The sequence below is a fragment of the Microbacterium marinilacus genome (assembly GCF_019753765.1).
Lineage (GTDB): Bacteria > Actinomycetota > Actinomycetes > Actinomycetales > Microbacteriaceae > Microbacterium > Microbacterium marinilacus.
Genome location: NZ_JAIJZW010000003.1, coordinates 280,994 through 338,054, shown reverse-complemented (window position 1 = coordinate 338,054; position 57,061 = coordinate 280,994). Strand labels below are relative to the sequence as shown.

Annotated in this window: 54 protein-coding genes (2 of these 54 cut by a window edge); 21 read left to right on the top strand and 33 right to left on the bottom strand. The window is 71.1% G+C overall.

Translation table 11 applies throughout. From position 1 onward, the window contains the following. The 4 genes from aztD to aztB all read right to left on the bottom strand — a co-directional run. Positions 1-555, bottom strand: partial view of a zinc metallochaperone AztD gene (gene aztD, locus K5S26_RS07255; protein WP_246603699.1) — the 5' portion only. Its footprint begins 663 nt before the window's first position; only the first 555 of its 1,218 coding nucleotides appear in the window; the start codon lies at positions 553-555; the stop codon falls past the left edge of the window. Positions 556-638: 83 nt separating this feature from the next. Continuing rightward, positions 639-1,565: a zinc ABC transporter substrate-binding protein AztC gene (gene aztC, locus K5S26_RS07250; protein WP_221857297.1), complete on the bottom strand. Its 927-nt coding sequence runs from the start codon at positions 1,563-1,565 to the stop codon at positions 639-641. Then, entirely contained in the window at positions 1,562-2,791 is a 1,230-nt protein-coding gene (locus tag K5S26_RS07245) for a WD40 repeat domain-containing protein (protein WP_221857296.1), read from the bottom strand. Before K5S26_RS07245 ends, aztC begins: the two co-directional genes overlap by 4 nt. Before the next feature lie 26 nt (positions 2,792-2,817). Continuing rightward, a complete protein-coding gene (gene aztB / locus K5S26_RS07240) occupies positions 2,818-3,738 on the bottom strand; it encodes a zinc ABC transporter permease AztB (RefSeq protein WP_221857295.1) in 921 nt (306 codons plus the stop codon). Between the two features lie 54 nt (positions 3,739-3,792). Here aztB and aztA point away from each other — a divergent pair, with 54 nt between their 5' ends. Then, complete coding sequence (gene aztA, locus K5S26_RS07235) at positions 3,793-4,449, top strand: zinc ABC transporter ATP-binding protein AztA (RefSeq protein ID WP_221857294.1); 657 nt, start codon at positions 3,793-3,795, stop codon at positions 4,447-4,449. 2 nt (positions 4,450-4,451) lie between these two features. Here the strand turns inward: aztA and K5S26_RS07230 are convergent, their stop codons facing one another. The 8 genes from K5S26_RS07230 to dnaA form a co-directional block, all read right to left on the bottom strand. After that, the gene (locus tag K5S26_RS07230; RefSeq protein WP_221857293.1) at positions 4,452-4,853 is read right to left on the bottom strand and encodes a DUF3566 domain-containing protein; all 402 of its coding nucleotides are present in this window, start codon (positions 4,851-4,853) and stop codon (positions 4,452-4,454) included. Further along, on the bottom strand, positions 4,850-7,405 hold the full coding sequence (gyrA, locus tag K5S26_RS07225) for a DNA gyrase subunit A (RefSeq protein ID WP_221857292.1): 2,556 nt from the start codon (positions 7,403-7,405) through the stop codon (positions 4,850-4,852). The genes K5S26_RS07230 and gyrA overlap by 4 nt, the downstream gene beginning before the upstream one ends. 113 nt (positions 7,406-7,518) lie before the next feature. Further along, positions 7,519-9,576, bottom strand: a complete 2,058-nt coding sequence (gyrB, locus tag K5S26_RS07220; RefSeq protein WP_221857291.1) for a DNA topoisomerase (ATP-hydrolyzing) subunit B — start codon at positions 9,574-9,576, stop codon at positions 7,519-7,521. Between the two features lie 122 nt (positions 9,577-9,698). Continuing rightward, a complete protein-coding gene (locus K5S26_RS07215; protein ID WP_221857290.1) occupies positions 9,699-10,187 on the bottom strand; it encodes a DciA family protein in 489 nt (162 codons plus the stop codon). Beyond that, positions 10,184-11,428: a DNA replication/repair protein RecF gene (recF, locus tag K5S26_RS07210; RefSeq protein ID WP_221857289.1), complete on the bottom strand. Its 1,245-nt coding sequence runs from the start codon at positions 11,426-11,428 to the stop codon at positions 10,184-10,186. Before recF ends, K5S26_RS07215 begins: the two co-directional genes overlap by 4 nt. 175 nt (positions 11,429-11,603) lie before the next feature. Then, a complete protein-coding gene (dnaN, locus tag K5S26_RS07205; RefSeq protein WP_221857411.1) occupies positions 11,604-12,746 on the bottom strand; it encodes a DNA polymerase III subunit beta in 1,143 nt (380 codons plus the stop codon). A 461-nt stretch (positions 12,747-13,207) separates the two neighbouring features. Further along, complete coding sequence (locus K5S26_RS07200) at positions 13,208-14,167, bottom strand: D-2-hydroxyacid dehydrogenase family protein (RefSeq protein ID WP_221857288.1); 960 nt, start codon at positions 14,165-14,167, stop codon at positions 13,208-13,210. 10 nt (positions 14,168-14,177) lie between these two features. Then, a complete protein-coding gene (gene dnaA, locus K5S26_RS07195) occupies positions 14,178-15,599 on the bottom strand; it encodes a chromosomal replication initiator protein DnaA (protein WP_221857287.1) in 1,422 nt (473 codons plus the stop codon). 405 nt (positions 15,600-16,004) lie between these two features. On the opposite strand from dnaA, the gene rpmH reads away from it, so the two are divergent. From rpmH to K5S26_RS07120, 15 genes are all read left to right on the top strand, one after another. After that, positions 16,005-16,142 carry a 50S ribosomal protein L34 gene (gene rpmH / locus K5S26_RS07190; RefSeq protein ID WP_055988770.1) on the top strand — a complete coding sequence of 46 codons (138 nt, stop codon included), beginning with the start codon at positions 16,005-16,007 and terminating at the stop codon, positions 16,140-16,142. Positions 16,143-16,167: 25 nt separating this feature from the next. Continuing rightward, a complete protein-coding gene (gene rnpA / locus K5S26_RS07185) occupies positions 16,168-16,521 on the top strand; it encodes a ribonuclease P protein component (protein ID WP_221857286.1) in 354 nt (117 codons plus the stop codon). Continuing rightward, positions 16,518-16,868, top strand: coding sequence for a membrane protein insertion efficiency factor YidD (gene yidD / locus K5S26_RS07180; protein WP_221857285.1), 351 nt, complete (start codon positions 16,518-16,520; stop codon positions 16,866-16,868). Before rnpA ends, yidD begins: the two co-directional genes overlap by 4 nt. Before the next feature lie 6 nt (positions 16,869-16,874). Then, complete coding sequence (gene yidC, locus K5S26_RS07175) at positions 16,875-17,951, top strand: membrane protein insertase YidC (RefSeq protein ID WP_221857284.1); 1,077 nt, start codon at positions 16,875-16,877, stop codon at positions 17,949-17,951. Between the two features lie 52 nt (positions 17,952-18,003). Then, positions 18,004-18,495 (top strand): Jag family protein, encoded by a 492-nt coding sequence (locus K5S26_RS07170; RefSeq protein ID WP_221857283.1) that lies wholly within the window; start codon positions 18,004-18,006, stop codon positions 18,493-18,495. Then, positions 18,495-19,133 (top strand): 16S rRNA (guanine(527)-N(7))-methyltransferase RsmG, encoded by a 639-nt coding sequence (rsmG, locus tag K5S26_RS07165; protein ID WP_221857282.1) that lies wholly within the window; start codon positions 18,495-18,497, stop codon positions 19,131-19,133. The genes K5S26_RS07170 and rsmG overlap by 1 nt, the downstream gene beginning before the upstream one ends. Before the next feature lie 731 nt (positions 19,134-19,864). After that, positions 19,865-20,914 (top strand): diacylglycerol/lipid kinase family protein, encoded by a 1,050-nt coding sequence (locus tag K5S26_RS07160; RefSeq protein ID WP_221857281.1) that lies wholly within the window; start codon positions 19,865-19,867, stop codon positions 20,912-20,914. Positions 20,915-21,125: 211 nt separating this feature from the next. Further along, positions 21,126-22,061, top strand: a complete 936-nt coding sequence (locus tag K5S26_RS07155; protein ID WP_221857280.1) for a ParA family protein — start codon at positions 21,126-21,128, stop codon at positions 22,059-22,061. Next, a complete protein-coding gene (locus K5S26_RS07150) occupies positions 22,061-23,047 on the top strand; it encodes a ParB/RepB/Spo0J family partition protein (protein WP_221857279.1) in 987 nt (328 codons plus the stop codon). The genes K5S26_RS07155 and K5S26_RS07150 overlap by 1 nt, the downstream gene beginning before the upstream one ends. A gap of 86 nt (positions 23,048-23,133) precedes the next feature. Beyond that, positions 23,134-24,015 carry an SDR family oxidoreductase gene (locus K5S26_RS07145; protein WP_221857278.1) on the top strand — a complete coding sequence of 294 codons (882 nt, stop codon included), beginning with the start codon at positions 23,134-23,136 and terminating at the stop codon, positions 24,013-24,015. A gap of 1 nt (position 24,016) precedes the next feature. Continuing rightward, positions 24,017-24,274 carry a DUF7218 family protein gene (locus tag K5S26_RS07140; protein WP_221857277.1) on the top strand — a complete coding sequence of 86 codons (258 nt, stop codon included), beginning with the start codon at positions 24,017-24,019 and terminating at the stop codon, positions 24,272-24,274. Between the two features lie 90 nt (positions 24,275-24,364). Then, positions 24,365-25,609 (top strand): hypothetical protein, encoded by a 1,245-nt coding sequence (locus tag K5S26_RS07135; RefSeq protein ID WP_221857276.1) that lies wholly within the window; start codon positions 24,365-24,367, stop codon positions 25,607-25,609. 37 nt (positions 25,610-25,646) lie between these two features. Next, entirely contained in the window at positions 25,647-25,994 is a 348-nt protein-coding gene (locus K5S26_RS07130) for a tryptophan synthase subunit alpha (protein ID WP_221857275.1), read from the top strand. 60 nt (positions 25,995-26,054) lie between these two features. Further along, positions 26,055-26,390 carry an ArsR/SmtB family transcription factor gene (locus K5S26_RS07125; protein ID WP_221857274.1) on the top strand — a complete coding sequence of 112 codons (336 nt, stop codon included), beginning with the start codon at positions 26,055-26,057 and terminating at the stop codon, positions 26,388-26,390. Positions 26,391-26,416: 26 nt separating this feature from the next. After that, positions 26,417-27,382 (top strand): SRPBCC family protein, encoded by a 966-nt coding sequence (locus tag K5S26_RS07120; protein WP_221857273.1) that lies wholly within the window; start codon positions 26,417-26,419, stop codon positions 27,380-27,382. Positions 27,383-27,442: 60 nt separating this feature from the next. Here the strand turns inward: K5S26_RS07120 and trxA are convergent, their stop codons facing one another. From trxA to K5S26_RS07085, 8 genes are all read right to left on the bottom strand, one after another. Further along, positions 27,443-27,766 (bottom strand): thioredoxin, encoded by a 324-nt coding sequence (trxA, locus tag K5S26_RS07115; RefSeq protein ID WP_221857272.1) that lies wholly within the window; start codon positions 27,764-27,766, stop codon positions 27,443-27,445. Between the two features lie 81 nt (positions 27,767-27,847). Then, the gene (trxB, locus tag K5S26_RS07110) at positions 27,848-28,816 is read right to left on the bottom strand and encodes a thioredoxin-disulfide reductase (RefSeq protein WP_221857271.1); all 969 of its coding nucleotides are present in this window, start codon (positions 28,814-28,816) and stop codon (positions 27,848-27,850) included. 132 nt (positions 28,817-28,948) lie between these two features. Then, positions 28,949-29,404 carry a DUF4383 domain-containing protein gene (locus tag K5S26_RS07105; RefSeq protein ID WP_221857270.1) on the bottom strand — a complete coding sequence of 152 codons (456 nt, stop codon included), beginning with the start codon at positions 29,402-29,404 and terminating at the stop codon, positions 28,949-28,951. 136 nt (positions 29,405-29,540) lie between these two features. Next, positions 29,541-29,675, bottom strand: a complete 135-nt coding sequence (locus K5S26_RS18960; RefSeq protein WP_281427177.1) for an MFS transporter small subunit — start codon at positions 29,673-29,675, stop codon at positions 29,541-29,543. After that, the gene (locus K5S26_RS07100; RefSeq protein WP_221857269.1) at positions 29,672-31,072 is read right to left on the bottom strand and encodes an OFA family MFS transporter; all 1,401 of its coding nucleotides are present in this window, start codon (positions 31,070-31,072) and stop codon (positions 29,672-29,674) included. The genes K5S26_RS18960 and K5S26_RS07100 overlap by 4 nt, the downstream gene beginning before the upstream one ends. Positions 31,073-31,200: 128 nt before the next feature. Beyond that, positions 31,201-32,823, bottom strand: coding sequence for a murein biosynthesis integral membrane protein MurJ (gene murJ / locus K5S26_RS07095; protein WP_221857268.1), 1,623 nt, complete (start codon positions 32,821-32,823; stop codon positions 31,201-31,203). Next, positions 32,816-35,035: a DUF6049 family protein gene (locus tag K5S26_RS07090; protein WP_221857267.1), complete on the bottom strand. Its 2,220-nt coding sequence runs from the start codon at positions 35,033-35,035 to the stop codon at positions 32,816-32,818. Before K5S26_RS07090 ends, murJ begins: the two co-directional genes overlap by 8 nt. A 150-nt stretch (positions 35,036-35,185) precedes the next feature. Next, complete coding sequence (locus K5S26_RS07085) at positions 35,186-36,160, bottom strand: LacI family DNA-binding transcriptional regulator (protein ID WP_221857266.1); 975 nt, start codon at positions 36,158-36,160, stop codon at positions 35,186-35,188. Positions 36,161-36,273: 113 nt separating this feature from the next. Here K5S26_RS07085 and galT point away from each other — a divergent pair, with 113 nt between their 5' ends. Continuing rightward, a complete protein-coding gene (gene galT, locus K5S26_RS07080; protein WP_221857265.1) occupies positions 36,274-37,503 on the top strand; it encodes a galactose-1-phosphate uridylyltransferase in 1,230 nt (409 codons plus the stop codon). Next, a complete protein-coding gene (gene galK, locus K5S26_RS07075; protein ID WP_221857264.1) occupies positions 37,500-38,738 on the top strand; it encodes a galactokinase in 1,239 nt (412 codons plus the stop codon). Before galT ends, galK begins: the two co-directional genes overlap by 4 nt. Before the next feature lie 81 nt (positions 38,739-38,819). Here the strand turns inward: galK and K5S26_RS07070 are convergent, their stop codons facing one another. Next, the gene (locus K5S26_RS07070; protein WP_308122824.1) at positions 38,820-39,239 is read right to left on the bottom strand and encodes a winged helix-turn-helix transcriptional regulator; all 420 of its coding nucleotides are present in this window, start codon (positions 39,237-39,239) and stop codon (positions 38,820-38,822) included. 88 nt (positions 39,240-39,327) lie between these two features. Here K5S26_RS07070 and K5S26_RS07065 point away from each other — a divergent pair, with 88 nt between their 5' ends. Continuing rightward, positions 39,328-39,693 (top strand): DoxX family protein, encoded by a 366-nt coding sequence (locus K5S26_RS07065; protein ID WP_221857261.1) that lies wholly within the window; start codon positions 39,328-39,330, stop codon positions 39,691-39,693. 52 nt (positions 39,694-39,745) lie between these two features. Further along, the gene (locus K5S26_RS07060) at positions 39,746-41,299 is read left to right on the top strand and encodes a DUF7059 domain-containing protein (RefSeq protein ID WP_221857260.1); all 1,554 of its coding nucleotides are present in this window, start codon (positions 39,746-39,748) and stop codon (positions 41,297-41,299) included. Between the two features lie 93 nt (positions 41,300-41,392). Here K5S26_RS07060 and K5S26_RS07055 read toward each other — a convergent pair whose 3' ends face one another. Next, on the bottom strand, positions 41,393-42,448 hold the full coding sequence (locus K5S26_RS07055; RefSeq protein ID WP_221857259.1) for a zinc-dependent alcohol dehydrogenase family protein: 1,056 nt from the start codon (positions 42,446-42,448) through the stop codon (positions 41,393-41,395). Between the two features lie 87 nt (positions 42,449-42,535). Between K5S26_RS07055 and K5S26_RS07050 the strand changes: the two genes are divergently transcribed. Then, entirely contained in the window at positions 42,536-43,978 is a 1,443-nt protein-coding gene (locus K5S26_RS07050) for a CCA tRNA nucleotidyltransferase (protein WP_221857258.1), read from the top strand. Between the two features lie 149 nt (positions 43,979-44,127). Here the strand turns inward: K5S26_RS07050 and rplI are convergent, their stop codons facing one another. From rplI to K5S26_RS06995, 11 genes are all read right to left on the bottom strand, one after another. Continuing rightward, positions 44,128-44,583 (bottom strand): 50S ribosomal protein L9, encoded by a 456-nt coding sequence (gene rplI / locus K5S26_RS07045; RefSeq protein WP_221857257.1) that lies wholly within the window; start codon positions 44,581-44,583, stop codon positions 44,128-44,130. 9 nt (positions 44,584-44,592) lie between these two features. Next, positions 44,593-44,847 carry a 30S ribosomal protein S18 gene (gene rpsR, locus K5S26_RS07040; protein ID WP_055987764.1) on the bottom strand — a complete coding sequence of 85 codons (255 nt, stop codon included), beginning with the start codon at positions 44,845-44,847 and terminating at the stop codon, positions 44,593-44,595. A gap of 51 nt (positions 44,848-44,898) precedes the next feature. Next, on the bottom strand, positions 44,899-45,417 hold the full coding sequence (locus tag K5S26_RS07035) for a single-stranded DNA-binding protein (protein WP_221857256.1): 519 nt from the start codon (positions 45,415-45,417) through the stop codon (positions 44,899-44,901). Positions 45,418-45,422: 5 nt separating this feature from the next. Next, on the bottom strand, positions 45,423-45,785 hold the full coding sequence (gene rpsF / locus K5S26_RS07030) for a 30S ribosomal protein S6 (RefSeq protein WP_203136914.1): 363 nt from the start codon (positions 45,783-45,785) through the stop codon (positions 45,423-45,425). A 117-nt stretch (positions 45,786-45,902) separates the two neighbouring features. Further along, complete coding sequence (locus tag K5S26_RS07025; RefSeq protein ID WP_221857418.1) at positions 45,903-46,553, bottom strand: biliverdin-producing heme oxygenase; 651 nt, start codon at positions 46,551-46,553, stop codon at positions 45,903-45,905. 22 nt (positions 46,554-46,575) lie between these two features. Further along, on the bottom strand, positions 46,576-46,881 hold the full coding sequence (locus K5S26_RS07020) for a DUF2470 domain-containing protein (protein ID WP_221857254.1): 306 nt from the start codon (positions 46,879-46,881) through the stop codon (positions 46,576-46,578). 55 nt (positions 46,882-46,936) lie between these two features. Continuing rightward, positions 46,937-47,704, bottom strand: a complete 768-nt coding sequence (locus tag K5S26_RS07015; RefSeq protein ID WP_308122823.1) for a lytic transglycosylase domain-containing protein — start codon at positions 47,702-47,704, stop codon at positions 46,937-46,939. 124 nt (positions 47,705-47,828) lie between these two features. Next, on the bottom strand, positions 47,829-51,704 hold the full coding sequence (locus tag K5S26_RS07010; protein WP_221857253.1) for an HtaA domain-containing protein: 3,876 nt from the start codon (positions 51,702-51,704) through the stop codon (positions 47,829-47,831). Between the two features lie 86 nt (positions 51,705-51,790). Further along, positions 51,791-52,312 carry a hypothetical protein gene (locus tag K5S26_RS07005; RefSeq protein ID WP_221857252.1) on the bottom strand — a complete coding sequence of 174 codons (522 nt, stop codon included), beginning with the start codon at positions 52,310-52,312 and terminating at the stop codon, positions 51,791-51,793. 314 nt (positions 52,313-52,626) lie between these two features. Further along, positions 52,627-54,864 (bottom strand): DUF8696 domain-containing protein, encoded by a 2,238-nt coding sequence (locus tag K5S26_RS07000; protein ID WP_221857251.1) that lies wholly within the window; start codon positions 54,862-54,864, stop codon positions 52,627-52,629. Positions 54,865-54,959: 95 nt separating this feature from the next. Then, positions 54,960-57,061: the 3' portion of a hypothetical protein gene (locus K5S26_RS06995; RefSeq protein WP_221857250.1), read on the bottom strand. Its footprint extends 97 nt past the window's final position; only the last 2,102 of its 2,199 coding nucleotides appear in the window; its start codon lies off the right edge, out of view; the stop codon is at positions 54,960-54,962.

Below are 57,061 nucleotides of genomic sequence, written 5' to 3'. Positions count from 1 at the left end.
GTCGCCGACCGTCGTCAGCAGCGTGCCGTCCGACAGCACGATCGAGACGCCGTGGTGAGCGGCGTCGGCGACGTAGGTCTCGCCCTCCGGCAGCGTGCCGTCCGCGTCCTGCAGCGCGTGGGTGTCGAGGATCGTCGTCGTGCCGGTGCCGTCGTCGAACAGCACCGTGCGGTCCTCGTGGATCACCACGTGGCCCGCCGTGGTCGCGGGGAACACGAGATCGGTGAGCTCCGGCGTGGCCGTGTCGAGGATCTGGAAGCCCTCCGACGTGGTGACCGCGACGTGCTGGCCGTCGCCCCAGGGGTTGAGGCGCGTGAACTCCTCCGAGTCGAACTCGGCGACGACCTCCAGCGTGGTGCCGTCCAGCACCGCGATGCCGTTCTCGTACGACACCGCGACCCGCCCCTCGGCCGACGTCTCCTCGGCGGTGACGTCGGTCGCCGGCGCGTCCGTCTGCGCATCCCCCGGGGCGGTGGTGCTGGCACAGGCCGTCGCCAGCGCGGCCACCCCCGCGAGCGCGCCGAAGGCGACGCCTCTTCTCATTGCTGTCCTCATGGTGCTCCTTTCCTCTGGCCTCACGGGCTGAGGCCCCTCGTGCTCAGGTCCTGTCCCTCAGGCCCTGTCGTTCGGTCCGGCCGTCAGCGTGGCTCCGCCAGGCCGTCGGCGATGCGCTGCGTGTTCGCGCGCATCATCGTCAGATAGGTGTCGGCGCCCTCGCCCGGCTCGGTCAGCGACTCCGTGAACAGCTCGACGACGTCGACGTGCACGCCCACCTCGTCCGCGAGCGCCTGGACGAGGCGGTCCGGCTGGGACGACTCAGCGAAGATCGTGGGCACGCCCGCGTCCTCGATCGCGGTGGCCAGGTCGCGCAGGTCGGCCGCGCTCGGCGCCGCCAGCGTCGTGCCGCCCGGGATCACGGCGCCGACGACGCGGAACCCGAACCGGTCGGCGAGGTAGCCGAAGACGTGGTGGTTGGTCACGAGCGCACGGCGCTCCGGATCGATGGCTGCGAACGCCTCGGTCATCTCGGTGTCCAGCGCGCCCAGTTCGTCGCGGTACGCGGCCGCGCCGTCCGCCACCGCCGCGGCGTCGATGCCGTCGACGTCGGCGAGCTCCTCCTCGAGGGCGTCGACCACGTCGACCATCCGCGCAGGGTCCGTCCAGAAGTGCGGGTCGTCGGCGCCGCCCTGGTCGGCGCCGTAGGCCAGGGGCTCGATGACCTCGCCGGCGACGAGCATCTCCGCTCCGGCATCCGCGGCCCGGTCGAGGTGCTGCTGCAGCCCCTCCTCGAGGCCCAGTCCGTTCGACACGACGAGGTCGGCCGATCCGAGCAGCGCCGCCTCCTGCGCGGAGATCTCGAACGAGTGCGGGTCGGCGTTGGGCTTCATCAGCGTCGTCACCTCGGCCTGGTCTCCCACCACCTCCTCGACCACGTCGCCCAGGATGTTCGTCGTCACCACGATCCGCGGCGTATCGCCCGACGCCCCGCCCTGGCCCGGGCCTCCCGCGCAGCCCGCGAGCACGAGCAGCAGCGCGGCGGCACCGGCCGCGGCGAACCGCCTCATCGTCCGACCTCCGCGAACAGCACCGGCGCGACCGGCATCTCGATGCTCCGCGCGATGCGCGCGCCGTCGGCGTAGGCGATCTCGTGCACGACGCCGTCGGACGCCGCGTTCACGTAGGCGCGCTGACCGTCCACGAACACGCTCGCGCGGTCGACCTCCTGCGGCTCGACCAGCGGCTCGGTCACGCCGATCTCCTCACCGGTGTCGGCGCGCAGCACGCGCACCCTTCCGTCGACGTCGAGCGCGACGACGTGGGTCGCGTCGTCGTCCACCGCCACGACCGTCGCGAGCGGCCGCTCGGTCTCGATCAGCTCCCACGCCAGCTCGCGGGCATCGAGGGTCCACAGCCCGCGATCGCCCGCGACGGCCGCGACCGTCGGTCGGCCCTTCCGCCCGTCGAACGCGACGGCGCGCTCCTCGGCTACGACGCCCTCCGGGTAGCGAACCCGCTCGAACTCGGCGGCGTCACCGGCGGCGGTGGCGACCAGCGCGCCGTCGTCGCACCCGAGCACGAGGCCGGCGCGGGTCGCGATCGCACCGCTCGCCCCGGCGCAGTCGACCGCCTCGCCCACGGGCTCGCCGTCGACGTCGTGGAAGCGCACGGTGCCCGCGTCGGCGTCGCCGATCACGGCGCCGCCGTCCATCGGGGCGACGAACCCCGCCGAGGCGCCCGTGGACACGCGGAACGATTCGGCGATCTCGCCGTCTGAGAGCGCGGCGTTGTCCAGCAGGACGGCGTCGCCGCTGCCGGCGAAGAAGACCCCGGTGCCGCCGGCGGTCGACAGCGCGCCGCCCGTCACGTTCGCGTCGCCCTCGCCGAGCACCGTGCCGAGCAGCGCCGGCTCGGCACGGTAGTAGTGGAAGTGATCCCCGTGATCCCACGTCCACAGGCCGCTGTCGATCACATCCAGCCCGCCGCCGGTCGTCGCGAACACGTAGCGTCCGTCGCTGTGCACCGCCGACGGCGCGTCTACACGGCCGACGGTGCGATCCTCGCCGGTCAGCAGGTCGACCGAGGCGACGGCGCCGTCGGCATCGACCGCTACGAGTCCCAGAGGCGGTTCCGCCACCTCCGCGGCGCCGGCGACGTCGCCGTGGCCGTCCTCGCCCTCCTCCGTCGTCGCCGGGTCGGCGATGGGAGCCGCTTCCTCCGGGTCGGCGGAGGCGCAGCCGGACAACAGCAGCGCGGTGAGGGAGGTGGCGACGAGAGCGCGAGCGAGACGCATGGGTTCCTTTCTCGGGGGACGGTTGTTCAGGGCACGCGGACGGCGGCGGAGAGAGACTCGGTCGACGACGCGGCGGGGCGCCCGGACGATGCGTGATCAGGCCCGTTCCGCCGTCGCCGTCGGACGGCGTCTCGAACGGCGCGGAGGCCGCCCGACACCGCCGCCAGCGCCACCGCGGCGCCCGCGATCGACGCGCCTGCGGCGGTGCCTCCGTACCAGGACACGAGCAGCCCGATCAGCACCGCCGCCGAGCCGATCATCGTGGCGAGCGCCATGATCGCGGGGATCCGGGCCGCCCAGGCGCGAGCGGCGACGGCCGGCGCGAGCAGCAGGCCGACGACCAGCAGCGTGCCGACGGCCTGGTAGGAGGCGACGACCGCCAGGGCCACCAGGCCGACCAGCGCGACCTGCGCGACGCGCGGCCGCAGTCCGAGCGTGTGCGCGATACGGGCGTCGAAGGCCGTGGCGACGAACGACCGGTGCATCGCCGTCGCGACGACGCAGGTGACGACCGCAGCCGCGGCGAGCAGCGCAAGGTCCTCCGGACGGACGGCCAGGATGTCGCCGAACAGCAGCGCCGTGGCGTCGGTGGCAAAGCTGCGCGAGTGCGAGACGATGATGACGCCCAGCGAGAGCATGCCGACGAAGAGCAGCCCGATGCTCGTGTCGTACGAGAGGCGACCCCGCCGCTGCAACAGCCCGATCGCCGCGCTCATCGCGACCGCGCTCAACGCGGCGCCGAGCACGACAGGGGCGCCCACCACGGTCGCGATCGCGACACCCGGCAGCATGCCGTGGCCGATCGCCTCGCCGAGGAACGCCATCCCGCGGATCACGACCCAGGTTCCGACCACGCCGCACACGAGGGCGACCAGCACGCCGCCGCCGAGCGCGCGCAGCACGAAGTCGGCGTGGAAGGGGGCGATCAGCCAGTCGAGAGTGGACACGGATGACGAGGCTAGCCGAAAATGAGAATGATTATCAATCGCTATGATCGAGGGATGCCCACCCACCGCCCCGCGATCCTCACGCGGTCGCTGTCCTTCGGCTACGGACCGACGGACGTCATCGCGGACATCTCGGTCCACATCCCCTACGGCACGGTCACCGCGATCGCGGGGCCGAACGGCGCGGGCAAGTCAACCCTGCTGGAGCTCATGGCCGGCGTGCTGAGCCCGCGCGCGGGCACGGTCGAGCGCGCCGAACCGCCGGCGCTGGTGGTGCAGCACCCGGCCGCGCCCACGAGCCTGCCGCTCACCGTCCGCGACGTCGTGGAATTGGGGCTGTGGGCGCGCGCGTCGTCACTGCCGGCGACGAGGGGTGCGCGTCCCAAGCATCGTGCTGCGGTGGTGAGCGCGATCCACCGCGTCGGCCTGGAGGGTCTCGAGCGCCGGCCGTTCGCCGACCTCTCCGGAGGTCAGCGCCAGCGTGCGCTGCTCGCCCAGGGGATCGTGCGCGCGCCGGCGCTGATCCTGCTCGACGAGCCGGCCGCCGGCCTCGACGCCGCCAGCCGCTCGCGCACGAGGCAGATCCTCGCGGAGGAGGCGCAGCGCGGCGCGGCGGTCGCGTGCGTCACGCACGACCCCGAGTCGATAGCCGCGGCCGACCGCGTGATCCGCCTGGACAGCGGGCGCGCGGCGACCGACCCGGCCGCCTGACGTCAGTTCGAGGTGAAGCCGACCAGCACGCCGCCGGTCACCTTGACCGCCAGGTTGTAGATGCCGGCGAGCACCGCGCCGAGCACGGTGACGACCACCAGGTTGAGGATCGCGATCACGGTCGCGAACGCCATCACCTGCGGCAGGCCGATGAACTGCGAAATCGAGAACTCCTGCGAGAAGCTCTGGAACAGCTCGTCCATCTGCGCGATCAGGCCCGTGGTCTGCAAGACCATGTAGATCAGGAAGAACGACACGATCGTCACCACTGCCAGCGCGACCGCCGCGAGGAACGACAGCTTCACGGCCGACCAGAAGTCGATGTACACCAGTCGCAGGCGCACCTGCTTGGCGCTGGTCTTGTGGGTGGACTTCTTGGCGAGCTTGTCGGCTACCGTGCTCATGCGTTGTCTCCGGGGGTCTCGGGAGCGGAGGCCTCGCCGTCGTCCTCGGCGTCGCCCTCCTCGACCGCGACGGCACGCTCGGTGTTGCGAGCGATGGCGAGGATGCGGTCGTCCTTGTCCGGACGCGCGAACAGCACGCCCATCGTGTCGCGGCCCTTGGCGGGGACCTCGGCAACGGCCGAGCGTACCACCTTGCCCTTGGCGAGAACCACGAGCACCTCGTCGTCCGCGGAGACGATGAGACCGCCCGCCAGACCGCCCCGCTCATCCGACAGCTTCGCGACCTTGATGCCCAGTCCGCCGCGCCCCTGCACGCGGTACTCGTCGACGTGCGTGCGCTTGGCGAAGCCGCCCTCGGTGACCACGAACACGTAGCCCTCGGACCTCGCGACCGACGCCGACAGCAGGTCGTCGCCCTCGCGGAACGACATGCCCTTCACGCCGCTCGTCGAACGTCCGAGCGGGCGCAGCGCCTCGTCGGTCGCCGAGAACCGCAGCGACTGCCCGCCGCGGCTGATCATCAGGATGTCGTCGCTCGAGTCGACCAGCAGCGCGCTGACGAGCTCGTCGTCCTCGCGCAGCTTGATCGCGATGATGCCGCCCTGACGGTTCGAGTCGTACTCGGTCAGGCGCGTCTTCTTCACGAGGCCCGCACGGGTGACGAGCACCAGGTTCTCGGCGGCCTCGTAGTTCTTCAGCTCGATGATCTGGGCGATCTGCTCGTCCGGCTGCAGCGCCAGCAGGTTCGCGACGTGCATGCCCTTCGCGTCGCGCCCGGCCTCGGGCAGCTCGTACGTCTTGGTGCGGTAGACCCGCCCCTTCGTGGTGAAGAACAGCAGCCAGTGGTGGGTGGTCGTGACGAAGAAGTGCTCGACGACGTCGTCCGCGCGCAGCTGTGCGCCGCGCACCCCCTTGCCGCCCCGCCGCTGCGACCGGTAGTTGTCGCTCCGCGTGCGCTTGACGTAGCCCTCACGGGTGACCGTGACGACCATGTCCTCCTCGGCGATGAGGTCCTCCATGGACACGTCGCCGTCGAAGCCGTGCAGGATGTGCGTGCGCCGCTCGTCGCCGAAGCGGTCGACGATCTCGGTGAGCTCGTCGCGGACGATCGTGCGCTGACGTCCCTCGTCGGCGATGATCGCCTTGAAGTCCTCGATCTGCGCCTCGAGCTCGGCGGCCTCGTCGACGATCTTCTGGCGCTCCAGGGCCGCGAGTCGACGCAGCTGCATCGACAGGATCGCGTCGGCCTGGATGTCGTCGATCTTCAGCAGGCCCTTCAGGCCCTCACGTGCCTCGTCGACCGTGGGCGAGCGACGGATGAGGGCGATGACCTCGTCGAGGGCGTCGAGCGCGGCCAGGTAGCCGCGCAGGATGTGCATGCGCTCCTCGGCCTTGCGCAGCCGGAACTGCGTGCGGCGGACGATCACCTCGAGCTGGTGGGTGATCCAGTACCCGATGAAGCCGTCGAGCGGCAGCGTGCGCGGCACGCCGTCAACGATCGCCAGCATGTTGGCGCCGAAGTTCGTCTGCAGCTCGGTGTGCTTGTAGAGGTTGTTCAGCACCACCTTCGCGACCGCGTCGCGCTTGAGCACCACCACGAGGCGCTGGCCGGTTCGGCTCGACGTCTCGTCGCGGATGTCGGCGATGCCGTTGACCTTGCCCTCGCGGGCCAGCTCGCCGATCTTCACCGCGAGGTTGTCGGGGTTCACCTGGTACGGCAGCTCGGTGATCACGAGGCACGTCCGGCCCTGGATCTCCTCGATCTCGACGACCGCGCGCATCGTGATCGAGCCGCGGCCCGTGCGGTACGCCTCGAGCACGCCCTTGGTGCCGAGGATCTGCGCGCCGGTCGGGAAGTCCGGGCCCGGGATGCGCTGGATGAGCCCCTCGAGCAGCTCCTCGCGCGGCAGCTGCGGGTTCTCGAGCGCAAACAGCGCACCGTCGGAGACCTCGCGCAGGTTGTGCGGCGGGATGTTCGTCGCCATGCCGACCGCGATGCCGACGGAGCCGTTGACGAGCAGGTTCGGGAACCGCGCCGGCAGGACCGTGGGCTCCTGGGTCTCGCCGTCGTAGTTCGGCTCGAAGTCGACGGTCTCCTGCTCGATGTCGCGCACCATCTCGAGCGCGAGGGCCGCCATCTTCGTCTCGGTGTACCGCGGGGCCGCGGCGCCCTGGTTGCCCGGGGAGCCGAAGTTGCCCTGCCCCTGCGCGAGCGGGTAGCGCAGCGACCACGGCTGGACGAGACGGACGAGGGCGTCGTAGATCGCCGAGTCGCCGTGGGGGTGGTACTGACCCATGACCTCGCCCACGACGCGGGCGCACTTCGAGAACTTCTTGTCGGGACGGTACCCGCCGTCGTACATCGCGTACACGACGCGGCGGTGCACGGGCTTCAGACCGTCACGCACGTCGGGCAGCGCGCGCCCGACGATCACGCTCATCGCGTAGTCGAGGTAGCTGCGCTGCATCTCCGACTGGAGGTCGACCTGGTCGATCCGGCCGTGATTGTGCGCGGCGTTCACGTCGGGACGCTCTTCGTTCTCGTCAGTCATGTGTCTCTTCGCTTCATCAGGAGGTTCGTTTCCACCGTTTCGACTCGCTTCGCTCGCTCAACGACCGGGTCCGGGGGATAAGGCCGGAGTCCGCAGGAGTCGAAGCACGTCGACTAGATGTCGAGGAACCTCACGTCCTTCGCGTTGCGCTGGATGAACGAGCGCCGGGACTCGACGTCCTCACCCATCAGCACGGAGAAGATCTCGTCGGCGGCGGCCGCGTCGTCGATCGTGACCTGCCGCAGCGTGCGGGTCTCGGGGTTCATCGTCGTGTCCCACAGCTCGTGGTCGTTCATCTCGCCGAGACCCTTGTAGCGCTGGATGCCGGCCTCCTTCGGGATGCGCTTGCCGGAGGCCGCGCCGTCCTTGAGCAGCGCGTCGCGCTCACGGTCGCTGTAGACGTACTCGTAAGGCGAGTTGGACCACTTCAGCCGGTAGAGCGGCGGCATGGCGAGGTAGACGAAGCCCGCCTCGATGAGGCCGCGCATGTAGCGGAACAGGAGGGTGAGCAGCAGCGTGGTGATGTGCTGGCCGTCGACGTCGGCATCCGTCATCAGCACGATCTTGTGATAGCGCGCCTTCTCGATGTCGAACTCCGGGCCGATGCCCGTGCCGAAGGCCTGGATCATCGCCTGGACCTCTTTGTTGCCCAGCGCCTTGTCGATGCGTGCGCGCTCGACGTTCAGGATCTTGCCGCGCAGAGCGAGGATCGCCTGCGTGTGCGGGTCGCGCCCGCCGACGGCGGAGCCGCCGGCCGAGTCGCCCTCCACCAGGAAGATCTCGCTGATCGACGGGTCCTTGGACGTGCAGTCCTTCAGCTTGTCGGGCATGGCCGCCGACTCGAAGACGCTCTTGCGCCGCGCGGTCTCGCGGGCCTTGCGGGCGGCGAGCCGGGCGGTCGCCGCGTCGATGGCCTTGCGGATGACGTTCTTCGCCTGCTGCGGGTTGCGCTCGAACCAGTCGGCCAGCTGGTCGCCGACCACCTTCTGCACGAACGCCTTCGCCTCGGTGTTGCCGAGCTTGGTCTTCGTCTGGCCCTCGAACTGGGGCTCGGACAGCTTCACGGAGATGACGGCGGTCAGGCCCTCGCGCACGTCGTCGCCGGTGAGGTTGTCCTCCTTCTCCTTGAGGATGCTGTTCGCGCGCGCGTACTTGTTGACGAGGGTCGTGAGCGCCGCACGGAACCCCTCCTCGTGCGTCCCGCCCTCGTGCGTGTTGATCATGTTCGCGTAGGTGAAGACGTTCTCGCTGTACGAGGTGGTCCACTGCATCGCGATCTCGACCGACATCCGGCCGTCGGCCTGCTCCTGCTCGAACTGGATGATGTCCTCGTTGACGTGGTCGGCCTTGCGCACCTTGTTGAGGTACTCGACGTAGTCGACGAGACCGCGCTCGTAGTGGAAGACGTTGTGCCGCTTGACGAGCTCGGTCGAGCCGTCCTCCTTCTGCACCTCCTCGATGGAGTCGGCGCGCTCGTCGTACAGCTCGATGCGCAGGCCCTTGTTGAGGAACGCCGTCTGCTGGAACCGGGTGCGCAGGGTCTCGTAGTCGAAGGCCGTGGTCTCGGTGAAGATCGCCGCGTCGGGCCAGAAGGTGATGACCGTGCCGGTCTCGTCGGTCTCCTCGCCCTCCTCGATCGCGCCGATCGGGACGCCGCCGTTCTGGAACGACTGCCGCCAGACGTGGCCGTCGCGCTTCACCACCGCGTCGAGGCGCGTCGACAGCGCGTTGACGACCGACGAGCCGACGCCGTGCAGGCCGCCCGACACGGCGTACCCGCCGCCGCCGAACTTGCCGCCCGCGTGCAGCACGGTGAGCACGACCTCCAGCGTCGACTTGCCCTCGGTCTTGTGCATCGCGACCGGGATGCCGCGGCCGTTGTCGTCGACGCGCAGGCCGCCGTCCTCGAGCAGCGTGACGACGATCGTGTCGCAGTATCCCGCGAGGTGCTCGTCGACCGAGTTGTCGACGATCTCGTAGACGAGGTGGTGCAGACCGCGGGGGCCGGTGGAGCCGATGTACATGCCGGGCCGCTTGCGGACGGCCTCGAGACCCTCGAGGACCTGGATCGCGTCGGCGCCGTACTCGCCTCCGACCTTCATTCCGCTGGTCTCCGCAGAGGGGGTCGGGTCCGTCGGCGCGTTCTGCTCGTCCTGGTTGTCACTCGTCATCTGACAGGGCGCTCCACATCTGTATTCGGGTGCCCCGCCATCCTATCGAACGGCGGGTCCCCCATCGGCCGTGACAGGCCCACAGGCGCGAGAAAAACGAACCGGACACCCCTGGACGTGGCCTAGCCGTAGGTATCGCGCGGGCCCCGCCCTGGAATCGATCTGCGACCCCATTTCCAGGTGGGGACGTCCGGCCCGACGAAGCGCACCGACTCGACCCCCGCCGCGGGGTAGCGCGTGACGATCTGCGTCAGGATGTGCGACCGCATATAGGAGAGGTTCTTCGCCCACGCCGTCGAGTCGCACTGGATGGTGAGCATGCCGCCCTCGAGCGACACCGGGCTGGAGTGCTGCGCGGTGTCCGCGCCGGCGACGTCCTCCCACTGGCGCACCAGATCCTCCCGCGCCAGCTGCGGTGCCCACCCGTTCGACGTCGTGAGCTTGTCGAGGGCGTCACCGAGCGAGCCGGGATCGCGCCCGGCGGTGAACGGCTGGTTCTCGTCGTCGTCCCCGCCGCGGCGACGACGCTTCTTCCACTGCGCGCGCTTGCTCGGCTTGAGGCCGCGCAGCCGGAGGTACGTCGCGATCGTCTCGGGGATGTCGTCGCTCATGCGTCGCCGTCCGCCGATCGCGCGTCGTCGCCCGCGGGGGCCGGCGCCGCGGGCGACATCGCCTCGGGCCGCTCCAGCGGGTGGTCGCTGAGCGTGCCGAGCACGCGACCGGCCTCGATCCGCACCGCGTTCGCCCGCAGGGCCTCCGGGACGTCGCCGGCGACCGCCGCGGTGACGAGCACCTGCTCGTAGCCGGCGACGACGCCCGCGAGACGCGCGCGCCGGTCGGCGTCCAGCTCGGCGAACACGTCGTCGAGGATCAGCACGGGGTCGCCGCCCGGCGACTCGGCGCGAAGCAGCTCGGCGGACGCGAGGCGCAGGGCCAGCGCGACCGACCACGATTCGCCGTGCGACGCATACCCCTTCACAGGGAGGCCCCGCACCCGAAGGAGCAGGTCGTCGCGATGAGGCCCGACCAGGGTCAGGCCCCGCTCGAGCTCGGCCGCGCGCCGTTCCTGCAGCGCGGAGCGGAAGAGCTCGGCGGTCGCACCGGACCGGGTCGCCGCGCCGCCCTGCGCGACCTCGCTCGACTCGGGATCGCCTCCCCGCACGGACAGAGCCCATTCGAGCTGCGGCCGGTGGTCCTCTCCCGCGATCGCGGCGTACGCCTCGGCGACGGGCGAGGCGAGGTCCTGCGCCAGCCGGGCCCGCGCGTCGATGATCTCCGACCCGAGCGCGACGAGCTTGTCGTCCCACACGTCGAGGGTCGGCAGCTGGGCGTTCTTCATGCCGCGTGCCCGCGCCGACTTCAGCAGGGCCGTGCGCTGACGAAGGGTGCGGTCGTAGTCGCCCAGGACCGCCGACATCCGAGGGGTGCGCTGCACGAGCAGCTGATCGGCGAAGCGCCGGCGCGACGACGGGTCTCCGCGCACGATCTGCAGGTCCTCCGGTGCGAACAGGACGACCTGGGCATAGCGCGGCAGCTCGTTCGTGCGAACGGGGGAGCCGCCGATGCGGGCCTTGTTCGACCCCTGCTTGTTCACCTGCAGCTCGAGCGTCACGCGGCGTTCGCCGTGCGCGAGCCTTGCACGGATGAAGGCGGCGTCCTTGCCTTCGAGCACCAGCGGGGCGTCGGCCGAGACCCGGTGCGATCCGAGCGTCGCGAGGTAGGCGATCGCCTCCGCCAGGTTGGTCTTGCCCTGGCCGTTGCGGCCGACCAGCACGTTCGGGCCGGGTCGGAGCTCGAGCTCCGCCTCCGCGTAATTGCGGAAGTCCTTGAGACTCAGGTGCTCGACGATCATGTTCCACTCCGCGGGCGAAGCGCGCCGCCCCATCGGTCGTCGAGCGAGGAGCGAAGCGACGAGTCGGAACGGTCACGCCTCTCGCGGCTTGTGCTCACGGACATGTTGCTCCGTTTCGACTCGCTTCGCTCGCTCAACGACCGGACAGCGGCGGCGCGATGCGCCGCTCGAGCCGCTACCGCAGCAGCAGGTTCGGCTGCAGCAGGTACTTGAACGAGTCCGCGCCGGCCTGGTCGACCGACGTCTGGCTCGTCACCAGCACGGGGCTGAGCTTGTTGGCGTTGTCGCTCGACGTGAACGTGATGCGCACGAACTCGCTCTTCACCGCGGAGAGCGACTCGAGGAGGTACTGCGGGTTCAGGCCCAGCGTGACGTCCTCGCCCTGCAGGTGCGCGTCGACGGACTCGGAGGCGCGTGCCTGCTCGCCGCCGGAGGCGTCCATCGTCACCGACGAGGTGGTGAACGTGAACCGCAGCGGCGCCGACCGGTCGAGCACGAGGGCGACGCGGCGCACGGCTTCGGTGAGCTCGCCGGTGTTGACGACGGCGTAGTGCTCGGTCTGCTCGGGGAACAGACGGCGGACGGGCGGGAAGTTGCCCTTGATCAGCAGCGAGGTGACCGTCTTGTTGCCGGCCGTGAAGGCGATGATCTCGCGGTCGCCCGATCCGGAGAAGGCGATCGAGATGTTGCCGCCGTGCGAGAAGGTCTTGCCGACCTCCTGCAGGGTGCGCGCCGGCACCAGGGCGTGCGCCTCCTCCTGTCCGCCGTCCCAGTCGATGTCGCGGAGCGCCACGCGGTACCGGTCGGTGGCGACGAGGCTGAGCTGCTGACCCGTGACCTCGAGCTGCACGCCGGTGAGGACGGGGGTGACGTCGTCGCGGGAGGCGGCGAAGGCGACCTGCGCGATCGCCGTGGCGAAGTCGTCGGCGGGGACGAGCCCCGACTCTCCGGAGACCTCGGGGATGGCGGGGTATTCCTCGACGGGCATCGAGGCGAGGTTGAAGCGCGCCGAGCCGCAGGTGAGGGCGATGTTGCCGTCCTCTTCGGTGGTCATCTGGATCGGTGCGTTCGGCAGGCGGCTGGCGATGTCGGACAGCAGTCGACCGTGCACGAGGATCGTGCCGGGCTCGTCGATGGTCGCCTCGATCGTCGTGCGAGCCGACGCCTCGTAGTCGAACGCGGACAGCGCGAGCGCACCGTCCTCGGTCGCCTCGATCAGCACACCCGCCAGGATCGGCTGGGGGTTGCGCTGCGGGAGCAGCTTGACGACGAACGAAACGGCCTCACTGAAGACGTCACGGTTGACGTGGAACTTCACGTAGCGCTCCCTCGAATGACACACGACCGCGGATCCGGCCGCCATGGGAATCCCATGCTAGTGCCCCGCTCCGATTCGTGTGATTCCGGCTTCACAGCCGTGAAGGTCATCGCAGGCCCGAAGAGAAGAAGAGATCTCTTAACGGTGTTAACGCCTGTGGAAAATGTGGATAAGTCTGTGGATCCTTGTCGCGCGTAGGGAACTACACAGGTGTGAGATGTGGATCCGCTGCGGACGGACGGGGGACGGAACCGAGCTCGCGACGAGGGACGGATCGCGTGCATCCACATCGCGTTCGCGTGTCGTTCACATCCCTCAGGGCGTGTCTCAACAGTTATCCACAAGTTTTCCACACTGGGGAGAAGTCTTATAGAGGCTCGTCCGGAAGGCTGTCAAGCGCGGATCGGGGCATACGTCACACGAGCCGACACGTGCGGAGGCGGGAATGCCGCGCGGGTCGGTCAGGCGGGGCTCAGGAGGCGCACTGGCGCACCGTCCTGCCAGGCCAGGACGTCCTCGAGGGCGTCGGCGTAGAAGAGGGAGTACTGCTCGCGCGTGACGTAGCCGAGGTGCGGGGTGAGCAGGGTGCGGGGCGCGCTGAGCAGCGGGTCGTCGGCGGGCAGCGGCTCGCGGTCGAAGACGTCGAGCGCCGCGCCGCCGATCGTGCCCGATCGCAGGGCCTGGATCAGGGCCGGCGTGTCGACGAGGCCCGCCCGCGCTGTGTTGACCAGGAGCGATGACGGCCCGAGCGCTGCGAGCTCCGTCGCTCCCACGACGTGTCTCGTGCTGTCGGACAGGCGAAGGTGCAACGTCGCGATGTCCGAGCGCGTGAAGAGCTCTTGCTTGTCGACCGCCGTCGCGCCCGCGGCGACCGCGCGCTCGGTCGTGAGGTGCGGGCTCCACGCGAGGACCTCCATGCCGAACGCCCGGGCGTACTCCGCCATCCGGCTGCCGATCCTGCCCAGCCCGACGATGCCCAGGGTGCGTCCGTGCAGCTCGGTGCCGATCGCCGTCTGCCAGCGGCTCCCCTCACGCAGCACCGCCTGCTGACCGGGGATGTCGCGGACGGCGCTCATCAGCAGCCCCCACGACAGCTCGGGCGCGGCGTGCGCCGAGCCGCGGGTGCCGCACACGGCGATGCCGAGCTCGGCGGCCGAGGCGACATCGATCGCGGCGTTCGCCTGTCCCGTCGTGATCAGCAGTCGCAGCCGTGGCAGACGCTCGAGCACCCGCCGCGGGAAGGGCGTGCGCTCCCGCATCGCCACGACGGCGGTCGCGTCGACGAGCGCGCGCACCAGGGCGTCCTCGTCGGGATGGGGCTCGTGCAGGGCCCGCACGTCCCATCCGGCGAGCTCGTGCCACGGAGCGAACCCGCGCGCCGCATCCTGGTAGTCGTCGAGCAGGATGATGACGCGCGTCACGGTCGCTCCGTCAGCGGCGGCCGAGCTGCGTGGTGATCTCGGTCACCTGGTTGTAGATCGAGCGGCGCTCCTTCATGAGCTCGCTGATCTTCTTGTAGGCGTACATCACGGTCGTGTGATCGCGGCCCCCGAAGAGCTGGCCGATCTTCGGCAGCGACAGGCTCGTGCGCTCGCGGCACAGGTACATCGCGATCTGCCGGGCCTGCGCGACGGCCTGCGACCTGCTCGAGCCGTAGAGGTCGTCGACGGTGAGCTTGAAGTAGGACGCCGTGGCGGTGATGATGTCGTTCTCCGAGACGACGTTCTCCTCGGTCTGGTCGACGATGTCCCGCAGCACGTTCTGGGCGAGCTGGATGTCGACGTCCGAGCGGTTCAGGCTGGCGAAGGCGGAGACGCGGATCAGAGCGCCCTCGAGCTCGCGGATGTTGGTCGAGACGACGGTGGCGATGTACTCGACCACGTCGTCCGGGATGTAGAGGCGTTCCGACTGCGCCTTCTTGCGCAGGATCGCGATGCGGGTCTCGAGGTCCGGCGCCTGCACGTCGGTGATGAGGCCCCACTCGAAGCGGGAGCGCATCCGGTCCTCGAAGCCCGTGAGGTGCTTGGGGGCGACGTCCGACGTGATCACGACCTGCTTGTCGTGGTCGTGCAGGGTGTTGAACGTGTGGAAGAAGGCCTCCTGCGTCTCGGCCTTGCCCTGGAGGAACTGGATGTCGTCGATCAGCAGGATGTCGACGTCGCGGTAGCGGGCGTTGAACGCGGCTCCACGGTTGTTCGCGATCGAGTTGATGAAGTCGTTCGTGAACTCCTCGCTCGACACGTACCTCACCCGCACCCCCGCGTACAGGTTCTGCGCGTAGTTGCCGATCGCGTGGAGGAGGTGCGTCTTGCCGAGTCCCGAGTCGCCGTAGATGAACAGCGGGTTGTACGCCTTCGCCGGCGCCTCCGCGACGGCCACCGCCGCGGCGTGCGCGAAGCGGTTGGACTGGCCGATGACGAAGTTGTCGAAGGTGTACTTCGGGTTCAGACGCGTGTCGTTGCGACTGGGGGTCTGCGGCTCGGGCGTGGGATTGTCGGCCACCGGGCGCTGCGGCTGTGCGGGCGGCTCCGCGACGGGGGGCAGGTTCGCGGGGAACTGCGGCTCGGAGAGCTCGGGGTTCACCGTGACGCGGAAGGACTGCGCGTCGTCGCCGATGCGGGCCAGCGCCTCCATGATGGGCTCACGCAGGCGCTTGGTGATCTGCGCCGCGGTCAGATCGTTCGGCACCGCCAGATACAGCGTCCCGCCCATCACGCCCTCGGCGGCGACGAGGCTCAGGAAGCCCTTGAGCTGCGGTGTGACCCGGGTGTCCTCGTCCAGCTGGGCGAGCACCGCTCGCCAGACCGGGACATCCGGGATCCGCTGTCCGGGCGGAACGTCTTGCGTGGACATGGTCCCCCTCATGAGTCCTGCACGATCCACAGGGCATCCTCGCGGAGTCGATGTCTCGGCGTGAACACGGGCATCGGCCTGTGGATAACTTCTGCAACGCTAGTCATCCGAGGGCCGCACGGCAAATGTGTGTCCCGGATCGGGGATCCTGGGACGCCGGCGCGAGCGGAGCGACGACACCGTCGCCTGCGCACGCCGTTCGGGGTCGACGTCGGGCTCGAGGCGTGTCCCTGCCCGGCGCGGTCCGCGGCTGTGGAGATACTGTCAGGTTGCCGGCGCTGGTTTGCGCGAATCGCAGGACCGGACGTACTCTAGATCGGTTGACTTATGCCTTCTTGGCATTCCCGTACACATCCACGTCTCCGGCAGACTTCATCCCGGTGACACCTTCTCCGGAGTGATCCCATGAGCAAGCGCACCTTCCAGCCCAACAACCGTCGTCGCGCCAAGAAGCACGGCTTCCGCGCCCGCATGCGTACGCGCGCCGGCCGCGCGATCCTCGCCGCCCGTCGCGGCAAGGGCCGCGCCGAGCTGTCGGCGTAACCCCGCCGGCACCGCTCCCCTGGCCGTGCTCGCGAGGCCGAGACGACTGACCCGCGGGGACGACTACAGGTTCGTCGTCCGCAGGGGTGGTCGTTGTGCGGGAGCCCACACGGTGACGCACGTCGTGATGACAGCCGAACCGCGCGCTGCGCGGTTCGGCTTCATCGTGTCCAAGGCCGTCGGCGACGCCGTCACCCGCAACACCGTCCGCCGGCGCCTCAAGGCCGTGTGCGCCGAGGCGCTTCCGGACGTGCGCGACGGTGCGGACGTCGTCATCCGCGCGCTGCCCTCGTCGGCGACGGCGACCTATCCGGAGCTCCGCGCCGAGGTGACCCGCTGTCTCGCGCGGCGGGCCGCACGAGAGGGCGTCGCCTCGTGAGCGTGCTGCCGGCGTCGGCCCGCGGCTCGGCCCGCTTCCACGCGACCGACGCTCTCGCATCCGTGCCGCTGCTGCCCCGCAACGCGGGGCTCTCCCTGCTTCACGGCTACCGGGCCGTCATCTCGCCGCTGTACGGCGACGTCTGCCGCTACTACCCGTCGTGCTCGGCCTACGCGGTCACCGCGGTGCAGCAGCACGGCCTTGTGAAAGGATCGGTGCTCGCGGCCGCGCGCATCGCCCGGTGCCATCCCTGGGCGGCCGGTGGCCAGGACGACGTGCGTCCTCACCCGGCCTACCGCTACGACCTCACCCCTCACGGCTTCGTCGTGCCCCGTCGAAAGGACTGATCCCTCGTGGATTTCCTCGGAACCATCCTCTGGCCCCTGAAATGGGCCGTCGAGCTCATCCTCGTGGCCTGGCACTGGCTGTTCACCGCGGTGGGCCTGCCGGCGGCGGGCGGCATCACCTGGATGCTGTCGATCCTCGGCGTGGTGCTGGTCGTGCGCGGTGCGCTGATCCCGCTGTTCGTCCGGCAGATCAAGAGCCAGCGGGCCATGATGGAGCTCGCGCCGGAGATCAAGAAGATCCAGGACCGCTATCGCGGCAAGCGTGACCAGCTGTCTCGCGAGGCCATGAGCCGCGAGACCATGGACCTGTACAAGAAGCACGGCTCGAGCCCCCTCAGCGGCTGCTGGCCCCTGCTCGTGCAGATGCCGATCTTCTTCTCGCTGTTCTACACGCTCTCCGATGTGAAGCGGCATGCCGATGCGGGGACCGGCGGTGTGGGCGCCCTGAGCGCCGAGCTGACCAAGCAGTTCAACGACGCGAAGCTGTTCGAGCTCGCACCGTTCCACGAGACGCTGCAGAACGCCTGGGCCACGCGGCCCGAGGGCTGGGTCGCGACGGTCGTCATCATGGTGATCCTCGTCGTGCTCATGATCCTGTCGCAGTTCTTCACGCAGCTGCAGATCATCTCGAAGAACCTCTCCCCCGAGGCCAAGACCGGCCAGGCCTACCAGATGCAGCGCATCATGCTCTGGGTGCTGCCGTTCGCGTTCGTCTTCTCGGGCGTCTTCTTCCCGCTGGGTGTCGTCCTCTACTGGTTCTTCAGCAACCTGTGGACCATGGGGCAGCAGTTCGTCGTCATCCGTGAGATGCCGACCCCCGGCTCCGAGGCGGCGAAGGCACGCGAGGAGCGCCTCGCCCGCCGGGGCAAGGCCCTCAACTCCAAGGGCAAGGTCGTGTCGATCGCCGAGTACGAGGAGGAGCAGCGCCTGCTCCTCGAGGAGGTCGAGAAGCGCAAGGCGGCCCAGCCCAAGCGGCAGCAGCCGATGGGCAAGCAGCGCGCGAAGAAGCAGGCGCAGCAGCGGACGGACGCGCCGCAGGCCCGCGGGGATGACGACGGCGACACTGTCGCCACGACGAAATAGTTGTTCTGACCAGGCATTTCACGAAGATCAGCGAACGCAGAGGATAGCCAAGATGAGCACCACCCAGGACACGGGCGACGTTCCCACCCCGGCCGACCTCGAGACCGAGGGCGACATCGCCGCGGACTACGTCGAGGGCCTGCTCGACATCGTGGACGTCGACGGCGACCTCACGCTGGACGTGAAGCAGGGACGTGCGTACGTCTCGGTCGAGTCCGAGGGCGACTCGCTCTCAGCGCTCGCAGACCCGGACACCGTTCAGGCGCTGCAGGAGCTCACGCGACTCGCGGTCCAGGCGAAGACCGGGCGGTTCTCGCGGGTCATCCTCGACGTGGGCGGGTCGCGGGACGCGCGGCAGCGCGAGCTCGGAAAGCTCGTGGACGCCGCCGTGGCGCGGCTGGACGAGGGCTCGTCGCAGGCGTCGCTTCCGGCCATGTCGAGCTACGAGCGCAAGCTCGTGCACGACATCGTGGCCGAGCGTGGACTGGTCTCCGAGTCTTACGGCGAGGGCGCCGATCGTCACGCCGTCATCCGACGCGCCTGATGAGCGAGGGCCTCGAGCCGGAGCCCGGTGCGGCCGTCGAGCTGTTCGGTGATCGTGTCGAGCTCGCGCGCCGGTTCACGACCGCTCTCGCGGAGCACGGCGAGCAGCGGGGGCTGATCGGGCCTCTCGAGCTGCCGCGACTCTGGACTCGGCACGTGCTGAACAGCGCGATCGCCGCTCCCCTGTTCCCCGCCGGGGGGACCGTGGGCGATGTGGGCTCCGGCGCCGGCCTGCCGGGCATCGTGCTGGCTATCGCTCGTCCCGACATCCGCTGGGTGCTCATCGAGCCGATGGAGCGCCGTGTGGCCTGGCTCGACGAGCAGGTCTCGGGGCTCGGGCTCGACAACGTCGAGGTGCTGCGGGCGCGTGCGGAGGAGGCGGGCAGGTACGAGGGCATGCTCGACGCCGTCACCGCTCGTGCGGTGAGCGCGCTGCGCACCCTGATCCCCTGGGTCGCGCCATTGGCGCGGGACGGCGGCGAGCTGATCCTGCTGAAGGGCGCCGGCGCCCCCGGCGAGATCGACGCGGCCCAGAAGGCCATTCGCAAGTACCGGCTCTCCGACGTGAGGGTCGAGATCCTCGGCGAGGGGATCCTTGCCGAGGAGACGCGCGTGGTGCGCGCCACGGTGCGCGACTGACGCCAGGCGTGCGGTGGGACAGGTCTGGACGCGGCCTGACGCGGGGCTTGCTGCCCCTCGCGGGGTTGTTTCACGTGAAACACCTCGAAGGTGAAGACCCCAGGATCGTGCGATCAGCCGTGGCCTTCTGTCGGGCTCTCCCACAGGTGCCGTGCCGGAGACGGGGCGACTCGCCTCCTCGGCCCAGACGAATGTTTCACGTGAAACAACGCGACCTCAGTCCACGCTCGGATCCTACCTACGCTCTCGGCCCGAGCGGCGGCACCTGGCGGACGATCTGAGACGGCACCGCGGCCGACGGCTGGACTCGACCGCCCGCTCCCCCGCGGTACCTGTTCCGCCGGTTGCTTCTCGGCGCGATTACCGCCGGACTCCGCTTCACGTGCCGTCTGCTGAGTCGTTGAGCTGCAGAGTGTGGACTCGCAACGCCGTACGCCGCTCGCTCATGGCGATTTGTGGACTCGGGCCGCCGCCGCCCGGGCGTCGATCGCACGGCGCCTTTCTGTATGTGTGCTCTCGCGACGCCATCTGAGCCTTTGTGTCACGGATAACGCGCCGCCAGTCGGAGCTCCGACTACCAGTGGTCGCTCGTGTTTCACGTGAAACATCCGGGATCGCCACCGGCGCGTGGTCGCCATGCCCTCGCGGCCGATGAGGGAACCTCACGCGCCTACGAGTCGGCGTGGGCGCGGCGATGTTTCACGTGAAACGCGCCGGTAGTCTGTTCCCTCATGGAGGGTGAGGGGGGCCGACGCATCGGCCTGGTCGTCAATCCCGCAGCCGGACGTGGCGCGGGCAGGCGGGTCGGCGTCGACGTGGCGCGTGCTCTGGACGAGGCTGGTCACGTCCTCGTGGGGCTCTCCGCGCTGAGCGCGGAGGACGCGCTCGCGCAGGTCGGCCACGCGCTGGCCGAGGGGCTCGACGCGCTGGTCGTGGTCGGCGGCGACGGCATGGTCCATCTCGGTGTCCAGGCGCTCGCGGGAACGCAGGTGCCGCTGGGCATCATCCCCGTGGGAACGGGAAACGACTTCGCCGCAGCCGCCGGCATCCCCCGCGACACCGCCGGAGCGGTGTCGATCCTTCTCCGGGGACTGAGGCGGGGCGGGCGATCCGTCGATCTGCTGCGCGTGACGGGCGGCGGAGTGGACCGCGCGCCGGGGGTGCGTGACTCGGGCGGCGGCGTTCTCGGTGGGACGCGCTGGGTGGCCGGGGCTGTATCCGCCGGGCTCGACGCCGCGGTGAACGCGCGGGCGAACGGCATGAGGTGGCCGCACGGGTCTGCACGGTACGTGCTCGCCGCCCTGCGGGAGATCTTCGCCTACCGGTCCTGGGACTACGCGCTCGAGGCGACGGGCGTCACCGTGGCGCGGGACGGCCGGGGGCGGACCAGCTTTCCCGGGATGCGGCTCGGCGACGCCGAGGCGGGTGGGGCCGGAGCCTTGCGATGGAAGAGTCGTGGCGCTCTGGTGACTGCCGCGAACGGCCGCAGCATCGGCGGCGGCATCCGCATCGCGCCGTCGGCGCGCGTGGACGATGGACTGCTGGACCTCGTGATGGCGCGCGATGTGGGGCGCCTCACGGCCGCGCGGCTCTTTCCACTGATGCTGCTCGGCGCACATCTGCGTTCGCGACACCTCCGGGCGGTGCGGGCCCGGAAGGTGACAGTACGGTCGGGGCGAGCGGACGCTGCGACGCCCCCGGTTTACGGCGACGGAGAGCCGATCGGAACGCTGCCGATCCAGGTCGAGGTGTTTCCTGGATCCCTGACGCTGCTGGCCTGATGTTTCACGTGAAACGGTGGCAGTGGTTTCGAAGCGGCCGCTTTGCTCCTTCGCTCAACCACCAGGGGTGGCGTCGTGTTCTCCCTGCGCTGATTGAGCGAGCGGGAGCGAGTCGCGACCCTCGGTGAAGGGGACATGGCGTGCGGCTCTGTCAGCGGGGGCGGTTAGAGTGGGAGAGGCAGTCCGGCGCGCGAAGGGAAGAGTGTTTCACGTGAAACAGTCCGAGAAGGCGGCGTCGTTCGCACTCCCCGACGACACCCCCCTCGCGCGCGAGCTGGCTGATCTTTCGGCCCGGCGCCGCGCGCTGGAGAACGTCCAGGTCGAGTTCCCCGGGCGGACTCGCATCCTGACGATCTCCAACCAGAAGGGCGGCGTCGGCAAGACCACCACGACGGTCAACATCGCTGCGGCGATCGCCTCGCTCGGCGGCCGCGTGCTGGTGATCGACCTGGACCCGCAGGGGAACGCATCCACGGCGCTCGGCGTGCCCCACAACGCCGACACCCCGAGCATCTACGACGTGCTGATCGACGGCTTCCCCCTCTCCGACGTGGTGCAGACCAGCCCCGAGTCGGAGACGCTGTTCTGCGCCCCCAGCAACATCCATCTCGCCGGTGCGGAGATCGAGCTCGTCACGCAGGTGGCGCGCGAGCAGCGGCTGAAGACCGCGATCGACGATCACGTGCGGGAGCAGGAGACGCCGCTCGACTTCATCCTGATCGACTGCCCTCCGTCCCTTGGCCTGCTGACGATCAATGCGTTCACCGCCGCCGAGGAGGTCTTCCTCCCGATCCAGTGCGAGTACTACGCGCTCGAGGGCCTCAGCCAGCTGCTCGGCAACGTGCGGATGATCCAGAAGCACCTCAATCCGCAGCTGCATCTGTCGACCATCCTGCTGACCATGTACGACGCGCGCACCAAGCTGTCGCAGCAGGTGGCCGATGAGGTGCGCAGCCACTTCTCGGCTGAGGCGCTGAGGACGATGATTCCCCGATCAGTGCGGATTTCCGAGGCCCCGAGCTTCGGGCAGACGGTAATCGCGTACGACGGCAATTCCGCGGGTGCGATCGCGTATCGAGAGGCCGCGGTCGAGATCGTCCGACGCGGCGCAGCGCAGGGCGCGGACAGCGAAGAGAAGGAGTCCTGATGGCGAAGCGTACGGGTCTGGGCCGGGGCATCGGAGCACTGATCCCCACCGCCGAATCGAACGAGGCGCGTCCCGTCGACGTCTTCTTCCCGGGTGCGCCCACGAAGAAGGCCGCGGAGGCTGCGGAGAAGGCGACTGCCCAGGCCGGCAAGGTCAAGGCGGACGACCTCGTTGCGGTGCCCGGCGCGCGCCTGGTGCAGGTCGACCCCCACAGCATTGTCCCGAACCCGCGTCAGCCGCGCACGACCTTCGATCCGGACGACCTGGCGGAGCTGGTGCACAGCGTGCGGGAGTTCGGCGTGCTCCAGCCGGTCGTGGTGCGCGACAAGGGCGACGGCACTTACGAGCTGATCATGGGAGAGCGTCGCACGCGCGCGTCTCGCGAGGCGGGCCTCGCCGAGATCCCGGCCATCGTGCGCGACACCTCCGACGAGGATCTGCTGCGCGACGCGCTGCTGGAGAACCTGCACCGCTCGCAGCTGAACGCGCTGGAGGAGGCGTCCGCCTACCAGCAGCTCCTCGACGACTTCGGCATCACCCAGGACCAGCTCGCCAAGCGGATCGGGCGGTCGCGGCCGCAGATCAGCAACACGATCCGTCTGCTGCGTCTCCCCGTCCCCGTGCAGCAGCGGGTGGCGGCGGGCGTGCTGTCGGCCGGTCACGCCCGGGCGATCCTCTCGCTCGAGGGGCCGGAGCAGATGCAGCGACTGTCGGACAAGATCGTCAACGAGGACCTCTCGGTGCGTGCGGCCGAGACGGCGGCGAAGACGCTTACCGCCGAGAGCGGGCCGCGGTCGCCGCGGCCGCAGCCCGGTGCCCGACGCGCGTTCTTGAACGATGTCGCCGATCGCCTCGGAGACCGCCTCAACACGAAGGTGAAGGTCGATCTCACCTCCCGCAAGGGGCAGATCAAGATCGACTTCGCGACCATCCAAGACCTCAATCGCATCCTGAGCGAGCTCGGCGAAGAGGGCTACGGCAACTGACGGTCGGCGGGGCGGGACCCTGACACCAACCCGCCGAGCAGTCAAGACCCTGGGAACACGTCGGCGTCGTCCGTAGCCTCGCTGTCATGAGCGAGACGACCACCGACCCGCGCGAGCCGTCCGGCTCGTTCCCGTCGCAGGAGCAGCCCAGCCAGCCCGGCCTCACCGGGGAGATGGATCCCACTCCGGATCACGGCGAGACGAGCTGGATCGGCAGGGGCCGCCTCGAGGGGCGGAAGGCCCTGATCACGGGCGGCGACTCCGGGATCGGGCGAGCCGTGGCGATCGCCTACGCCCGCGAGGGTGCCGACGTCGCGATCGTCTACCTCCCCGAGGAGGAGGAAGACGCGCAGGCGACGGAGAGGCACGTGCGTGAGGCCGGCAGGAACTGCGTCATGCTGCCCGCAGACCTCACGGAGGAGCAGGCCTGTGTCGACGTGGTCGGCGCCGCGATCGAAGCGCTGGGCGGCCTCGACATCCTTATTCCGAACGCGGCATACCAGCGTCAGCGCGAAGGCGTGGACGGCCTGACGGCGACGGAGATCGAGCACACCTTCCGAACGAACCTGGTGTCGCCCATGGTCCTCGTTCGTGAGGCCGCGCCTCATATGTCTCCCGGGGCATCCATCATCGTGACGACCTCGATCCAGGCATCCGACCCGTCCCCGGGTCTGATCGACTACGCGATGACGAAGGCGGCCCAGGTCGCCTTCGTGCAGGCGCTCGCGCAGGACCTGGGCCCGAAGGGCATCCGGGTCAACGCCGTCGCCCCGGGGCCTATCTGGACGCCTCTCATCCCCGCGACCGGGTTCCCCGCCGACAAGGTGAAGAACTTCGGCGCCGACACGCCCCTCGGCCGGGCGGGCCAGCCAGTCGAGCTCGCGGGGGCCTACGTCTATCTGGCCAGCGAAGAGGCTTCTTACGTCGCGGGTGCGGTCGTGCCCGTGACCGGAGGAAAGGGGTTCTGACATGCCGAACCGCAGCATTAAGGACGAGGAGCTCTACGAGAAGCTGCGCGACGAGGGCAACTCGAAGGAGAAGTCCGCCCGCATCGCGAACGCCGCGGCACGGGACGGACGCGACGAGATCGGCGAGCGCGGCGGGCACGCGGAGAACTACGAGGACCGCACGGTCGACGAGCTCCGCGGCCGGGCGAAGGAGCTGGGCATCGAGGGTTACTCGGGGCTCAAGAAGGACGAGCTGATCGAGAAGCTCCGCAACCACTGAGTTGGCCCCGGACGCTCAGCCGGCTGGTCGAGCGTCCACGCGCGGGATCGGGCAGTCTAGTTCTCACCGACGACACGCGGAGAGGACGATATGGCTCAAGAACACGGCGCGGAGCCGGTGCTGGTCGTGCCTCTTGACGCGACAGACGAAGATGTCGAGCACGATGGCGTACTGAACCAGGTCGTTTGGGGCCTGTGGCCGGTGATCGCATGGTTGTTGCCGGTGTTTCTCTTTCTGACGCGCATGGCCACCGACAGCGACGGTTGGGAGGCGCTGCTTCTCCTCCTCGCGTCTCCGGTCGTCCTGCCCGTGATTGCGCTGGCAGGACTCCTCCCCCGGTTCATTCTGCGGCGCGAGAGGCGTGGGCGTGTCAGCGCGGGCACTTTCGTGACGACCCTGATGCTCCTGCACTGGTGGGGCATGGCTCTGTTCGCGCTGGCCCAGCGCGGGACAGGCGACTCGGGCAGCCTTTCGTCCTCTCTGCAGTCCTGGCAGTCCTGGCTGCCGCCCGGGCTCAACTCCGCCTTGAGCGTCGCCGGGATGACGATCATGATCGCGGCGTGGCTTGGGGCCGCGGCCTTGGCGGCCAGAGGCTTCGCCCGTGGCCGCAGCGGGCGCGCGTGGACGCCGTGGGCCGCCCTTCTCGCGCCGCCGCTGCTGCTTGCAGCGATTCTCTGTGCGGCGTACATCATTCATCTGTTCGGTGAGCGCGATGCGTCGGGCAACACCGAGGCGGATGTCGTGTGGATGTCGGTCGACGACGCGGTCACCCGAAAGGAGGCGCACTGGGATGCCGCGCAAGAGCACCTCGCGCCGTTGCGGGAGGCCATAACACCGGTCGGCTGGATCGCCCAGGCGGGGTGGTACGACGGGGTTACCTACGGCGACACTCTCGACAGCTACCGGGATCGGGGCGAGTACGCGATGCTTGTCGTCTGGCGGGTCGACATTCCGGTGTCGCCCACCGACGCCGCGTCCACGCTGGAGCGAGCGCTTCCCGAGACGGGCTGGACCGTGCTCGTGCGACCAGAAAACGTGGCCGATTCGGGAGCTGAGTTCCGCGCTGACGGCGAGCACGGCTACGACCTCCTCGTGAGCCTGAACTCCTCCTCGGCCGCCGATTCCGAGCAGGCCGGGACGGCGACGGCGGAGCGGAGCACGACCGTGACCCTCACGATGCGCAGCCCCGACTACTGGACGGAGGGCCAAGGACTACTCGAGTGGTCCGATCTGGCCACCGCGGAGCAGGTCGACGAGGTCTGGGGCGAGGTTCCGCGACGCTTCTCGTTCGACGACTGGCCAGCACTGCGTGCCGTGGCGGCGAAGCCGTGGTAGCGACGCCCTCCGCGTCACACGCGCGTAGCCTGGATGGGTGAGCGACTCCCCCGGACTCCCCCGCCGACGCGCCAGCGTCGAGGTGCTGCGCGCCGAGGCGACGGACGAGCTCGCCGCTCTCATCGACGAGCGGCTGCGCGCGGGTGAGGACCCGTGGGAGTTCATGGAGGACCTGCCGTCGGTCGACGAGCTCGTCGTCTTCACCCTGCGCGCCGAGCACATCGAGGCCGACGGCGGCCTCCGCCCGACGGCGTCGCGCAATCAGCGTCTCCTGCGTCTGATCGCGCAGGAGTACCCGGAGCTGTCGAAGGCCGTGTGGCGCCTCGTCGGCCAGGAGAACACGCATCGACGCTGGGACGCGGTCGTCCGCGTCATCGGCGGCTGAGCCGCACACCCGATGCGCCTGCTGTTGACAGCGGGATCGTGGGCGCTAATGTAAAACCAAATGGTTGTACAAGAGCAGTTCACAGACGATGAGGTGGACCGGATCTTCCGGGCCCTCGCCGACGCGACCCGGCGCGACATCCTCCGCCGCACCCTCCAGGGCGAGGCGACGGTGTCGCAGCTCGCCGCCGCCTATGACATGTCCTTCGCGGCGGTGCAGAAGCACGTCGCGGTGCTGGAGGGAGCGGGGCTGGTGACGAAGCAGCCGCAGGGCCGCGAGCGCCTCGTCCGCGGCGCCCCCGAGCAGATCCGGCGCGCGCAGGCGCTGCTGGATCGATTCGAGCAGATCTGGCGGGGTCGCGTGGCCCGGCTCGACGAGCTGCTCACCGAGAACTGACCCCACACGAATCCGAAAGGCACATCATGCCCGTCACCTCCGTCGAGAAAGACCTCGATGCCCTGACGATGACCATCGTCGCCGACTTCCCGGTGCCCGTCCGCCGGCTCTGGGACGCCTACGTCGACCCGCGCCAGATCGAGCGGTTCTGGGGGCCGCCGGAGTGGCCGGCGACCTTCACCCGTCATGACGTGTTCCCGGGAGGGGCCTCGAACTACTACATGACGGGGCCCGACGGGTCGCGCTCCGGAGGGATCTGGCAGTTCGACGCGGTCGAGGAGGGGCGCTCGTTCACCGTGCGCGACGGATTCGCCCACGAGGACGGCAGCCTGAACACCGACATGCCGACCATGATGATGACCTTCTCCTTCGAGGAGACGGACGGGGGATCGCGCCTGGTCACGGTGACGACGTTCCCGTCCGTCGAGGCGCTGGAGGAGCTCGTGAAGATGGGCATGGAGGAGGGCACCAGGGCGGCCATGGGTCAGATCGACGCCGTCCTGGCGGACCTGCGCTCCTTCGCCGCCGAGCTGCCGACCTCCGCCCAGCTCATCGGCGAGACGCAGGTGCGGATCTCTCGCGTGATCCGCGGCGCCGTCGACGACGTGTGGCGCGCACATCACGACCCGGATCTCGTCAAGCGCTGGCTGCTCGGTCCCGACGGGTGGGTCATGACGGTCGCCGACATCGCGCAGAACGTCGGCGACCGCTTCCGCCAGGAGTGGACGCGTGAGGACGGATCGGACGGCTTCGGCTTCGAGGGCGAGCTGCTCGAGTCGCAGCCTCCGTACCGCGAGGTCACCACCGAGTCGATGATCGGGATGCCGGGAGAGCCGTCGCGGAACGAACTGACCCTCGTGACCGTGGACGCCGGGACCCTGCTGACACTCCTCATCACCTACCCGAGCGCGCAGGTGCGTGAGGAGGTGCTGGCCACCGGCATGACGGACGGCATGGAGACCAGCTACGCGCGGCTGGAGAGCGTCCTCTGACGGCGCCTCTCATGACGAAGGCCCCCGGTGCGAACCGGGGGCCTTCGTCATGAGAGCGGATCAGCCGATGAACTCGGCGAGATCCTGCTCGAGCGCGAACTTCGGCTTGGCGCCGATGATCGTGGTCTTGACCTCGCCGCCGTGGAAGACCTTCATCGCCGGGATCGACGTGATCTGGTACTTCATCGCCAGATCCGGGTTCTCGTCGACGTTGAGCTTCAGAACCGTGATCTTGTCGGGGTTCTCGGACTGGATCTCGTCCAGCACCGGCGCGACCATGCGGCACGGGCCGCACCACGCAGCCCAGAAGTCGACGAGCACGGGACCCTCGGCCTGCAGGACGTCCTGCTCGAACGTGGCCGAGGTGGTGGCCTTCGCGGTCATGTTGATCTCCTTAGGTGGAAGTCGTCATCATCCGGAACGCGGATGACGGGGAGTTTGTTCCGGGTCGGCGGGCGAGGGCCGTCAGGCCTCGACCAGCTGGTCCTCTGCGGGCGCGGGCTGTCCGGCATCGCCGCGCGCGGCCAGGTAGTGCTCCGCGTCGAGGGCGGCGACGGTCCCGCTCGCCGCGGCCGTGACGGCCTGACGGTAGGACGGGTCGATGACGTCGCCGGCGGCGAAGACACCCGCGACGGAGGTGCGGGACGAGCGGCCGTCGACGGCGATCGTGCCGTCAGCGGTGAGCTCGAGCTTGTCGTGCACCAGGTGCGTCCGCGGGTCGTTGCCGATGGCGATGAACAGGCCCTGCACCGCGAGGTCGCGGGTCTCGCCGGTCACCGTGTCGCGCAGGGTCACTCCCGAGACGGCCGTGTCGCCCAGCACGTCGGCGACCTCGGAGTTCCACACGAACTCGATCTTCTCGTTGGCCAGCGCCCGGTCCTGCATGATCTTCGAGGCCTTGAGGCTGTCGCGACGGTGGATCACGTAGACCTTCGAGGCGAACTTCGTCAGGAAGGTCGCCTCCTCCATCGCCGAGTCCCCGCCTCCGACGACCGCGATCTCCTTCTCGCGGAAGAAGAAGCCGTCGCACGTGGCGCACCACGACACCCCGTAGCCGGACAGGCGGTCCTCGCCCTCCAGGCCGAGCTTGCGATACGCCGAGCCGGTCGCGAAGATCACGGCCTCGGCCTCCTCCACGGAACCGCTGCCCAGCGTCACCTTCTTGATGTCGCCCGACAGGTCGAGCTCGGTCACGTCGTCGTAGGCGATCTCGGCGCCGAACCGCTCGGCCTGCTCCTGCATCTTCGCCATCAGGTCGGGACCCATGATGCCCTCGGGGAACCCGGGGAAGTTCTCGACCTCGGTGGTGTTCATGAGCTCGCCGCCCACCTCCACCGAGCTGGCCACGACCAGGGGCTTGAGGTTCGCCCGCGCCGCGTAGATGGCGGCGGTGAATCCGGCCGGACCCGATCCGATGATGATGAGCTGTCGCACGTGCGCCTCCTGGGTTTCGACTGCCTCAACACATGCTACGTGCGGCTCATTCCATAGACAAGCATCTATCAGTGGACGGAAAGGTCCCGGCCGGATCGACCGACCGGGACCTCCTGACCGCGAATCGCGGCGTCAGCGTGCGGCGGCGACGGCGCGACGTCCGAGAAGGACGCCGAAGCCGATCATCGTGACGGCCAGCGCGAAGTGGAGCCAGTTGTCCGCCGTGTTCAGCGGCACGAAGTTGGCCCCGTGGTCGTGCGGCACGAGCAGGCCGTACAGCCAGAGCAGCGCGTAGACCGCGCCGCCCCAGATCAGGTACTGGCGGGAGAACCCGAACGCACGTGCCGCGAGCAGGCCCACGACGCCGTACAGCAGGTGGACGACGTTGTGCAGGATCGACACCTGGAAGATGCCGAGCAGCATCGCGCCCGAGCCATGGCCGGCGAACTGCAGGCCCTCGATGTCGGTCGTCAGACCCGGGATGAACCCCCCGACGCCGACGATGAGGAAGACGACTCCGTAGAGCAGAGCGACCTTTTGAAGGGGCGATCGCGCGTAGCCGTTGGTGGGATGGGACGTGGTGCTCATTTTCCGACCCGCTCTCTGTCGACCGCGCGGCCGTTCCGTCGCGGTACCGAACGGAACCACGCCACCGAACCACCAGGACAGAGGCTTGACGGGGGCTCCGCCGAGATGCGAGGGGCCCCCGTCCGTGGCGGGTCAGTCAGGCGAACAGCGGCAGCACCGACACGACCGTCTGCCACAGCGCGTACACGAGCGGGATGCCCACGACGAGCCACGAGAGGACGAGCCGGACGGTCTGCGACGACGAGCCGGTGGAGGCGTTCTGATCGGTCACTTCGCCGCTCCTTCCTTGACGGTCGATGCTGCGGGCGACGTGGCCGGCTCGTGGAAACGCGTCGCGACGGGCCGCACCAGCAGGTTGGCGATGAAGCCGACGGCCAGCACGCCGACCATGGTGAGCAGCGCGGGCCGATAGTCGGCGGCGACGAGCTGGCCGGGTGTGCCACGCGAGTCGAGGAAGCCGTTGATGATCAGCGGCCCCGCGATCCCCGCCGCCGACCAGGCCGTCAGCAGGCGCCCGTGGATGGCGCCGACCTGGAACGTGCCGAACAGGTCGCGGAGGTACGCCGGGATCGTCGCGAACCCGCCTCCGTAGAACGACAGGATCACCGCCGCGAGGGCCACGAACAGCAGGGTGCTGTTGGCGCCCAGCAGAGCGAGCAGCGTGTAGAGCACGACGCCCACGCCGAGGTAGACCATGTAGATCGGCTTGCGGCCGATGTAGTCGCTCGTCGACGACCAGACGAAGCGGCCGGCCATGTTGAACAGCGACAGCAGCGCGACGAAGCCGGCGGCGGTCGTCGCCGTCACGAGCGACGCGCTCCCCTCGCGGAAGAAGTCCTGGATCATCGGGCTGGCCTGCTCGAGGATGCCGATGCCCGCCGTCACGTTGCAGAACAGCACGATCCACAGCAGCCAGAACTGCGGCGTCTTGATCGCGTTGTTCGCCGACACATGCGCGGTCGTGACCAGCGGCTTGCTCTTCACGCTCGCCGGGTCCCAGCCGGCGGGCTTCCAGCCCGCTGCAGGGGTGCGCACGTTGAACACCCCGAGCATCATCACCAGGAAGTAGGCGATGCCCAGCGTGACGAACAGCAGCGCCACGGCCGAGCCGGACGCGACCGACGCGGAGTCGGCGGGATCGTACGCCGGGTCATAGAGCGCCATGAGCTGCCGGGAGATCGGCGAGGCCACCAGCGCCCCTCCCCCGAAGCCCATGATGGCCATCCCCGTCGCGAGGCCGGGGCGGTCGGGGAACCACTTGATGAGCGTCGAGACGGGCGAGATGTAGCCGATGCCCAGGCCGATGCCGCCGACGAAGCCGTACCCGAGGTAGACCAGCCACAGCTGGGAGGTGGCGATGCCCAGGGCGCCGATCAGGAAGCCGGATGCCCAGAAGCATGCGGAGGTGAACATCGCCTTGCGCGGCCCGACCTTCTCGACCCAGGTGCCGAGGACCGCCGCCGAGACGCCGAGCATGACGATGGCGATCGAGAAGATGATCCCGATCGCCGTCAGCGAGGTGTCGAAATGCGCGACGAGCGCGTTCTTGTAGACGCTCGTCGCGTACGCCTGACCGATGCAGAGATGGATGGCGAGAGCCGCGGGCGGGATCAGCCATCGGCTGTATCCGGGTGGTGCGATCGTGTGCTGCCGGTCGAGGAACGACACTGTGAGGTACCCCCTTGTCCCCGTCGAGCGGGCGCACCGGTCGGCGCGGCCGCGATGCCCGAACGCTAGCGAGGGATGCCCGCCCGCACAACGAGCGACACGTCGGATCCCGTTGACCGGGAACGCGATCAGCGGCCGACGAGGCGGCGGACCAGGCCCGTGGCGGTGCGCAGCTCGGGGGCGCGGAACGCCGCCAGGGTGGCGACGTACACGACCACGGCGATGCCGCCGAGCACGGCGGTGCCGAGCGCGCCGAGCAGGCGTCCGGAGATGCCGTCGACGTCGGCGGCGAGCATCCAGCTCTCCGCGCCCCCGGCCAGGAGGTAGACCGCCACCGCGACGGCGCCGGCGGGAATCGCCGCGAGGGTGAAGCGCACGAGCGCCCACACCCATCCGCCCACGCCGAGCGGCCCGAGGCGCCGGCGCAGCAGCCACGTCGCCAGGATCACCTGTGCGAGGCTCGACAGCGACTGGCAGAACGCGACGGCCGACGTCAGGTCAGCCGGGCCCACGACGAGCGGCACCAACAGCGCCAGCCCGATGGCGATGGCCGCCTGGAACACCGTGAAGAAGAACGGCGTGCGGGTGTCGCCGTACGCGTAGAACGTGCGCTGCACGACGAACTGCACGGCCAGCGGCACGAGGCCCACGAGGAAGCCCACGAGCACCGCCCCGGCGGCGACCGCCTGATCCGGCCCGTTGGTGAAGATGCGCGCGGCGGGCGCGGACGCGGCGATCAGGGCGGCCGCGGCGATGACGACCAGGAGGCCGAGGGTGCGGATGCTGCGGTCGACGTCCGCGCGCACCTCGTCGTCGCGGCCGGCCGCGGCGTGCTCCGAGAGCTGCGTGAAGTACGGCGTCCCGATCGACATCACGATCACCGAGTACGGCAGCATGAACACGAGCCACGCGACGAACCACCCGGTCGCCGAGACGTGGTCGCCGGAGGCCCCCGAGATCACCCGTTGCTGCACGGCGGAGACCACCAGGCCGACCAGGAGCATCGCGAAGCTCCATCCGGCCGTGCCGCGGAGGGTGCTCAGGCCCAGGCCGCGCCACCGGAAGTCGGGGCGGATGCTGAGGCCGGTGCGGCGCCAGAACGCCACCAGCACGACGGTCTGGGCCGCGATGCCGAGGGTCGTGATCCCCCCGAACACGCCGATCAGCAGCGGGTCCCAGTCGGGGACGTCGCTGCGCTCGCCGCCGAACAGCACGATGAACGCGCCGAAGCCGACGATCGACACGATGTTGTTGACGATGGGGGCCCACGCGTAGGGGCCGAACACCCGACGGGCGTTGAGGGTCTCGCCGACGAGGGCGAACATCCCGTAGAAGAACACCTGAGGCAGGCACCAGTACGCGAAGGCGGTGCCCAGAGCCAGCTGATCGGGCGTGTACTTATCGGAGTCGGCGAAGAGCCGGATGAGCCAGGGGGCGAGGGCCATCGCGATCCCGGTGACGATCACGAGCACCACGGTGCCGAGGGTCAGCAGCTTGGAGAGGTGCCCGCGACCGCCGTCCTCGCGAGCGCTCCACTTCACGATCTGCGGCACCAGGACGGCCGTGATGAGCCCCGCGGACAGCACCTGGAAGACGTAGTTCGGCAGCTGGTTCGCGAGTGAGAAGGCGTCGGAGGCGCGTCCGACGGCTCCGATCGCCGCGACGAGCACGATCGTGCGGACCAGACCCGTCACGCGCGAGACGATCGTGCCGGCGGCGATCATCGCGCTCGCGCGCCCGAGGCTAGCCATTCGTCTCCTTCTGCGCGCCCGGGTCGTCGCCCGGCGTGTCCTGCTCGGGGGCGTCCTGCTCCGGTGTTTCCTGTGGCGGGTCGTCCTGCGCCGAAGCGCTCTGCTCCGGCGCATCGTCCTGTGCCGTGCGCCGCCGCCGCCGGATCGTGCGGAAGACGCCCGTGCCGATCAGGCCGACGATCAGCACGATGAGACCGCCGATGCCGATGCGCTCCCAGTCGGCGCGGACGGTCACCTCGACCGTGCGCGGCGGTCCGATGAGCTGGCCCTCCCCGTTCACGAGCGTGAGGTCGATGCGCACGTCGCCGCTGCCGACCCGCGCCTCGACCGGCACCTGCACGGCCGTCGTGGTGTTCGGCTGGATCTGTGCCGGGGTGCTCTCGGCGACGTCGAGCCGAGGATCGTCGGGATGCGCGGTCAGCGTCACCTCGATCGGGTACGGCAGGTCGTTGCGCACCCAGACCGGCAGGTCGACCCCGGCGCTGAGCAGCTGCACGGTCGTCGGCTGCTCGAGGCCGACCGCGTCGGCCCGCGCCGCCGAGCGCTCGCGGAAGCCGTCGGCGGCGTCCAGCCAGGCGCTGCGCCGCCCGTCCCACCCGACGGAGAGCGTCTGCAGCGCCTCCGCGCGCATCTGGCCCGTCAGCAGCGCCGGCTCCTCCAGCACGGTGGCGGTGAGGGCGACGCGGCTCTCGGCGTCGCCGAGCTCCGCGGCGAAGGCGAGGCGGGCCTCGTCGGGCGTCGTGTCGGTCGGGGCGACGAGCGCGGGCGACGCGTCGACGAGCGCGTCGAGACGCTGCGCGTCGAACGCCTGTCCGGCCGTCACGACCTCGATCGCGTCCCGCAGCCGCATGGCGAGCTCGGCGCCCTCCTCGGCCCCGTCCTCCTGCGTGTCCGTCACCGCCGCGCGATCCAGGGCGACCAGCATCGGGGAGCCGCCCGCCTCGTCGGCCGCGAGCCACAGCTCGGCTGTCGCGCCGACCATGGCCGCGCCGCGACCGGTCTCGTCGGCCTGCGCCGCGACGTCCTCCAGCGCGGACGAGGCGCCCGAGTCGTAGACGAGGACCGCGGCGCCGTCTCCGGTCGCCCCGGAGGCGCCCACCGCGGTGCCGTCGCCGCCCTGCTCCGTCGCGTCCGACGGGATCAGGGTGACGGCGTCGGGGTCGGCCGCGGTCAGGGCCTCGACCACGCCCGGGGTGGCGTCTCCCGGCATCGGCCAGTAGACCGACGCGCGGGTGGCGCCGATCTCGAGAAGGTCCTCCGGGTCGACGGAGGCGGGCTCGCCGGCGCCGGTGGCGGTCTCCGTCGGGCTGGGAGAGGGCGAAGGCGCCGGCTGGGGCTCGTCGACGACGTACGCGTCCAGCTCGAGCGGCTGCAGCGGCGCCTCGATCCCGGCCTGCAGCTGGGCCGCGACGTCGGCGTCGCCGAACTGCAGCGCGAAGCGGTCGTTGGGCAGCAGCAGCAGGCGCTCGAGCCAGTCGACCGCGCTGTCGGGGGCCGTCGTGCCGAGGGCGCGGATCGCGGCGGGGATGGCGGGGTCGACGGCCAGGATCGCGCTCGTCGACGACACTGCCTCGAGCTGCGCGGTCAGCACGCCGTCGGGCCCCGTCAGCTCGCTCAGCTGCTCGGCGCCCAGCAGCCCGGATGTCGTGGGCGGCGCGGTGATCGGGACGACGACCCCGGTGGGGGTCGAATCGTCGGAGACGATGACGACGCTCACGGAGGTCGCATCCCCCACGGTCGCCCGCAGCGGGTAGACGCCCGGGTCGAGGTCGCTCAGCACGTCGTCGCTCGCGGGGACCGTGATGCTGATCCGCTCGCTCTCGCCGGGCGCGACGTCCTCGCCGTCGACCGAGGCGACGAGCGCGAGCCCGTCGTCCGCATCCGAGCCCGGGCCGGCGCTCAGCCAGGTCGCCAGCTCGTCGCCGTTCTCGAGCCGGTCCCGTCCGAGCTCGAGCTCGACGGTGGACGCCTCGAGCGGCTGATCGGAGACGTTCTCGACCGTCAGCATCGTCGTCAAGGACGAGCCGGGGGCGATCACCCCGTGGGCGACGGGGGTGAGGGTGAGCTCGGGCCGCTCGGGCTCCTCCGTCGCGGCCTGCGCCGGAGCCGCGTTCGCCAGTCCCAGGAGCACGGCGAACGCCGCAGCGGGAAGGAGGGTGAGCGGATGCCGCCTGCGGAGAGCGGCCCGGCGCCGGGGGAGGTCCGTCGTCATGGTGGGTGCGGGGTGGTGCGTGGCGATCGCGTGCCGGATGGCTGGTCGCCCAGGCGAACCGCGGATCCTCTCGATTCTACGGAGCCGTCTGGGTATCGCCCGGACGGCGCGCGCCGGGGACGGCCGGATCCGGCGCGGCGCCGCGCCCCGTCAGGCGCTCTCGCGCCGCACCAGCCGGGTCGGGACGACCGTGCGTGCGGGCGTCTCGCGGCCCGCCACCCGGTCGAGCAGAAGGCGCACCGCGGTCTCGCCGAGCGCGTCGAAATCCTGCGCCACCGTCGTCAGGGGCGGCCGGTAGTCGGCCGCGTCGGCGACGTCGTCGAACCCGATCACCGCGACGCCTGCGCGCGCGGTCTCGCCGAGCGCGCGCAGCAGCCCGAGCGCCATCTGGTCGTTCGCGACGAAGACGGCGTCGCCGGGGCCGAGCCGGTCCGCGAGCTCGCGGCCGCGCAGGTACCCCGACCGGGCCGACCAGTCGCCCCGCAGCGGGTCCGGCGCCGCGACGCCGGCGGCCGCGAGCGCCTCGCGCCATCCGCGCTCCCGCTCGGACGCGGCGTACGACCCCGCGGGCCCGGCGAGGTGATGAACGGTGGCGCGTCCGGCGGAGAGCAGATGCGCGACCGCCTCGGCCGCTCCCCCGGCGTGGTCCGACTCGATCGCGACCGAGCCGTCCCCCGGGGCGGCGTCGACCGTGACCAGCGGGAAGGCCCCCGAACCGGCCGTGCGCGCGGCCGGGCTCGCCTCGTTCAGGGCGATCGCGCCGTCCACCCCCTGATCGGCGAGCGCCGAGAGCGCGGCCTGAGCGGTGTCGGGGGTGTCGTCGGCGAGCGTCATCACCAGCACCGCGTGGCCGTGGGCGGCCCCGGCGGCCACCACGGCCTCGAGCATCCGTGCGTTGCCGACCGAGGCGAGGGTGCGCACCAGGACGCCGATCGTCCCCGATCGTCCCGTCCGCAGCGCGCGGGCGGCGCGGTGCGGACGGTAGCCGAGCTGCGCCATCGCCGCCTCGACGCGGGCGCGGGTCGCGGGGTCCACACGCTCAGAGCCGTTGGCGACGCGCGAGACGGTCTGCCCGGAGACCCCCGCGAGCCGGGCGACGTCGGCGGCCGACACGCTGCGTGCCATGACCCGTCCTCTCGCTCGCGGTGCGGAACGCGCCCCTGCTGGCGCCCGCGGATCCGATCCCCCTATCATGCATGTTGACGTCAACATGCGCCACGGCGCAACGGAGGACCCTCATGCCGCATCCCGATCCCGCATCCGCTGCGCCCGCGGACGAGGCGCCCGCAGGCGCCGCCCGCCTCGGTGCCGGCGTGGTGCGCCGCCCCGCGCGACTGGCCGACGGACGCGAGCTGCTCTACTACGACGACCCCGGCACGACCCTGCCCGACGAGCGGCGCGTCGACGAGCGCGACCTCACCCCGAGGCCCGACACCGCGACCATGCGGCGAGACGTGCTCACGGGCGACTGGATCTCGGTGGCCGCCGCCCGCCAGAACCGCGCGCACCTGCCGCCGGCCGACCTCGACCCGCTCGCCCCTCAGTCGCCGACCAACCCGTCCGAGCTGCCCAGCTCGTACGACGTCGCGGTGTTCGAGAACCGCTCCCCCTCGTTCGGGCCGGCGCTCGACGTCGCCGTCGGCACCGAGCCCGCCGCCGCCGACGCGCCCCGCGGGCTCGACGACCTGGCGGCCCCCGGCCTGGGGCGCTCGCGCACGTCCGTCGGGCGGTGCGAGGTCGTCTGCTTCAGCCCCGAGCGCACCGGCTCCTTCGGCACGCAGACCGTCACACGCGCGCGCACGGTGATCGAGGCGTGGGCCGACCGCACGGCCGCGCTGTCGGCGCTGCCCGGCATCCGCCAGGTGTTCGTCTTCGAGAACCGGGGGGAGGAGATCGGCGTCACCCTGCAGCATCCGCACGGCCAGATCTACGCCTACCCCTACATCACGCCCCGCACGCAGCTGCTGCTCGCCTCGATCGAGCGGGAGGGCGCCGACCTGTTCGAGCGGATCGTCGCCTTCGAGCAGGCGGGGCCGCGCGTCGTGATCGAGGGCGAGCACTGGATCGCGTACGTCCCGTTCGCCGCCCGCTGGCCCATCGAGGTCCACCTCGCCCCGCGCCGGCACGCCGCCGACTTCACCGAGCTGAGCGGGGCCGAGCGCGACGAGCTCGCGCCGCTGTACCTGCGCCTGCTGCGCGGCCTCGACGCCCTGTACGACGCCGACACCCTCGCGTTCGCCGGCGGCACGCCGTACATCGCGGCCTGGCACCAGGCCCCCGTGGACGTGGCCCGGGGCACGGCGCGCCTGCACCTGCAGCTCACCTCGCCCCGCCGCGCGGCCGACAAGCTGAAGTTCCTCGCCGGCTCCGAGGCCGCGATGGGCGCCTGGATCGGCGACATCCCGCCCGAGCAGGCCGCAGAACGCCTGCGCGCCGCCCTCGCGACCGTCCCGGAGGCCTCCGCATGACCGCTCCCGCATCGACGTCCCCGCACGCGTCGGCCGCGCTCGACGAGGCGCGGCGGCTGTTCGCCCATGTCTCCGGCCGTCAGCCCGATGGCGTCTGGTCGTCGGCGGGGCGCGCCAACCTGATCGGCGAGCACACCGACTACAACGAGGGCTTCGTGCTGCCCTTCGCGATCCAGCACCGCACCTACGCGGCAGCCGGGCTTCGCTCGGACGGGGGCGATCCGCGGATCCGCGTGGCCTCCACGTTCGCCGCCGGGGCCGTGGAGCTCGCGGTCGGCTCCCTCGCCGCGACGTTCGACGGCCCGGCCGGCACCGCGGTCGCCGACGGGGCGGTGCCGGAGTGGGCCGCCTACGCGCTGGGCGTGGCATGGGCCGCGCTCGCGGCCACCGGTCGATCCGCCGACGAGCTGCCCGGCGTGGACATCGCGATCGCGTCCGACGTGCCCGTGGGCGCGGGCCTGTCGTCCTCCGCGGCCATCGAGGGCGCGGTCGCCTCGGCGCTGAACGAGGTCTGGGGCCTCGGCCTGCCGCCGCTCGAGATGGCGTTGATCGGACGCCGCGCCGAGAACGAGGCCGTCGGCGCCCCCACCGGCGTCATGGACCAGGTGTCGTCGATCATGGGTCGCGCCGACGCCGCGACCTTCCTCGACTGCCGCTCGCTCGACACGCAGTCGGTCGACCTCGGCTTCGCCGCCGAGGGGCTCGAGCTGCTCGTGATCGACACGGGGGTGAAGCACTCCCACGCCACGGGCGGCTACCGCGACCGCCGCGACGCGTGCGAGCGGGGAGCGGCAGCCCTGGGCGTGGCCGCCCTGCGCGATGTGCCGGCGGCCGACCTGGATCGCGCCCGCGATCTGCTCGACGACGCCACGTTCCGCCGCGTGCGGCACATCGTCACCGAGAACCAGCGCGTGCTCGACACCGTGGGCGCGCTGCGCACCTCGGGCCCCCGGGCGATCGGCGACCTGCTCGTCGCCTCCCACGCCTCGATGCGCGACGACTTCGAGATCTCGGTGCCCGAGCTCGACGTCGCCGTCGAGACGGCCGTCGCGGAGGGCGCGGTCGGCGCACGGATGACCGGCGGCGGGTTCGGCGGATCCGCCATCGCCCTGGTCGAGGCGGCGGCCTCCGCGCCGGTGACCGCCGCCGCGGAGGCCGCCTTCGCGGCCCGCGGCTTCGCGGCCCCCCACTGCTTCACCGTCATCCCCTCACAGGGCGCCCGCCGCGACGCCTGACGTCCGCCCGGTCCTCCCGGCCCATCCACGGCCTCGTGGTGCACGACGCGGGTGCGGGTGGGACCGGACGGTCAGAGGGCGTCACGAGCCGTCGAAGGCCTCGCGGGCGCGCTCGATCGCCGGGTAGTGCTCGATGGCCCACTGCGCCAGGGCGAGGGACGGCTCGATGAGCGTCTCGCCGACGGCTGTCAGCCGGTACTCCACGCGCGGCGGCACCTCGGCGTGCACGGTCCGCGTCACGAGGCCGTCGCGCTCGAGCTGACGCACCGTCAGCGTCAGCATCCGCTGCGAGACGCCGGGCACGTGCCGCTGCAGCTCCGTGAAGCGCAACGTGCCGTGCTGCAGGGCCCCGATCACGAGCAGCGACCACTTGTCGCCGATGCGGTCGAGCACCGTGCGGATGGCCCGGCCATGCTCCTCGCCCGCGCGCTTGCAGGTGTCCTCGTACTCGGTCGAGGGGGCGTCGTCTGCGAGGGTCATGCGTCCGTCCGTGTTCGTCACGCACATCCGTGTGCCTTTTGTGCGGCCTCCGCGGATCGCGGATCATGGGCATGCTCACACATCGTAAGCCACGAACAGAAAGTAACCCATGCTCATCGCCCTGTGGATCGTCAACGCCCTCGCCGCCCTGCTCATGCTCATGGCCGGCTCCATGAAGGCCATCCGGTCGAAGGACGCGCTGCGCCCGCAGATGGCGTGGGTGGACGACTTCTCCGCCGGCTTCGTGCGGTTCATCGGCGTCGTCGAGGTGATCGGCGCGCTCGGCCTCGTCCTGCCCCTCGCGACGGGCATCGCGCCGATCCTGACGCCCATCGCCGCGACCGGCCTCGCGATCGTCATGTTCGGCGCCGTGGTCGTGCACATCCGCCGCAAGGAGCCGTTCCTCCCCGCCCTGGTCATCGCCCTGCTCGTGACGGCGTCGGCCGTTCTCGGCTACCTGGTCGTCCTCGGCTGACCCCGCGCGATCGCGCGGCGGAGGGCACGCCCCGACAGGGTTGAATGGAACCGTGACCCCCAACCCGGACGCGGCCCTGTGCGACGCGCTCGCCGCCGACCTGCAGGCCGCGCGCTTCCGATCCGAGGCGCTGCGCGCGGCCTGGGGCGTCGAGGCCGACGACGCGATCGGCCGCAGCCTGCGGGCACCCGCCCTGCGCGGGCTCGGCGATCGCGGCGACGCGTTGGCGACGCTCGGCCGCCTGCTGGTGCTGGGCGTGCCCCAGGCGCGTACGGCGGTCGACGCGGCGCTGCCCCGCCTGACCGCCGCCGGCCTGCAGGCGCTCGGCCTCGCGGAGATCGTCGGAGCCACGGGCGCGGCCGAGACCGTCGAGCCCCGCGCCATCGTCCGGCCGCAGTCCTACCTGGACACGTCCCCCGACGGCCGGATGGGGACGGGCGAATGGTGGTTCGCGAGCGACCTCGACGAGATCGCCCTGGGGGGCGGCGCGCTCGCCGAAGACCACGTGCTCGGCGTCGGCGGCGCCTCCCTCACCCTCGCGGGCCTGCAGCTGCCGACCACCGCGGGGCGCGTGCTCGACCTCGGCACGGGCTGCGGGATCCAGGCGCTCCGGGCCCGCCGGTACGCGTCGTCCGTCGTCGCGACCGACCTGTCGGAGCGGGCCCTCGCCTTCACGCGGCTGAACGCGCTGCTGAACCGCGTCGAGCGCGTCGAGACGCGCGGCGGCAGCCTGTTCGAGCCCGTCGCGGGCGAGACGTTCGACCGCGTCGTGTCGAACCCCCCGTTCGTCATCACCCCCCGCGCACAGGGTGTGCCCGACTACGAGTACCGCGACGGCGGGCTCGTGGGCGACGCCCTGGTCGAGCGCGTGGTCAGCGAGGTCGGCGCGCACCTCGAGCCGGGCGGCGTCGCCCAGCTGCTCGGCAACTGGGAGACGCGCGACGGGGTGGCGGGCCTCGACCGGGTGCGATCCTGGGTGCAGGCGTCCCCCGTGCCGCTCGACGCCTGGATCGTGGAGCGAGAGCTGCTCGATCCGATCCAGTACGCCGAGATGTGGATCCGCGACGGCGGCACCGCTCCCGGATCGGAGCGGCACGACGCGCTGCTGGACGCCTGGCTCGACGACTTCGCCGTGCGCGGGGTCACCGCCGTCGGCTTCGGGTACGTGCTCGTGCGCCGCGCGACCGGCGCTCCCACGCTCGCCCGGTACGAGCGCGTGCCGCAGCCGATCGCGTCCGAGGGCGGGCTCGGCGCCCACCTCGCGCTCGCGCTCGCCGCGCACGATCGCCTCTCGGGCATGGACGACGCAGCGCTCGCCGCGGCGACCCTGAAGACGGCGGCGGACGTCACCGAGGCCCGGCATCATCTGCCCGGCATCGGCGACCCGCAGGTCATCGAGCTGCGCCAGGGCGCCGGCTTCGGTCGCGCGCTGCAGGTCGACCCCGGCCTGGCGGCCCTCGTCGGCGCATGCGACGGCGAGCTCGCCGTCGGCCCGCTCATCGCGGCGATCGCCGATCTGCTGGAGGTGGACGGCGCGGCGCTGCGAGACGACCTGCTGCCCCGCGTGCGCGACCTGCTGGTCGACGGCTTCCTCGCCTTCGCCTGATCCGCGAGTGCCAGACGGCACTCGCGACCTGCCGATGAGTGCCATCTGACACTCGCGACCCACCGATGAGTGCCAGACGGCACTCGTGGGGCGTCAGGGGACGAGCAGCGACTTGATCGCGCGGCGCTCGTCCATCGCGGCGTAGCCCTCGGCGACGTCCGACAGCGGCACCGTGAGGTCGAACACGCGGCCCGGGTCGAGTGCCCCGGAGAGCACCTCGGGCAGCACCTCGTCGACGTAGTTGCGCACGGGGGCGACGCCGCCGCGCACGCCGACGTTCGAGCCGAACATCGTGCGTACGGGCAGCTCCGGGCCGCCGTGCGGGACGCCCACGAACCCGACCTGCCCGCCGGGCCGCGCCGAGCGCAGCGCCTGGTCCATCGACTCCTTCGTGCCCACGCACTCGAGCACCGCGTCGGGGCCGATGCCGTCGAACAGCTCCTTGACGTCGCGGATGCCGTCGGCGCCCCGCGAGGCGATCACGTCGGTCGCCCCGAACCGCCGCGCCAGCGCCTGGCGCGGCTCGTGGCGGGACATCGCGACGATGCGCTCGGCCCCCAGGCGGGACGCTGCCAGCACGCCGCTCAGACCGACGGCGCCGTCGCCGACGACCACCACCGTCGACCCGGCGCGCACGCCGGCGGACACCGCCGCGTGATGGCCGGTGAGGAACACGTCCGACAGCGTCAGCAGGCTCGGGATCAGCGCGTCGTCCGGCACGCCGCCCGGCACGACCGTGAGCGAGCCGTCGGCGTGCGGCACGCGCACGTACTCGCCCTGGCCGCCGTCGACGTCGGCGCCGGTGTGGTCCTTCCCGCCCCAGGACCCGCGCTCGAGGCACGAGGTGCTGAAGCCGTTGCGGCAGTTGGCGCACGTCATGTCGCAGTCGTAGAACGGCGCGATCACGAAGTCGCCCGGTCGCACCCGCGACACGTCCGACCCCACCTCCTCGACCACGCCCACGAACTCGTGCCCGATGCGGGTCGGCTCGTCCGGCTTCGCGGTCACGCCCCGGTAGTGCCACAGGTCGGAGCCGCAGACGCAGGACGCGACGACCCGCACGATCGCGTTGCGCGGGTCGCGGATCACGGGGTCCGGCACCTCCTCGAGACGGACGTCGCCGGGGCCGTGCAGGAAGGTCGCGCGCATGGGATCAGGCTATCTGCCCGCGTGGACGGGAGGGCCGGCGGGGCGTGCGGACCGGCGGTCGCCGGCGCGCCGATTACGCTGGATCCCATGCTCAACATGGCCGCCGGCGTCGCGCGCCTCGGCGACCTCGCGGCCTCTCCCGTGGTCGCCGCCCTCGCCCGTGCGTTCGCCGACGCCGGCCACGATCTCTCGATCGTCGGCGGCCCGGTCCGCGACGCGCTTCTGGGGCGTGCCACCCACGACCTCGACTTCACCACCGACGCCCGACCCGACGACATCCTGCGCATCGTCAAGCCGATCTCGACCGCGCAGTGGGACATCGGCCGGGCCTTCGGGACGATCGGCGCCCGGGTGCCGAATCCGGATGGCGCCGCCGAGCAGGTCGAGATCACCACATACCGCGCCGACAGCTACGACGGCGCCAGCCGCAAGCCCGCCGTCGAGTTCGGCGACACGCTCGAGGCCGACCTCGTGCGCCGCGACTTCACGGTCAACGCGATGGCGCTCACGGTTCCGGAGGTCAAGCTCGTCGACCCGACGGGCGGCGTCGAGGACCTCCTCGGCGGCGTGCTGCGAACGCCGATCGACCCGCGCATCAGCTTCGGGGACGATCCCCTGCGCATGCTGCGTGCCGCCCGCTTCTCGGCCCAGCTCGGCTTCGACGTCGAGGCGGGGACGCTCGAGGCGATCGGCGCCCTGCGCGGCACGCTCTCGATCGTCAGCCCCGAGCGCGTCCAGGGGGAGCTCTCCCGGCTGCTCACGACCGACGATCCGGTGCGCGGCATCCGCGTGCTGGTCGACACCGGCCTGATCGACGAGTTCCTGCCGGAGGTGTCGGCGCTCCGGCTCGAGGTGGACGAGCACCATCACCACAAGGACGTCTACGAGCACTCCCTCACCGTGCTGCGGCAGGCCATCGAGCACGAGCGCACCCGCTTCCCGGACGCGGCCCCCGACGTCGCGCTGCGCCTGGCCGCCCTGCTGCACGACATCGGCAAGCCGCGCACCCGCAAGCTCGAGAAGGGCGGCGCGGTCACCTTCCACCACCACGACGTGGTCGGCTCGCGGATGGCGCGCAAGCGCCTGCAGGCGCTGCGCTACGACGGCGACACGATCGACGCCGTCAGCAGGCTGATCGAGCTGCATCTGCGCTTCTTCGGCTACGCCGAGGGGACGTGGACCGATTCGGCGGTGCGCCGGTACGTCAGGGACGCGGGCGCTCAGCTCGAGCGGCTGCACATCCTGACCCGGGCCGACGTCACCACGCGAAACCGCCGCAAGGCCGCGCGGCTGGCAAGCGCCTACGACGACATCGAGGAGCGCATCGCGCAGCTGCGGGACCAGGAGGAGCTCGACGCGATCCGCCCCGAGCTCGACGGGAACCGCATCCAGCAGATCCTCGGCATCCCGCCCGGGCCGGAGGTCGGCAAGGCCTACCGCTTCCTGCTCGACCTGCGCCTGGACGAGGGCGTGCTGGGGCCCGACGAGGTCGAGCGTCGCCTGCGGGCGTGGTGGGACGCCCCGCAGTGAGCCGTGGGGGGGGGGGGGCGGCCCCCCCGCGGGGGGGCGGGGGGGGCGGGGGGGCACGGGGGGGGGGGGGGCGGGGGGCCCGGGCCCCCCCCCCGCGGCGGGGCGCCCCCCCCCCCCCCCCCCCCCCCGCCTCAGCGGTCCGTGCGGACCTACTTCTTGAGCGCGACGACCTGCAGCGCGATGACCGCGGTGACGTCGTCGTGCAGACGCACGACGGCCTCGTGGTCGCCCACCGACTTGATGGCGGCGGGGATCGTGATCTTGCGCTTGTCGACCGAGCCGAGACCGGCCTCCGACACCGCGTCGGCGATGTCGGCGGTCTTGACCGAGCCGAACAGGCGGCCCTCGGCGCCGGCCTTGACGGCCAGCTTCACCTTGGTGCCCTCGAGCGTGTTCTTCAGGGCGACCGCCTCGTCGTGCGTCGCGATGGCGCGAGCCTCGCGCGCGGCACGGATCGACGCGACCTGCTTCTCGCCGCCGCGCGTCCACGCGGTGGCGAAGCCCTGGGGGATGAGGTAGTTGCGGGCGTACCCGTCCTTGACCTCGACGACGTCGCCGGCGCTGCCCAGGCCGTCGACCTCAGAAGTGAGAATCAGCTTTGCCATGGTTGCTCCTTAGCGGCCGGCGCCGGCGTAGGGCAGGAGCGCCATCTCGCGCGCGTTCTTGATCGCCTTGGCGATCAGACGCTGCTCCTGCACCGAGACACCGGTGATACGACGGGCGCGGATCTTGCCGCGCTCCGAGATGAACTTGCGAAGGGTGGCGACATCCTTGTAATCGATGAGGCCGACCCGGATCGACTTCGCGGGAGCGGCGTTCTTCGCGCCCTTCCGCGGCTTGCGGCGGTCGCCGCTCGACTTTCCAGCCATTGTCAGTCCTTAGAAATGTGGTTCGGATGCCGCGGGACGGCATCCAGAGAATCAGAACGGGGTGTCGTCTCCGAACGACCCCGGGGTGCTCCATGCGTCGGCGCTCGTCTGCGACCCGGGGGTCGACCACGGCTCCTCCGAGACCTGCTGGCGCGGCTGTCCGCCGCCACCGAACTGGCCCTGGCCTCCGCCGCCGCCGGATCCGCGCGCCGCGCGGGTGACCTGGGCGGTCGCGAAGCGCAGCGAGGGGCCGATCTCGTCGACCTCCAGCTCGATCGCGGTGCGCTGGTTGCCCTCGCGGTCCTGGTAGGAGCGCTGGCTGAGGCGGCCCTGCGCGATGACGCGCATGCCCTTCGTCAGCGACCCCGCCACGTTCTCGGCGAACTCGCGCCAGACGCTGGCACGCAGGAAGAGAGCCTCGCCGTCCTTCCACTCGCCCGAGGCGCGGTCGAACGTGCGCGGCGTCGAGGCGATCGTGAAGTTCGCCACGGGGATGCCGTTGTTCGTGTAACGCAGCTCGGGGTCGGCCGTGAGGTTGCCCACGACGGTGATGACGGTTTCGCCGGCCATGGGACTTAGGCCTTCGCCGCCGTCTTGCGGGCCGCACGCTCCTCGGCGCGCTTCGCCTCGGAAGCGACCATCGCGATGGCCTCCTCGGCGCGCAGCACCTTGGTGCGCATGATCTGCTCGTTCAGGCCGAGCTGGCGGTCCAGCTCCTGGGTGGCCTCGCTGGTCGCGGTGAAGTTCACGACGGCGTAGATGCCCTCGTTCTTCTTCTGGATCTCGTAGGCCAGACGGCGCTTGCCCCAGATGTCGATGTTCTCGATGGTGCCACCGGACTCGGTGATCACGGTCAGGAACTTGTCGACGATCGTGGGAACCTGGCGCTCGTCGATCTCCGGCTGCAGGATGGCCATGAGCTCGTACTGGTGCGTCACTTACCCACCTCCTTCGGACTTGATCGGCTGCCGGGCATTTCCCGACAGCAGGAGGGTGTGTTGCACGTCGTGCAGGCACGCGCGAGTGCGCGCGCTCCACACAACCGCGTCAGTCTATCAGGCGACCGCGTGCTCCGTGCCCCGGGCGAGGTCGTCGAACAGGCGGGTGTTGAAGTCGTACGCGAGCAGCACCTCGGCGATCACGCGCTCCTTCTCGGCGTCGTCCCACGGGACGGCGTCGAGCTCGTCGCGGTAGACGTCCTTGAACGCGGTCGGATCGGCGATGTCGGCGAAGATGTAGAACCCGATGCCGTTGGTGTCGAAGCCGAACTGCCGCTTCATCACCCGGCCGATGTGCTGGCCGCCCGACAGGTCGCCGAGGTAGCGCGTGTAGTGGTGCGCCACGAAACCGCCCGCCCACGTGCTGCCGACCTGCTCGATCCGCGCGACGTACTCGGCGGTGGCGGGGAGAGGCGAGATCCGCTCGCGCCAGTCGGCGCCCAGCAGGAACTCGAGGTCGGCCTCGAGCGCGGGAAGCCGCGTGAGCTTGTCGCTGATGAAGCGCGAGGCGACCGGGTCCTGCCGCATCCGCTCGGTCGCCGCCTCGAGAGCGGCGTAGACGAAGTAGTGCTGCGCGACCAGCGAGATGTAGTCGTCGCGGGAGCGCTCCCCCTTCAGCAGGGCCGACATGAACCCGGCGCCCTCGCTGGTGGAGTGCGCGTCGCGGGTGCGCTCGCGGAGGGCGGTGGAGAGGGGGATGACGTTCACGGGGGGATCTCCTGGGGTGGGGTCAATGGGGTCGCGGCGTGACGCCGAGGCGCTCGCAGGCAGTGTCGTACAGGGCGACGATCTCGCGGCGCACGGCCGCGCGGTCAGCGATGGACCCGCCGGGCCAGGAGATGCGCACGGCATCCTCCGCCCCGTCGGGCAGCTGGGCGGTCCACTCGCCGCCGTCTCCGTCGAAGCCGGTCATCTCCGCCGACACCGCGTCGATGCCCGCGAAGGCGCGGACGATGAGGGGGTTGTCCGCGGTGTGGTCGGTGTTCATGTGCCGCAGCACGGCGGCGACGACGTCGGGAGCGAACTCGTGGGCCATGAGGTAAGGCTAACCTCATCAGGTGCCCGGCCGCCACGCGAGGACACCGCGGAGTTCAGCCGGCGAGCGCGTATCCGTCCGCCGCCGCGGCCACGCGGTTGTTGTAGGCGACGTCGGCGTTGTACGCGGCGACCGCGGCGATCCAGTTCTGCGGGACGCGCAGGTCTCCCCCTGCCGCGCACAGATAGGTCGCGGCGGCGAGCGCCGCGTCGTCGATCTGATGCGGGTCCGCCACCCCGTCGCCGTTGCCGTCCCTGCCGTAGATCTCCCACGTCGAGGGGATGAACTGCATCGGGCCGACGGCGCGATCCCAGGTGGCGTCGCCGTCGAGCGCTCCGCCGTCCGTATCGGGCACCTGCGTGGTCGGCGACCCGTCGGACAGCGGGGAGCCGTCGAGCGGGATGCCGAGGATGCCGGGACGGGCGACGCCGTCGGCGTCGATGGACGAGCCGTGGATGGTCCCGTGCAGGCTCTCGACGTAGCCGATGCCGGCGAGCGTGTTCCAGCCCACGCCGCAGCCGGCCGACTCGGCGGCGAGCGCGAGCGCCGCACCCGCGTAGGCGGCGAGCGCGCGCTGCGGGATGCCCGCCTCGTCGGCGACCCGCGCGACCCATTCCGGGTCGACGCGCGACGCGATGCCTCCGGTCGAGGGCGACGGCGCCGCTGACGGCGCGACCTCGGCGGCGCCGGCCCGCGGCCCGGAAGGCACGCTCGGCTCCGCCTCGCGCTCCGACAGCACGCGCAGCACGGAGAAGGCGAGGGCGGCCACGATCAGCACACCGGCGACGCCGATCGCGATCGGGACCAGCCACCAGCGCTTCACGGCGTCATCCTCCCAGCCGCGGCTGACCGCGAGCCGTTCGCGCCCACACCGATCGGTGTCGTTCTGCCCTTATCGCGTCGCGTAAGGGCAGAACGGCACCGCTTCTCCGCGGGGATGGCCCGTCTCAGTCGGCGGCCTCCTGACGCGCCCGGCGCCGCTGGGCCAGCACGAGGACGAGCCCCGCCAGCAGCAGCGTCAGGGCCGCGATGCCGGGCGCGACGACGCCGGACCCGGTCGCGGCGAGCGGGCCGGCGCCCGCCGGAGCGGCCTCGTCGGCGATCGTCACCTCGGCCCAGCCGACCAGCTCGCCGTCGGCGTCGAGCACCGCGATGCGGTGCACGCCCGGCTCGAGGCTCTCCGGCAGCGTCGTGGTACCAACGCCGTCGGCGCTCGCCTGGAACCAGCCCAGGGCGACGGGCGTCGAGTACACGTACCCGAAGTGCCACGCCTCGGCCTCGAGCCCGGAAATCGTCACCGTGTGGCCGTCCACCGCGACCTGGATCGCGTCGCGCAGCGCCTCGGGCAGTCCCTCGCCCGTCGCCGCCGGAGGCTCCGGCGTGAACGACGGCGCTCCGGTCGTCCCGGCGGGCTCGATCGCCCCCGGGTCCGGGTCGGCTGCGCCGGGATCGGTCGCCCCGGGCTCCGTCGCCCCCGGCTCCGTGGTGCCGGGGTCCGTCGTTCCGGGGTCCGTCGTGCCGGGCTCCGTGGTCCCGGGGTCCGTCGTTCCGGGCTCGGTCACGCCCGGTTCCGTCGTTCCGGGATCCGTCGCGCCCGGCTCCGTCGTTCCGGGATCCGTGGCGCCCGGGTCGGTCGCGCCGGGATCCGCGCCACCGGGCTCGGTCGTCCCCGGATCCGTGCCGCCGGGCTCCTCCCCGGGACCCGTACCGCCGGGCTCCTCGCCCGGCTCCGTGCCGCCGGGTTCCTCACCCGGCTCCGTTTCGCCGGGCTCCTCCCCGGGGTCGGTGCCGCCAGGCTCCTCACCGGGATCCGTGCCGCCGGGCTCGAGCGCGGTCGCTCCTGTCAGGTCCACCGTGAACGCGGTCGGCGCCTTCTTGCCGTCGGCCACGCCGCCCGACGAGTACCAGTACGAGGACAGCCCTGTGTCGAGCTGGAAGTCGACGAACGACTGCGGCCAGGCACCCCAGCCGTCCACCGTGCGGTTCTGCGCACTGACGCTCTCCGGCACCGCGACCTCGACGCCCGCGTAGTCGGGGCTGATGGTGACAGCGCCCTCCACGTCGACGTCGACATCGCGGAACGTCGCGATCACGACGTCCTCGTAGACCCCTTCGAGCCTGACCTTCTCGGTCGCGTTCTCCTGGCTGCTGGCGTAGCCGGTCAGATCGGCGACGAGCGTGCCCGTGCCGTCCGCGTCCACGGTGAGCAGCGGGTCCGCGATCGTGAACGGCACCAGGCCGCCGTAGAAGTTCACCGACCAGGAGGCGTCCCACTCGATCACGGCCGAGCCGTCCGGCCGCACCGTGGCGGTGCCGTCGGAGAGGCGGACGAGCTGGGTGCCGCCGCCTGAGATGTGCGCTGCGCGGGTGGCCCACGTCGCCGGGGTCTCGGCGCCGGTCTCGGCGAGCTGCAGGATCCGCGCGCCGTCCGCGTCCGCCGAGTACGTCGCCTCGGTGCCGTCGGACTCGCCGGCCGAGAAGAAGTTCGACCCGCCGAAGGGCGGCGCGGCCTGCATCTCGCCGCTGCCGGTCCATTCCAGCTCGATGCCCGTGTACGCGGTCTCGGTCGCGGGCAGCGCGGCGGGCGCGGTCACCGTGAGCACCGCGGGGTCGCTGTAGGCGACGCCGGCCTCGCTGGTGAGCACAGCCCGGTAGCGGGCGCCGTCGCGCTGCACGGAGACCTTCTTCAGCGTCAGCGTGCTGCCGTCGATCACGACGTCGTCCCCGGCGGCGAGGTCCACCCAGGCGTCACCGTCCGCGACCTGCCAGGACACGACCGGGGCGGGGCTCCCGGCGACCTCGACCGCGAACGATGCCGTGCCGCTCTCCTTGACCGAGGTGGCCTTCGGCTGCTCGGCCACGCGCGGCGCGGTCTGCACGGTCAGCGTCGCGGTCTTCGACACGACGGATCCGGCCGGGTTCGTCGCGACGACGCGGTACTGCGTGCCGTCGACGTCCTCCCCGGCGGTGACGGCCAGCGTGCCGGTCGTGGCGCCGGCGACGTCGCGGAACGCGATGTCGCCGGGTGTCTTCGCCTGCCACTGCAGGCCGACGTCCTCGCCCTCGACGACGGCGGTCAGCTCCGCGGTCGCCGCGTCCGCGTCAGCGGGGACCACGACCGTCGTGTCCGCGGGATCCGTGGTGAAGGCCGCTGTGGTCTGCAGGGAGACGACGAGCATCTGCGAGCTGCCGGCGATCCACAGGCGACCTCGATCGTCGATCTCGACCGCGGTCGTGCTGGCCACGGCCCTGTCGATCGCGCCGGAGGCGATGAGCGACGGCGCCGCGCCGGGGTCGGCCGCGTCGTAGAAGCGGACGCTGCGGCCGGACGTGACGGCCACGAGCCGGTCGTGCGCGTCGTCGTATGCGAGCCGCTGCGCAGCGGTGTCGATGTCGATCCGCTGATCGGTGAGCGCGTCGTCCCGGTAGATCGAGATGCGCGGCGGGACGGCAGAGAAGGTGCCGACGTCGTATCCCGACGATGCGACGTACACATCGCCTCGCGCGGAGGCCGCCAGAGCGACCTCGGACTGATCGGACTGGTCTGCTCTGACGAGCGTCAGCGTGCCTTCCTCCCGGGTGTACAGCGAGGTCTTCCCGGCGCCCACTCCGTTGAAGCTGCCGATCGCGTAGAGCAGGCCGCTCTTCTCGTTGATCACGGCGTCCGTCGCGACCCGATCGGAGGACGACTCGACGGTGTACGTGCCGTCCTCGCCGCGCGTCGCCACGGCCACCGTGCCGTTCCCTCCGGGGAACACGATGTCGCCCGTGCGCTGGTCGATCACCGGCTGGTAGGTGGCCCCGACCGCGCCGGCGAAGGTCTGCCCCCAGGCATAGCTGCCGTCGCTCTGCGGCACGAGCAGCGAGAAGTCCGCCCCGGCGACCACGAGCACCTCGCCCGTGGACTCGATCACGCCGCGGGCGCGCACCGTGGTCGTCCCGGAGGCCGGGATCACCTGGACCTGCTCACGCGTCTCCAGGTCGATGACGACGATCTGCGGGGTGTTGCTTCTGGTCTTGTTCGCGCCGGCGAACGCGAGGCCGCGCGCCGTGTCGATCGCGACGGACGCGTAGGTCAGCCCGCTCGGCGGGTCGATGGTCTCGACCGCGACCGTGGCCGTGCCGGGCTCAGCCCAGTCCTCCGCCTGCGCGGCGGGCCAGCCGCCCGCGATGCTCCACGTCGCCGGGTCCAGGCTCGCGATCAGCGACGCGTAGGAGCCGAAGGCGGGTGCGGCGCTGCCCGCGCCGGTGGCGAGGGTCGCGCCGATGCCCGCCCACTCGCCCGTGCCCTCGTCGATCGTGACGGCGCCGCCGAGCCGGGCGCTGAGATCCGCCAGCGCGACGTCGTCGCCGGTCAGCCACTCGCCGTCGATGAAGCTGCGGTAGTCGGCGCGGACCGTGGCCGAGCCGTAGCCGTCGGCCACGACGTGCAGGTCGCTGAGCGTGAGGTCCATCACGCCGCTGTGCCCGGTGAAGCGCACGCTGCCGGCGAGCGCAAGGTCGAGGGCCCCCGTCGCGGGGGCGAACGTGCCGCTCGTCACCGTCCAGCGGAACGTGCCGTCCTCGTTCACGATCAGCCCGTCCCCCGGGATGATCTCGCCGTGGGCGATGTCGCCGGGGACGTAGTCGCGATAGACCTTGCTGAAGCCCCAGTCGAACGTGCCGCCGGTCACGTCGTAGACGCCTTCCTCCGCGGCGGTCGCGGGCGGCGCGCCCGCCACGACCGCGCCGGACATGGCGAGGACGAGGCCGAGCAGGAGGGCGAGCGCGCGAGAGGACGAGCGCCGTGAGGACGAGCGGCGACGGGGTGACGAGACGGGCATGGCGGGACCTTCGGGTAAGGGATGCGCGCGGCTGTGGTGACACAGCGGTGGGAGGGCGCCGCGCGGCTCCCTCCCACCGCGACCGATCACTCGAAGTAGACCGGGACCTCCGAGTAGTTCGGGTCGCCGGCGGCGTCAGGGAACGCCCCGTGACCGGAGAAGGTGTAGATGTAGCACTGCTCGCCGACGGTGTCGTTCTCGTCGACGAGGCAGTCGATGTCGTCGTAGGCCTGGACGACGTCGATGTACGCGTTCGAGAACGCACCGCCCGAGAGCAGCACCCGCGTCTCGGTCGTGGACGTGGCAGTCGGCGAGGCCCAGACCGCGTCCTCGTAGTAGCCGGCGTCCTGCGACGTGAAGTTCTCGCCGCCGAAGGCGACGTAGACGCCGTTGCCGTACGGAAGCGTGAAGCCGTTGAAGCCGCTGCCGGAGACGGGGATCCGCGTGGAGCCCGCGAGGTTCGCGATCACGGGGTCGACCGACCACGTCTTGGTCGAGTTGTCGACCGAGACGCTCGTCGTGACCGCGGCCGAGGCGCTGAGCGGCGCCGTGAGGACGAGGGCTCCGGCGGCCAGCGCCGAGCAGACCGCGGCGGTCTTCTTCTTCATGTTCATCCTGCTTCCCTTCGGTAGGGTGAGCGGACGCCGTGCGGCATCCCGGTTCGAGTGCGCTTCTGCGCGCCCCTCATGCCGCGCGGCCAGCCGGGGTGAGCAATCTTGCAGGACCTCACCCCGGCGCCCCGCCCGCACGAGCGGGGAGCGCGGCTCAAGTCGATCGGCCCGGCGAGCGAGCCTTAGGTGGAGCGTATCGAGGCACCGTGGGTTAGGCAAGGCAAACCTTACTTACCCGATCTCCGCTCGTACGTCCGCTTCCTCGAGCTCGGCCGGCCGGGTCGTCGCAGACCCGAACGGCAGCGGACGGGTCACTTGGCGACGGTCTTGCCGGCGCTCGTCTTCGACACCGTCGAGTAGCCGGCCTTCTTGCCCGTCACCTTCACGGTGAGCTTCTTCCCCGCCTGCGCCGACGTGACCTTGTAGCTCCACTTGGTGGCGCCCGCGATGGGCTTGCCGTTCGCGTACCACTGGTAGCTGCGCGTGACGCCGTACGTCCAGGTGCCGACCTTGGCCGACACGGTGCTGCCGACCTTGACGGTGCCCGAGATCGACGGGGTGGGCGCGGTCAGCGTGCCCTTGGCGACCGCCTTGGTCTTGGAGGAGGTCTTCGACACGTCGCTGTACCCGGAGAGCTTGCCGGTGACCCGCACCGAGATCTGCTTCCCGGCGTCGGCCGCGACCGCCGTGTAGGTGCTCTTGGTGGCGCCCGAGATGGCCTTGCCGTCGCGCAGCCACTGGTAGGTCAGCTTCGTGCCGGTCGTCCAGGTGCCGGGCTTCGCGGTGAGCTTCTGGCCCACCTTGGCCGTCCCGCTGATCGCCGGCGTCGCGCTCTTCAGCGTGGCCTTGGCGACCGCCTTCGTCTTGGCGGAGCTCTTCGACGCGTCGCTGTACCCGGAGAGCTTGCCGGTGACCCGCACCGAGATCTGCTTCCCGGCGTCGGCCGCGACGAGCTTGTAGGCGCTCTTCGTGGCGCCCGAGATGGCCTTGCCGTCGCGCAGCCACTGGTACGAGAGCTTCGTACCGGTCGTCCAGGTGCCCGGCTTGGCCGTCAGCGTCTTCCCGACCGTCGTCGTCCCGCTCAGGGTCGGCGTGCCCGCCGTGAGCGCGCCCTTGCCGACCGTGACCGGATCCGACTCGAGCGTCGCCTCGCCGGCGTCGCTCACAGCGGTGACCGCGACCGTGACGGCCTTGCCGTCCTGCGCCGCCGTGGGCGTGAACGTCCTCGACGTCGCGCCGGCGATCGCCGCGCCCGTGGCCTTCCACTGGTAGGTGAGCGTAGCGCCGTCCGCCGCCTGCGCCTGTGCGGTCAGCGCCGAGCCGACCTTGGGCGAGCCGGTGATCGACACCGACTCGAGCGGCAGCTCGACGGTGAGCGCGGCGGGGTCGGTCGCCGACACCCCGATCGCGTTCGAGATCAGCGCTCGGTAGCTCTGCACGGCCGCCGCGGAGCCCGTGACCTCGTAGGACGCCGAGGTCGCGCCCTCGATGTCCGTCCAGGCCTGTCCGTCGGCGGAGGACTGCCACTGGTAGGCGACGGGCCCTTCGGCAGCCCCCGCCGCCGCGAAGGTCGCGGTCGCGCCGACCGCCACTCGCTGGTCGACGGGCTGCGTGGTGACCGTCGGCGCCTCGGCGTCGAGGACGGCCGCGAAGCGCGTCGGCACCTTGCGGGGCTGGATCGAGGTCTCGGTGCCGGCGGTCGTGTACCAGTACGAGGACTGCCCGGTCAGCATCTGGAACTCGAGGAAGTCCGAGGGGAACGCGCCCGACCAGGGCTGGTCGGAGACGTACGGGTTGCGCCCGCTGATGTCGTCCGGCACCGCGACGCCCAGATAGTCGGGGGTCGCGACGATGCCGGTGTCGGTGACGTCGACGTCGGAGAGGGTCGCGAGGGTGAGGTCGGGCTGGTCGGGCAGCCGGCTCCACACCGACGCGTCGTCCATGTCGGCGCCGTAGCCGGTGACGAGGGCGGTGAGCGTGCCGACGCCGTCCTCGACCACGAGCTTCGGATCCGTCACCGACCAGTACGTCATGCCGCCGTAGTAGGCGACGGTGAAGGAGCCGGACCACTGGATCTCCGCGTTGTCGGCGTCGGCGTCCAGCGTGCCCTGGCCGTCCGCGATCTGCACGCGGCTCTGCGTGTACGACCGCGCGTTGCTCGAGGTCGGCTGCACGAGGGAGCCGCCGTCGGGCAGGCGGCACTTCGTCGACCACGTGGGCTGCTGCAGTCCGGTGCCGTCCGCGCCCGGCTTGACGATCCTCGTGTTGCCCTCGGACGTCGAGTAGAAGCCGTCGGCCTCGGACCAGAGCCGCGACTGGCCCGTGTCGCCGGCGACGCCCGCGGAGAGGAAGTTGCAGCCGCCGAAGTAGGCGCCGCCGTTCGACTCGTTGTTGACGCCCCAGTCGAACACGATGCCCGAGACCTCGGTCTCTGCGGCCTGGGCGGGACTCGGGACGGTGAGCAGGGCGCCGGCGAGGGCCAGAGCGCCCACGGCGGCGGGAAGCGCCCGGAGAGAGCGTGGGGAGGACGCGAGGAGAGGCTGCGACATGGGACGGCTTTCGGGATGGGAAGTGGGAGAAGGGTGGGTGCCGGGGCGGAGGCCTTTCGGCCCCGCTCCGGCACCCGGTGTGTCCGCTGTGGCCCTCAGGACCGGACAGGACGACGGCGGGCGATCAGCACCACGCCGGCGGCGATCAGCAGCAGAGCAGACGCCCCGGCCACCTCCAGCGCGGCCTGGTCGGCACCCGTCGCGGCGAGCGGGCTCGTGCCCTCCCCCGACTCGTCCGCCGCGATCGTGACGGCCGCCCAGCCGACGAGGTTGCCCTCGACGTCCTGAGCCGCGATGCGGTGCGATCCCGCCGCGAGGGAGTCGGGCAGCGTCGCCGTCACTGTGCCGTCCGCGTCCGCCTGGAACCAGCCCAGCGCGGTCGGCGTCGAGTACGCGTAGAGGTGGTACCACGCGTTCGGCGTGAGGCCGGAGATCGTCACCGTGCGGCCGTCGACGGCGACCTCGATGCCGCCCTCGGCGTCGGCGGGCAGCTCGTCGCCCGTGGCCGCAGGCGCCGCCGGCGTGAACGACGGCTCGGTGTCGGTCGCGGTGTCGCCGCCGGACGCGCCGTCCTCCGACTCGTCATCGCCCGACGTGCCGTCGTCCGAGGTCCCCTCGTCGTCGGTCACGGCCGGCGTGCTGTCCTCCGGCTCGTCGTCCTCGGTCGGCGTCGGCGTCGCCGGCTCGGACGGGGTCGACGGCGTCGGCGTGGAGTCGGTCGGCTCCGTCGGCGTCGAGGGCTCGCTCGGTGTGGTGGGGGTGGTCGGTGTGGTGGGGGTGGTCGGAGTGGTGGGCGTGGTCGGGGTCGCCGGCTCGCTCGGCTCCGACGGAGTGGTCGGCTCGCTCGGGGTCGTGGGCTCGGCCGGCTCCGTCGGCTCGGTCGGCTCAGTCGGCTCCGTCGGCTCCGTCGGCTCCGTCGGCTCCGTCGGCTCCGTCGGCTCCGTCGGCTCGGCGGGGAAGAGCGCGCCGAGCTGCTCGTCGGTGAGGGTCACCGGCTCGGAGTGCAGCAGTGTGCTCTCCGTCACGTTGCCGTGTGCGACCCAGACGACGACCTTATAGTCGCTCTCGGCGCTCAGCTCGTCCGCCGCAGCGGTCAGGTCTTCGTCGAAGGACCCGTCCGCGTGGAACACTCCCAGAGCGTCCGTCGATACGGGCGCGTACGGCGAGATCCACTTCACGGCCGTCACGTTCGAGCTCGTGACGTCGAGATCGGCGATCGAGGCGTCCACGAGCGCGGCGTACACGCCGACGGCAGAGCCGCCCGACGAGGTCGCCGGCAGGTCGACGTAGCCCGAACCGGTCACGTTGACCGTGAGCCCCGACTCCGCATCCGCGCCGGTCACCGACACCGCGGTCGTACGCTCTGCCGGGGCGTCCTGCACCTCGTACGAGACGGTCAGCGGCAGCGGCACCTTGCGCGGCTGGATGCTGTTCGCGCCGCCCGCCGTGGAGTACCAGTACGACGACTGGCCGGTGAGCTGCTGGAACCGCTGGAAGTCGGCCGGGAAGGCGCCCGACCACTCCTCGGTCAGATCCTGCGCGTTGCGGCCGTTCACGTCCTCGGGAACCGCGACGCCGAGGTAGTCGGGCGTCACCTCGATGCCCTCCGCCGTGACCTCGACGTCGGTGAGGGTGACGATCGGCACAGTCACCGGCTCGAGCGTGTTCCAGATCGAGGCGTCGTCCATGTCGGCGCCGTAGCCCGACAGCGTCGCGGTGACCTCGCCCGTGCCGTCGGCGTTGACCGTGAGCTTGGGGTCCGAGGCCGACCAGTACGTCATGCCGCCGTAGTAGACGACGGTGAAGTCGCCGTCCCACTGGATCTCGGCGGTGTTGGCCTCGACGTCGACGACCCCCGAGCCGTTCGCGATCTGAACACGCGTCTGCGTGTAGCTCTGGGGGTTGTTCGAGGTGGGCTGCACCAGCGTGCCGCCATCGGGGAGACGGCACTTCGTCGACCAGGTCGGCTGCGTCAGGCCAGTGCCGTCGGCGGTCGGCTTCACGATCGTCGTGTTGCCTTCGGAGGTCGAGTAGAACCCGTCGGCCTCGGACCAGAGGCGGGATGCGCCGGTGTCGCCGGCGATGCCCGCGGAGAGGAAGTTGCAGCCGCCGAAATAGGCGCCGCCGTTCGACTCGTTGTTGATGCCCCAGTCGAACACGACGTCCGACACCTCGGTGGCGGTGGCGGCGGTCGCCG

Bases quoted from the DNA above. Each gene is read 5' to 3' on its own strand.
- aztC (WP_221857297.1), bottom strand. From the start codon at position 1,565: ATGAGGCGGTTCGCCGCGGCCGGTGCCGCCGCGCTGCTGCTCGTGCTC.
- K5S26_RS07245 (WP_221857296.1), bottom strand. From the start codon at position 2,791: ATGCGTCTCGCTCGCGCTCTCGTCGCCACCTCCCTCACCGCGCTGCTG.
- aztA (WP_221857294.1), top strand. From the start codon at position 3,793: ATGCCCACCCACCGCCCCGCGATCCTCACGCGGTCGCTGTCCTTCGGC.
- K5S26_RS07230 (WP_221857293.1), bottom strand. From the start codon at position 4,853: ATGAGCACGGTAGCCGACAAGCTCGCCAAGAAGTCCACCCACAAGACC.
- gyrA (WP_221857292.1), bottom strand. From the start codon at position 7,405: ATGACTGACGAGAACGAAGAGCGTCCCGACGTGAACGCCGCGCACAAT.
- gyrB (WP_221857291.1), bottom strand. From the start codon at position 9,576: ATGACGAGTGACAACCAGGACGAGCAGAACGCGCCGACGGACCCGACC.
- K5S26_RS07215 (WP_221857290.1), bottom strand. From the start codon at position 10,187: ATGAGCGACGACATCCCCGAGACGATCGCGACGTACCTCCGGCTGCGC.
- recF (WP_221857289.1), bottom strand. From the start codon at position 11,428: ATGATCGTCGAGCACCTGAGTCTCAAGGACTTCCGCAATTACGCGGAG.
- dnaA (WP_221857287.1), bottom strand. From the start codon at position 15,599: ATGTCCACGCAAGACGTTCCGCCCGGACAGCGGATCCCGGATGTCCCG.
- rpmH (WP_055988770.1), top strand. From the start codon at position 16,005: ATGAGCAAGCGCACCTTCCAGCCCAACAACCGTCGTCGCGCCAAGAAG.
- K5S26_RS07170 (WP_221857283.1), top strand. From the start codon at position 18,004: ATGAGCACCACCCAGGACACGGGCGACGTTCCCACCCCGGCCGACCTC.
- rsmG (WP_221857282.1), top strand. From the start codon at position 18,495: ATGAGCGAGGGCCTCGAGCCGGAGCCCGGTGCGGCCGTCGAGCTGTTC.
- K5S26_RS07160 (WP_221857281.1), top strand. From the start codon at position 19,865: ATGGAGGGTGAGGGGGGCCGACGCATCGGCCTGGTCGTCAATCCCGCA.
- K5S26_RS07150 (WP_221857279.1), top strand. From the start codon at position 22,061: ATGGCGAAGCGTACGGGTCTGGGCCGGGGCATCGGAGCACTGATCCCC.
- K5S26_RS07145 (WP_221857278.1), top strand. From the start codon at position 23,134: ATGAGCGAGACGACCACCGACCCGCGCGAGCCGTCCGGCTCGTTCCCG.
- K5S26_RS07140 (WP_221857277.1), top strand. From the start codon at position 24,017: ATGCCGAACCGCAGCATTAAGGACGAGGAGCTCTACGAGAAGCTGCGC.
- K5S26_RS07135 (WP_221857276.1), top strand. From the start codon at position 24,365: ATGGCTCAAGAACACGGCGCGGAGCCGGTGCTGGTCGTGCCTCTTGAC.
- K5S26_RS07125 (WP_221857274.1), top strand. From the start codon at position 26,055: ATGGTTGTACAAGAGCAGTTCACAGACGATGAGGTGGACCGGATCTTC.
- K5S26_RS07120 (WP_221857273.1), top strand. From the start codon at position 26,417: ATGCCCGTCACCTCCGTCGAGAAAGACCTCGATGCCCTGACGATGACC.
- trxA (WP_221857272.1), bottom strand. From the start codon at position 27,766: ATGACCGCGAAGGCCACCACCTCGGCCACGTTCGAGCAGGACGTCCTG.
- K5S26_RS07105 (WP_221857270.1), bottom strand. From the start codon at position 29,404: ATGAGCACCACGTCCCATCCCACCAACGGCTACGCGCGATCGCCCCTT.
- murJ (WP_221857268.1), bottom strand. From the start codon at position 32,823: ATGGCTAGCCTCGGGCGCGCGAGCGCGATGATCGCCGCCGGCACGATC.
- K5S26_RS07090 (WP_221857267.1), bottom strand. From the start codon at position 35,035: ATGACGACGGACCTCCCCCGGCGCCGGGCCGCTCTCCGCAGGCGGCAT.
- K5S26_RS07085 (WP_221857266.1), bottom strand. From the start codon at position 36,160: ATGGCACGCAGCGTGTCGGCCGCCGACGTCGCCCGGCTCGCGGGGGTC.
- galT (WP_221857265.1), top strand. From the start codon at position 36,274: ATGCCGCATCCCGATCCCGCATCCGCTGCGCCCGCGGACGAGGCGCCC.
- galK (WP_221857264.1), top strand. From the start codon at position 37,500: ATGACCGCTCCCGCATCGACGTCCCCGCACGCGTCGGCCGCGCTCGAC.
- K5S26_RS07065 (WP_221857261.1), top strand. From the start codon at position 39,328: ATGCTCATCGCCCTGTGGATCGTCAACGCCCTCGCCGCCCTGCTCATG.
- K5S26_RS07055 (WP_221857259.1), bottom strand. From the start codon at position 42,448: ATGCGCGCGACCTTCCTGCACGGCCCCGGCGACGTCCGTCTCGAGGAG.
- K5S26_RS07050 (WP_221857258.1), top strand. From the start codon at position 42,536: ATGCTCAACATGGCCGCCGGCGTCGCGCGCCTCGGCGACCTCGCGGCC.
- rplI (WP_221857257.1), bottom strand. From the start codon at position 44,583: ATGGCAAAGCTGATTCTCACTTCTGAGGTCGACGGCCTGGGCAGCGCC.
- rpsR (WP_055987764.1), bottom strand. From the start codon at position 44,847: ATGGCTGGAAAGTCGAGCGGCGACCGCCGCAAGCCGCGGAAGGGCGCG.
- K5S26_RS07035 (WP_221857256.1), bottom strand. From the start codon at position 45,417: ATGGCCGGCGAAACCGTCATCACCGTCGTGGGCAACCTCACGGCCGAC.
- K5S26_RS07020 (WP_221857254.1), bottom strand. From the start codon at position 46,881: ATGGCCCACGAGTTCGCTCCCGACGTCGTCGCCGCCGTGCTGCGGCAC.
- K5S26_RS07010 (WP_221857253.1), bottom strand. From the start codon at position 51,704: ATGCCCGTCTCGTCACCCCGTCGCCGCTCGTCCTCACGGCGCTCGTCC.
- K5S26_RS07005 (WP_221857252.1), bottom strand. From the start codon at position 52,312: ATGAAGAAGAAGACCGCCGCGGTCTGCTCGGCGCTGGCCGCCGGAGCC.
- K5S26_RS07000 (WP_221857251.1), bottom strand. From the start codon at position 54,864: ATGTCGCAGCCTCTCCTCGCGTCCTCCCCACGCTCTCTCCGGGCGCTT.